Below are 55248 nucleotides of genomic sequence, written 5' to 3'. Positions count from 1 at the left end.
CGTGCCTCGGCCGTGCCGCTGGTGACGGAGTCCTTCGACTGGCAGCACGGCGTCTTCCTCGGCGCCAACGTCGCCTCCGAGAAGACCGCCGCCGCCGAGGGCAAGGTCGGCGAGCTGCGCCGCGACCCGTTCGCGATGCTGCCGTTCTGCGGCTACAACATGGGCGACTACATGGCCCACTGGGTCAAGGTCGGCGCCGACAAGGACCAGGCGAAGCTGCCCAAGATCTACTACGTCAACTGGTTCCGGAAGAACGCCGACGGCAAGTTCGTGTGGCCCGGCTTCGGCGAGAACTCCCGTGTCCTGAAGTGGATCGTGGACCGCCTGGACGGCAGGGCCGAGGGTGTCGAGACTCCCATCGGCATCCTGCCGACGAAGGAGTCGCTGGACACGAACGGCCTCGAACTGGCCGACTCCGACCTGGAGTTCCTGCTCACGGTCGACAAGGAGGTATGGCGCGAGGAGGCCGCGCTGGTCCCCGAGCACCTCAACACCTTCGGCGACCACACGCCGAAGGAGCTGTGGGACGAGTACCGCGCGCTGGTGCAGCGCCTGGGCTGACGCCCCCGCATTCCGGATGGGCCCCGCACAACGGCGTGCGGGGCCCATCCGCGTGTACGTAAGGGGAGCGGAGGGACCCCACCCGTCCATATCCGCATCTTGCGCACCTTGCCTTCACATGGCTCTCACATGCTTCAATGTGCCCACACGGGGGGCCGCTGATCGACGCGTGCCCCAAAAGAGCCTGTGGGGGGCCAAGTTGAAGAACTCTCAGCGGTTAAGACGTGTGACGGGCGCCGCGCTCGCGGTGGCGCTCGGTGCGACCGGCCTGGTCGCCGCCGGGACGCCCGCCGCCTACGCCGCGACGCCCTCGGACGAGGTGGCGAAGCTGCCCATCGCGTCGTTCGGAGCGATGGTCGTCGACGACTCGCACGAGCGCGTCTACGTCACCGACGGCCGCAAGGGCAGCTCGGCGAGCTCGGTCTGGGTCTACAACTTCCAGGGCCAGCGGGTGGGCTCGCTCGCGACCGACAAGCCGGTCTCCGGCATGGCGCTCAGCGCGGACGGCGCGACGCTGCACGTGTCGCAGACGGACCGGATGCTGACGTTCGACACGGCGACGCAGACGAGGAGCGGGGCCAGTTACACGCCGGCCGACGTGACCTGTGGCCGTGAGGTGGCCGTGGCGGGCGGCAAGGCGTGGTTCACGGAGACGCCGTACAGCGACTCGTACTGCAACGACGTCAACAACACCACGACGCTGTACCAGGTCGGCAGCCCCTATCCCAACGGCACCGGCTGGACCGGGCAGGGGCGGCTCAAGCTGGAGGCGGGCGCCGGGGCGCCGGACCGGCTCGTGATGGGGCAGGCCGCCGCGGGCGACAAGGCCAACCCGTTCCTCACCACGTTCGACGCGAGCGGCGAGACCCTGGTGCGCGGGCCCCAGCGGCGCTTCGCCGACGCCGAGGGCAAGGGCGCGCTCGACCTGAAGGACATCGCCCAGAGCGCCGACGGCAAGCGCATCGCCGTCGCCGACGAGGCGTACGGCACGCGGCTGCTCGACGCCTCCGACCTGTCGGACGCGCCGACCGGCTATCAGGCCCTCCCCGAGGGCGCGAAGGCCTCGGCGGTGGCGTTCAGCGGCGACGGCAAGTACGTGGCGCGGGGCGCCGCCGCCTCCGGCAGCACGCCCGACCTGCTGATCCAGCCCGCCGACCCGGCGGACGGCACGACGCCGCTGGAGTTCGCCTTCGAGAGCGAGCTCGACGGCGCGCGGGTGGTGCCGCAGGGGCTCGGCTGGGCCAAGGACGGCTCGCGGCTCTTCGCGGTGACGGCCAGCGGCGGCCAGCACTGGCTGCACGTCATCAAGCCGCCGGCCGCGCAGTACGACTCACGCTTCACGGGCACCCTCAGCACCACTCCCTCGAAGCCGGTCGTCGGTGAACCGCTCGGTATCCGGGGCACGTTGGAGCTGGACGGGCCCGCTCCCGCGGAGCCGCTGAAGGTCACGGCGGTGCGCAAGGACGCCGACGGCACGCAGGAGGTGGCGGCCGCCAAGGTCGCGGCCGACGGCAGCTTCACCGTCCTGGACGTGCCGGACCGCCTCGGTGAGGCGACGTACACGCTCAGGTTCCTGGGCGACGTCACGCACCGTCCTGCCGAGGACGTCACGGTCACGGTGGATGTCGCCAAGGCGCCGACGGCGATCGAGCTGACCGCGCCCGCCGAGGCGACCCGCGCGGGTGGCGTGGAGATCACCGGCAAGCTGACCGGGCAGGGCCGCGCGCTGCCGTCCGGGACGAGCCTGAAGGTGACCCGCACGGACCGGTTCGGCACGACGGGCGAGCTGACGTCGGCGTCGGTCGCGGCCGACGGCACGTTCAAGGTCAGGGATCTGCCGAGCAAGCGGGGCAAGACGGTCTACGAGGTGAGCTACGCCGGCGACGCCCTGCACGCGGGCACGTCCGCCAAGGCCACGGTGAAGATCACCGGCTAGGCGGCGTGAAGGTCACCGACTGGGCGGCGCCCCCAGCTGCCGCCACGGTTGGTGGCGCCCGGTCCGCGGCCTCCCCGGCCGCGGACCGGGGCCGTTCAGGAGGCGCCGACCAGGCGCGTGGCGTCCGCGTGGGCGTCCATGCGCTCGGCGGCCAGGATCGCCGCCGCGGTGTCGGCACGCGAGGCGGCAACGACCAGCGCGCGGCCCGCGAGGGCGTGGGCGCGCTGGTGCAGGGCCGCGACGTGCGGTTCGTGGATGGCACCCGCCACGGCGGACCGCGCGGGCCGCACGCCTCGGCGGAGCCGCGCGACCTGGAGCGCCAACTGCTCGGCGGCGGCGTCCAGTTCGGCGGAGGGGGCGAGGGCGCGGAGCTCGTCGGTGACGGCGAGCAGTGCGGCGAGGTGCCCGGCGAGCTGGATGTCCAGCTCCTCCTCGCGGGAGCGGTGCGGGAAGCTCGCGTCGTCGGCCATCGAGTGGACCGACTTGGTGCGGATCGGCTCGTACATGAGATGGCCTCCAAGCTGTCTTGCGGACATCCTAGCTTAGATTTCGTCTAAAGTTGAGTCGGATCCGAAAAGCGGTGGGGCCGGGCGCCCGTCGGCGCCCGGCCCCACGCGTCGTCCTCGCGCGGCGCGAGGTCAGGGTTGGCTGTAGCCGTCCAGGAAGTTGCCGATGCGCGTGACCGCCTCCGCCAGATCCGTCGCCGTCGGCAGCGTCACCACGCGGAAGTGGTCGGGTTCGGGCCAGTTGAAGCCCGTGCCGTGCACGACCATGATCTTCTCGGCCCGCAGCAGGTCGAGGACCATCTGCCGGTCGTCCTTGATCTTGAAGACCTTCGGGTCGAGCCGTGGGAAGAGGTACAGCGACCCCTTCGGCTTCACACAGGTCACGCCGGGGATCTGGGTGAGCAGGTCGTACGCGGTGTCGCGCTGCTCCAGGAGCCGGCCGCCCGGCAGGACGAGGTCGTTGATCGTCTGCCGCCCGCTCAGCGCCGCGACGACGCCGTGCTGGCCCGGCATGTTCGCGCACAGGCGCATGTTCGCGAGGATCGTCAGGCCCTCGATGTACGAGGACGCGTGCGCCTTGGGGCCCGAGATCGCCATCCAGCCGACCCGGTAGCCGGCGACGCGGTACGCCTTCGACATGCCGTTGAAGGTGAGGGTCAGCAGGTCGGGGGCGATGGAGGCGGTCGGCGTGTGCGTCGCGCCGTCGTAGAGGATCTTGTCGTAGATCTCGTCCGAGCAGATCAGGAGGTTGTGGCGGCGCGCGATGTCGGTCAGGCCGCGCAGCATGGCCTCGTCGTAGACCGCGCCGGTCGGGTTGTTCGGGTTGATGATCACCATCGCCTTGGTGCGGTCGGTGATCTTGCGCTCGATGTCGGCGAGGTCCGGCATCCAGTCCGCCTGCTCGTCGCAGCGGTAGTGCACGGCGGTGCCGCCGGAGAGCGAGACGGCGGCCGTCCACAGCGGATAGTCCGGCGCCGGCACGAGGACCTCGTCGCCGTCGTCGAGCAGGCCCTGCATGGCCATCACGATGAGCTCGGAGACGCCGTTGCCGATGAAGACGTGCTCGACGTCGGTCTCGATGCCCAGGGTCTGGTTGTGCATGACGACCGCGCGGCGGGCCGCGAGGAGGCCTTTCGCGTCGCCGTAGCCGTGTGCGTCGCCGACGTTGCGGAGGATGTCCTCCAGGATCTCGGGCGGGCACTCGAAGCCGAAGGCCGCGGGGTTGCCGGTGTTCAGCTTGAGGATGCGATGCCCTGCTGCCTCCAGCCGCATCGCCTCCTCCAGCACGGGGCCGCGGATCTCGTAACAGACGTTGGCGAGCTTTGTCGACTGGATGACCTGCATGTCGGCGAGCCTACGCGTTCCGGCTGCGGGGGAGCGGATTCTTTTCGGTTCCCTGGTTCGCGGGTGCGGGTCGGTGGGGGCTGGTCGCGCAGTTCCCCGCGCCCCTTCGGGGCGCGGTCTTGTTCTGAGGCCTGGCTACCTCAACAATGCGCATGACAAAACCGAAGGAACTTCGGTCACTTAGTCATCAGAGGGGACCCCCACATGAACAAGCCTCTCGTCGGTGCGTGCTTCGTCGCTCTGCTCATCGGAGCGACGGCGGTGCCCGCGACGGCCGTCAGCGATGAACGGCCCGCCAAGCCCAAGGCGAAGGCCGTCGACTTCGCGGGCACGGTGGCGCTCAGCAACTGTTCCGGCTCCGTCGTCCGCGTGCCGGACTCGAAGCCGGGCGACCCCGCGCTCGTCCTGTCCAACGGGCACTGCCTGGAGGGCGGCTTCCCCGCGCCCGGCCAGGTCATCGTCGACAAGCCATCGTCCCGCAGCTTCACCCTGCTCAACGCCTCCGGCGGCAATGCCGGGACCGTCAGGGCGAGCAAGATCGCGTACGGCACGATGACCGACACGGACATGTCGCTGTACCAACTCACCAGCACCTACAGCGACATCGAGACCAAGTACGGGATCAAGGCGCTGGAGCTGAACGCGGCGCGCCCCGAGCAGGGGCGGAAGATCACCGTCGCGTCCGGTTACTGGAAGAAGCTGTACAAGTGCAGCATCGACGGCTTCGCCTACCGTCTGAAGGAGGGGAACTGGACCTGGAAGGACTCGGTCCGTTACACCCCCGACTGCAAGACGATCGGCGGCACCTCGGGCTCCCCGGTGATCGACGACGAGACCGGCAAGGTCGTCGCCGTCAACAACACCGGCAACGAGAGCGGCGAGGAGTGCACGGACAACAACCCGTGCGAGGTCGACGAGAACGGCAAGGTCACGGTGCGCGAGGGCATCAACTACGCGCAGCAGACCTACACGCTCGTGCCGTGCGTCGCCTCCGGCAACAAGATCGACCTGAGCCGCGCGGGCTGCACGCTGCCGAAGCCGTCCGGGGTGCGCTAGCCGCAGTCGAGGGTGCCGCCCGTGGATCCCCGTCCCGGGGTGCACGGGCGGCACCCGTGGGTCAGTCCCTCAGGCCGCCGGAGCCAGTTCGGCCCTGCCGAACAGCAGGGCGTAGCCGGACGGCAGCAGGCTCAGCAGACGGTCGACGATCTCCTCGTCGACTGCCTGCGTCAGGGCGGTGAGGACGGAGCTGACGTCCCATCGGGCAGTGGCCGGAGTGGCGCCTTCCAGGCGCAGGCCCACGCTTCCGACGAACTCCGCGGCCGTGAGCGGCCGCGTCGCGGGGATCTGGTCCGCGATCACCTGCGCCGCCTCGACGGGCAACTGGTGTGCCAGGTCCACGCGTTCGTCCCCGACGACGTGGCCGCCGAGTGCGGACAGGACGACGCGTGTCACGTGCTCCGCCTCCGCGGTGGTGGTGTACTGGCCGGATTCCCTTACCGCCTCGATGAGTTCGCTCCATCTCACCGTGCCGTTCTCCTCCGTTCCGTCTGGCTCGGTTCCGTCGCCCGGTCGCGCCGTCGCGCGGCCGGGTCAGCCGTTGATCTGCTTGCGGTCGCCTCCGCCACTGATCTGGATCCTCCGTGGCTTGGCCTGCTCGGCCACCGGGATGCGGAGCGTGAGGACACCGGCCTCGTACGAGGCGTCGATCCGCTCCGTGTCCAGGGTGTCGCCGAGGAACAGCTGGCGGGAGAAGCTACCGGTGGGCCGCTCGGCCGCGATCATCTCCGCGCTCTCGGGGGCGGGGGAGCGGCGCTCGGCCCGCACGTTCAGCACGTGGCGTTCGACGTCCAGGTCGATCGACTCGGGGTCGACGCCCGGCAGGTCGAAGTGGACCACGAAGTCGTCGCCCTGGCGGTAGGCGTCCATCTGCATCCCGGCCGGGCGGGCGCTGCTGAAGAACTGCTGCGTGAGGCGGTCGAATTCACGGAAGGGGTCGGTGCGCATGAGCATCACGGGGCGCTCCTCTCCTCAGGTACTGGGTGCGATGCCCTACGGATTTCTATATAGCCCGGGGGGAGGAAATCGACAAGCCCCGACTCAGGTACGGGGTTCCGGGCGGAACCGGGCCCCGGGCCTGAGCCGGGCGCGGGTCAGGAATCGGAGTAGCTGAGGTCTCCCACGGTCCAGGCGCTCACGTCCTGGAGGGCGATGCGGTACATGCCGCCGGTCTCGGGCAGGCCCAGGCTGCCCTGGAGGATCCGGGCCAGGTGGAAGTGCAGGTGGGTGGGTGGCGCAGTGTCCCGCGGCGGGCCGGAGTTCGCCTCGGGGGCCATGAACGCGGCGGCGAAGGGGATCAGCCGGTCGGAGTCCTTGAGGACTTCGGCGACCCGCTCTCGCCACAGGGCTTCAGGGGCCAGCCGTCCGGTGATGACGGCGCCGGCGACGACCACGGTGAGAGACATCTGGTTGCTGTGCTCGGACTCCACCAGGGCGGCGATGTCGACGAGCAGTTCGTCAGGCTTCGACATGGCCGGACAGCCTACCGACGGGAAGGCGGAGTCGAGTACCTCTCCCCGCCTCCAGAAAACTATCGCGGCCAGAGTAGACATGCGCCGTTCCCGTTGTTAGAGTTTCTGATGTAGCCAATGAGGGTCAGCGATACGCGGCAGACACGAACTGGCGCGGCAGTACCCCCAGAAGATGAATGAGATGAGTGAGAGGAGTGGACGCCATCTGGATCGCCCGGGCGGGCTCAGAGGCCGCTCGGGTACCGCAGGCCCCGGATTGGAAGGTGGTCCCCGGTCACGCATCCGCGATCCCCGCAGCCCCGCCCGGTCGGGCGTCCCTGCGGAAACAGATAGCCGGCACGCAGAGCCGGCAGATGGTGTGAAACCCCTCGGGGCCTGGTGCCGAACGGCACCAGGCCCCTCGACGCGTTCCAGAAAAGGTGCAAATGCCCCAAGAGAACCTCTCGCGTGGCCAGGACCGGTTCGACGACGACGACTACCCCGCCTACACGATGGGCCGGGCCGCCGAGATGATCGGCGCCACGCCCGGCTTCCTCCGGGCGGTCGGTGAGGCCCGTCTGATCACGCCGCTGCGGTCCACGGGCGGCCACCGCCGCTACTCCCGCTACCAGCTGCGCATCGCGGCGCGCGCCCGCGAGCTCGTCGACCAGGGCACGCCGATCGAGGCCGCCTGCCGCATCGTCATCCTTGAGGACCAGCTGGAAGAGGCGCTGCGCATCAACGAGGAGCTGCGCCGCCCCGCCGCCGGGTCGGAGGGGGCACCCGCGTCCTGAGGTCACCGCCGCCCGCGAAACGCTGTGCTCCGCACCGTCGCATATCTGTGGCGGCAAATATAGAATTTCGCGCGATGGGCGATGAGGGTTTATCGCCTGACGGGTGAAGTGATATCGAAAACCTGCCGCCGAGGACTGTGGCGTGCTACGGTCGTTATCAGTTGCAGTTGTGGTTCCCAGAGACTCCAAGTGCTCCGTCGGCTTTATGTGCCGAGAGGGGCACTTTGTATTGCCGGTCATTTCCGGACGGGGTAATCATCGCGGCGACGTGGAGTCCGCACAGTGCGGGCTCCCGGGCACTGCCCCGAAGGAGATATGACATGGCTGCTGGCACCGTGAAGTGGTTCAACGCGGAAAAGGGCTTCGGCTTCATCGAGCAGGAGGGTGGCGGCGCGGACGTCTTCGCCCACTACTCGAACATCGCCACCCAGGGCTTCCGTGAGCTGCAGGAGGGCCAGAAGGTGACCTTCGACGTCACGCAGGGCCAGAAGGGCCCGCAGGCCGAGAACATCGTTCCCGCCTGACGCTCACGCGCACTTCGTAGCTGGGGCCCGCACCTTGGGTGCGGGCCCCGGCTCGTTGCTTTTTCGGGAATGTGAATCCCCGACGCTTTGATGATTCGAAGTAAGTCCGCGTCCGATCGACTCCAGGGACTCGAAAAATCCCGGGATCCCGTCGGGCGGTGCGCTGCTTTTCTCCGGCCGGATCCGGAATGATGTTCCGGCGATCAGGATTGTTTTTCATTTTCCCCGGCCGTTCCTGCGGTTCTCGGTACCTGTCGGTGCCCGACGAGAATTCCTCGATACGCGCCGCATCGAGGAAGGTTCTCCATGAACCGCTCAACTCGTACACATGGCCGACGCTCCACGGGCCCCAGCCGTCGCCCCCGCCCCGCCGCGCTCCAGGGTGAGTTCGCTCTGCCGGTCACCCTCACCCCGGCCCTGCCGCCCGTCGAGGACTTCGGCGCGCTCGGCCTGTCGGACGGTGTCCTGAAGACCCTCGCCGGCCTCGGCGTCACCGAGCCGTTCCCGATCCAGGCGGCCACGCTGCCCAACTCCCTCGCGGGCCGGGACGTCCTGGGCCGCGGGCGCACCGGATCGGGCAAGACGCTCGCCTTCGGCCTCGCGGTGCTCACCCGGACCGCCGGGCAGCGTGCCGAACCTCGACGCCCTCGCGCGCTGATCCTCGTCCCCACCCGTGAGCTCGCCCAGCAGGTGACCGACGCCCTCACGCCGTACGCGCGGTCCCTGCGGCTGCGCCTCGCCACCGTGGTCGGAGGCATGCCCATCGGACGGCAGGCGGGGACCCTGCGCGCCGGGGCCGAGGTCGTCGTCGCGACGCCGGGGCGGCTCAAGGACCTCATCGAGCGCCGCGACTGCCGCCTGGACGACGTGGCCGTCACCGTGCTCGACGAGGCCGACCAGATGGCCGACATGGGCTTCCTGCCCCAGATCACCGAGCTCCTTGACCAGGTGAGGAGCGACGGTCAGCGGATGCTGTTCTCGGCCACCCTGGACCGCAACGTCGACCTCCTGGTCCGCCGGTATCTCAACGACCCGGTCGTCCACTCGGTCGACCCGTCGGCGGGCGCGGTCACCACGATGGAGCACCACCTCCTGCACATCCACGGTGCCGACAAGTACGCCACCACCACGGAGATCGCCGCCCGTGACGGACGGGTGATCCTGTTCCTGGACACCAAGCACGGCGTGGACCGGCTCGCCGAGCACCTGCTCAACAGCGGGGTGCGCGCAGCGGCGCTGCACGGGGGCAAGTCCCAGCCCCAACGCACCCGTACCCTGGCCCAGTTCAAGTCCGGCCAGGTCACCGCGCTGGTCGCCACGAACGTCGCGGCGCGCGGCATTCACGTTGACGACCTCGACCTGGTCGTCAACGTCGACCCGCCGGCCGACCCCAAGGACTACCTGCACCGCGGCGGCCGCACCGCCCGCGCCGGTGGTTCCGGCAGTGTCGTCACCCTGGTCACGTCGGCGCAGCGACGCGACATGAACCGGCTGATGGCCGCCGCGGGCATCACGCCGCAGACCGCACAAGTGCGCTCAGGGGAAGCCGAGTTGGCGCGCATCACCGGGGCCAGGACCCCCTCGGGCGTTCCGGTGGCCATTGCCGCCCCGTCGAAGGGCGGCCAGGGGCGCGGCGGCTCGCCGGGCCGTGGCCGCCGCCCTCGCGACGGCCGTGCGCGCCGTGCCTACGCCGCCCGTACCCGGGCCGGCACCACCGCTGCCTGACCCGCTGCCCCTTCCCTTCCCTTCCCTGAGTCTGTGAGGCGCCATGCGCTGTGTCATCGCCCGCTTCCCCTTCGACCTGTTCAAGAACGAGGTGGAGCGGGCCATGAAGGGCGTCAAGCCCGAACCCGTCACCGGGGAGTCCGTGATCATCGGCCGCCGTCACTACCCCGTCAAGCAGGTGGGAGAAGTGATCACGCGGCAGGACCGCCGCGACTTCTCTGCGCGCGAGGTGACCAGAGCGCTGACCGGTCTCGGGTTCACCTGCCGCGCCGCCCCCGCACCCGTGGAACCCGGCCCCGACTCCGCCGCCGCGGCCTGGCCCACTTCCCTCGTCTAGGAGGCCTCGGGTGCCCGGGGCGCGGTGAGGGGCGGCCTTTTCGCCGCGAGCACCGCCGCCCCCGGCAGCCACCCCAGCGCAAGACCCCACAGCGCGCCGAACAGCGCCCCGGCCAGCGGCAGCAGCAGCCAGCCCCACAGGCCCGCCTCGACCATGCGGGCCGCGACCATGCCCCGCCACACGCCCGCCGCGGCCGCGCCCGCGATCAGCGCCGTCCAGCCCGCGAGCAGACGGCGGCCCCTGCCCGCGTCGGGGCGGCGGCGCACATGGCGGCGCATCCGGGCCGCCGCGACGGCGACCAGGAGCAGGGCGGCGAAGTTCTCGCACAGCTGCCAGGACCAGTCCGTCGCGCCCAGGGGTGTCGCCCGCAGGCCCGGCAGCGCGAAGGGCACGCCGAGCGCGCTCGGCGCCACCGAGAGGCCCGCCCGCGCGGTGAACGCGGTGAGCAGGGTGCCGCTGCCGTGAAGGAGGACGAGCAGCAGGCAGACCCCGGCCACCACGACCGTGGCGTCGCCCGCCCGCCCGCGCACTGCGTCGGCCGCCCGCCCCCGCAGTACGTCGGCCGCTCGTCCCCGCAGTGCGTCGGTCTTCGTCCGCATGGCGCGTCACTGTAGGGCGCCGGGGCGCGGCCCGACAGGGGGCGGGCGCAAGAAAAGTGAACAATGCTCAGGTCTATTGCTCGGAGGGTCGTGCGATCTACGATCCCGGCCATGAAATCCCTTGCGGCATGGCGCACTTGGGCGGTCGGTGCGGTCGTGCTCGCCGTCGCCGCCGCCCTGCTGGTCGCTGTCGGGCCCGAGGGGGCGGGGGCCGGGCGCGCCGACACCGCGAGCGGCCACCGGTGGATCACCGACCGGCAGGGGCGCGCGCTCGTGCTGCGCGGTCTGTCCACCGCGAGCAGCGCCAAGGAGGCCCCCGACGGCATGCCGTGGATCGAGGAGAAGGACGTCGAGCGCGAACGCCGCGCCCTCGGCACGAACTTCGTCCGCTTCCTCCTCCAGTGGCGCAAGGTCGAGCCGTCTCCGGGGACGTACGACACGGCGTATCTCCGGCAGGTCGCCGAACGCGTGCGGTGGTACGGCGAGCGGGGCTATCACGTGCTGCTCGACATGCACCAGGACCTGTACGGGCCAGGGGTCGGAGGCAATGGCGCGCCCAAGTGGGCCACCAGGACGGACGGGTTGACGTCCGCCGCCACCGACCCCTGGGAGCTCGGCTACGCCGAGCCGGGGACCGTCCGCGCCTTCGACCGTTTCTGGGGGACGGTCGAAGGCGACGGGCGCGATCTGCGCGCGCACTACGCCAAGGCCTGGCGCGCGGTGGCCGAGCACTTCGCCGACGACGACACCGTCATCGGGTACGACCTGATGAACGAGCCCTGGGGCGGCAGCGTCCAGGGGCCCGCCTTCGAGTCCGGGCCGCTCGCCCGGCTCTACCAGGACTGCATCGACGCCATCCGCACCGTGGACCGTGGCCACTGGCTGTTCGTCGAGCCGTCCGCCATCGGCGCCAACTGGGGTTTCGCCACCGGACTTCCGCGCCTGGAGGACCCGCGCGGCGACGGCGACGAGGCCCGCATCGCGTACGCGCCGCATCTCTACCCGCTGCCCATGGACCTCGGCGGCGGATACACGGGCGACGCCAAGGGGCAGGTCGACGCGACGCTGCGGGCCTGGCGCGAGCAGACCGAGAAGACGGCGCGGCGGCTCGGGGCGCCCGTGGTCATCGGGGAGTTCGGGATCGACGTGGGTCTTCCGGGTGCCATGGAGTACGTCGAGAAGGTGCAGCGCATGGCCGACGACATGGGGGCGGGCATCGCCTACTGGTCCAACGACCCCGGCCCCTGGGCGCCTTGGGACGCCGGGATGAAGCCGACCCGGCTGCTGCCCGTGCTCGACCGGCCCTCTCCGCGGGCCATCGCGGGGGATCCGGTCACCTTTCGGTGGGACGCGGCGGACAAGGCGTTGACGGTGAGCTGGCGGGGCCGGGCGGGGATGCGCGGGGACACGGAGATCCACCTGCCCGCGCGGCACTTCCCCGAGGGCGGCCGGGTGGAGGGTGGGGAGAAACGATCCTGGGACCCCAAGTCCCGTATCCTCACGCTTCGTTCCGGGCCGGGTGCGCACTCTGTCCGCATCACACCACGTGCGTGAAATGGAAGAGTTCCCACCCCTTGTCCGGCTGTACAGGCACCCCAAGAATGCCCTCTGACAAACGCACGACAGGCGTACGTCGTCATGAGGGGGGCTCCACAGATGGGCAAGAAGAGCTACGTGGTCGCGGGCGGACTGATCGCCCTCGCCCTGGCCGGTTCCGGCACGACCCCCGCGTTCGCGGGCAACACCCAGCCGACCGGGAAGGCCCCGACCGGAAAGGCCCCGGCCGCCGAGGCCAAGAAGGTCGACTTCGCGGGCACGGTGGCGCTCAGCAACTGTTCCGGCTCCGTCGTCCGCACGCCCACGTCGGATCCGAGTGACCCGGCGCTCGTCCTGACCAACGGTCACTGCATCGAGACCGGTTTCCCCGCGGCGGGCGAGGTCATCGTCGACCAGCCGTCCACCCGCACCTTCAAGCTGCTGGACGCCAAGGCGAACGAGGTCGCCACGCTCAAGGCGTCCAAGGTGTCCTACGCGACCATGACGGACACCGACGTCACGATCTACCAACTCACCAGCAGCTACCGCGACATCACCAAGAAGTACGGCATCAAGCCGCTGGTCCTGGAGGACGACCACCCGGTGAAGGGGCGCGCCATCACGGTCGTCTCCGGCTACTGGAAGAAGACCTACAGCTGCAACATCGACGGCTTCGTGTACCGCATGAAGGAGGGGGAGTGGACCTGGAAGGACTCCGTGCGCTACACCCCCGCGTGCCGGACCATCGGCGGCACGTCCGGCTCGCCGGTGATCGACCACAAGACCGGCAAGGTCACCGCGGTCAACAACACGGGCAACGGGGGCGGCGAGCGCTGCACCCTCAACAACCCCTGTGAGATCGACCGCAAGGGCAACGTGACGGTGCGCAAGGGCATCAACTACGCCCAGCAGACGTACGGGATCGTGCCGTGCGTCGGCCACGACAGCAAGATCGACCTGAACCGGCCGGGATGCAAGCTGCCCCGGCCGGCCGCCGGCAGGTAGTTGTCAGGGCGTCCGGCGTACGGCGCGTCCCGCGAGGACGTCCGTGCGCCGGCCGTCCCGCATCACGAACCGGCCGTCGATCAGGACGTGCGGAATGCCGGTGGGCAGGGTGCGGGGCGCCTCGAACGTCGACCCCGCGGCGACCGTCTCCGGGTCGAACAGGACCAGGTCGGCGCGGTAGCCCTCGCGGACGACGCCGCGGTCGGGCAGGCGCAGCCGGGCGGCCGGGCGCGAGGTGAGGTGCGCGACGGTCTCCTCCAGTGACAGCACGCCCAACTCCCGTGCGTAGCGCCCGAGATACTGCGGGAACGTGCCGTACGCGCGCGGGTGCGGCTTGAAGCCTTGCAGGATGCCGTCGCTGCCGCCGGTGTGCACGCGGTGGCGCATGATCGCCTGGACGTTCTCCTCGTGGCCTACGTGCTGGAGGATCGTCGAGCCGAGGTTGTCGTTGATGAGGAGTCGGCGGGCGGTGATCCAGGGGGCCTCGCCGCGCATCTCGGCGGACTGCGCGATCGTCTTGCCCACGCAGGAGGCGAGCCCGGGGTCGCTCACCCCGGAGATCTCGATGGTGTCCCACTCGATGGGTACGCCGTGACAGCCGTCGGCGCCGATGACCTCCATGTGGTGGCGGATCTTCTCGGCGGTCCCCTCGTCCTTCAGGCGGGCGAGGATGGCGTCCGGGCCGCCCTCACCGGCCCAACTGGGCAGCATGGCGACGAGAGTGGTGCAGCCGGGCGTGTAGGGGTACGTGTCCAGGGTGATGTCGGCGCCCTGGGCGAGGGCGTCGTCGAGGAGGGCGAGCAGGTCCGGTGCCTTGCCTTTGTTCACGCCGAAGTTCATGGTGGCGTGGGCGAGGTGGAGGGGGCAGTGCGCGGTGCGGGTGAGGTTCACCATCTCCTCGTACGCCTGGAGGGCGCCGGCGCCGTAGCTGCGGTGGTGGGGGCAGTAGTAGCCGTTGTGCTGCGCCACCACCTTGCAGAGCTCGGTGAGTTCGGAGTCGTCGGCGTACATGCCGGGGGTGTAGGTGAGGCCCGAGGACATGCCGACGGCGCCTTCCCGCATGCCCTCGGCGACGAGCTGCTTCATGCGGTCGAGCTCGTCGGGGGTGGCGGGGCGGTCGTCCCAGCCGAGGGCGTACATGCGGACGGTGCCCTGGGGGATGAGGTAGGCGGCGTTCACGGCGATGCCGTGGCCGCCGTGGGCGGTGTCCAGGGCGTCGAGATAGCCGCCGACGGTGCGCCATGAGAAATCGATGTCGCTGCCGTCGCCGTTCCAGCCGGTGATGGCCTGGCGGACCTGGGTGAGGGTGCGGTCGTCGACGGGGGCGTACGAGAGGCCGTCCTGGCCGATGACTTCCAGGGTGACGCCCTGGGCGGCCTTCGCGGAGTGGTCGGGGTCGCGGAGGAGGGCGAGGTCGCTGTGGGCGTGCATGTCGATGAAACCGGGCGCCAGGGCGAGGCCTTGGGCGTCCAGGGTGGTCTGTCCGGTGGGGCGGGGCCCGGCGGCTTCGCCCTCTCTGCGGATCTCGGTGATCCGTCCCTCGTGTACGCCGACGTCGGCGCGGTAGGAGGCACCTCCGGTGCCGTCTATGACGCGTGCGTCCCGGATCACCAGGTCCATGGGGGTACCTCTCTTGTTCGCTTGGCTGCGGGCCGGTTGTGGGTTTGTCTTTCCCACCCGCACCACCCGTGCGACATACGACGTCGGGTGCGGGTGGCCCCCGCGGCGCTCGTCCGCCGTCGGCGGCGAACGGGTGGGTGGGTGGGAGACGTCCGTCGCGGAGCGACGGACGCAAAATCGCCACCCACTCACGGAAAGCGAGCCGGGAGGCGGGTTGCCCCTGGTTCCTTCGTCCGCGGTGTGCTGCGGGGCAATCGGGTGGGTGGGTGGGTGGGAGACGTCCGTCGCGGAGCGGCGGTTCAGGATTGCCACCCACTCACGGCAAGGGGATCGGAAGCGGGTGGCACCTGGGCGCCGGATCCGTCGCGGAGCGGCGGGACAGGTCACCGTTCAAGACGCCCCCGTCAGAAGAACGTACGGATGTAATCCGTGACCGTTCCGTCCGCCTCGACCAGAGGAATCAGCTGCCACTTGTCGAACGCCGTGCACGGGTGCGAAAGACCCATGCCCAGCCAGTCACCCACCGCAAGGTCCGACTCCGATGACGTCCGCACCCACCCGTGCTGGTCGGAGAGGCCCGAGACCGTCACCCCCGAAGCGTCCCGCTCGACCCCGCCCCGCCGCACGACCTGCGCCTCGGGCAGGTCGAGGTCGTACGCCGCGTCCCGTTTCCCCGCGTTCGTGAACGCCTGCTCCGCGGAGGGACGCGAGACCACCTGCGCCCACAGCCGGAAGGCCGGTTCGAGGGCGCCTTCCTCCGGGACGCGGTTGAACGGCGTCAGGTGGCGGTAGTGACCGTCGTCGTGAGAGACGTACGCACCCGAACGCAGCAACTTCACCACCGGCAAGGACAGTTCGGGGATCTCCGCGAACGCCGAGGCCACCGCGTCGAACCACGCGCTGCCCCCCGCGCTGACCACGACCTCCGGCAGATCCGCGAACCGCCCCGCCTTGTCGAACTCGATGAGGAGGGCGACCAGGCGCCGCAGCCACGCAGTCACCCGCTCCGGCGAAGCCTCCGGCACCTCGCCCTCGTACCCGGCGACGCCCACGAGCCGCAGCGTGTCCGCGCCCGCGACGGCGTTGGCGATCTCGAAGCACTCCGCCTCGGTCCGCGCCCCCGTCCGCGCGCCCTCGCCCGCGGCCAGCTCCACCACCACGTCCACCGGCCGGCTCGCGCCCGCCTCGCTGAGCGCGGCGTGCATCAGGTCGACGCCGCGTACGGAGTCGACGTAGCAGATGAAGCGGAAGGAAGGGTCGGCGTCCAGCTCGCCCGCGAGCCATCGCAGCGCCGCAGCGTCGACGAGTTCGTTGGCGAGGAAGATCCGGCCCACCCCGAACCGCCGTGCCACACGCACCTGGTGGGGCACCGCCAGCGTGATCCCCCATGCCCCGCGCTCCAGTTGGCGGGCGAAGAGTTGCGGGGCCATCGACGTCTTGCCGTGCGGCGCGAAGGCGAGGCCGTGCCGCTCGGCGTACGTCTCCATGAGGGCGAGGTTGTGCTCGAGGCGCTCCGCGGAGAGCGCGAGGACCGGGGTGGTGAAGCCGCCCGTGAAGAGGTTCCTGCGCTGCGCCGCGAGCTCGCCGACGGTCAGCCCCTCGGCGTCCGGCGGCAGGCCCTTGAAGCGGTGATCGACCCGCTCGTCCGCGAGCGCGGCCAGCCGATCGGCGGGACCGGCGGGACCGGCAGGACCGGCAGGATCGGCGGGACCGGCGGGACGTTCGACGGCGTTGTCGGCGGCCATGGGCGCCTCCTCCAGGAGTGCGTTGCAGCATGTGCAACAGTCATTGCGTATGTCGCTTACTGCTGTCTAACATCCGAGCCAACGCCGGGTCAACGGATCCGGTAAGTCGGTTGAGGGGCTGGAAGATCGTGACCGCACAGGCAGCAGTGGACGTCGTGGCGCTCGGCGAATCCATGGTCACCTTCCTGCCCGCACGGCCGGGCCGCCTCGCCGACGTGCCCTCCTTCGACCGCGGGATCGGCGGCGCCGAGTCGAACGTCGCCTGCGCCCTCGCCGCGGCCGGGCACTCCGCCCGCTGGGTCAGCCGCGTCGGCGCCGACGGCTTCGGCGACCACCTCGTCGAGACGATCGCGCGCTACGGCGTGGACACCTCCGCCGTCGGCCGCGACCCGCACCGCCCCACCGGCATCTACTTCCGCACCGCCGACGACCGCGACGCCGACGCCCACGAGGTCGTCTACTACCGCGCGGGCTCCGCCGCCTCCGCCATGTCGCCGGGATCCGTGGACGAGGACGCCCTCACCTCCGGCCGCATCCTGCACCTGTCGGGCATCACGCCCGCGCTCTCCGCCGACTGCCTGGATCTCGTACGCCACCTCTGCGCCCGCAGCGCCGACCGCGGCCCGCTCGTCTCCTTCGACGTCAACCACCGCCCCGGGCTGTGGAAGGGCGCGGCCGCGGGGCCCGACGTCCTGCTCGACCTCGCGCGCGGCGCCGACCTCGTCTTCGTCGGCGAGGACGAGGCCGCGGCCGCCTGGGGCGTGACCGGCGGCCCCGACGCCGTCCGCGCCGCGCTGCCCGAGCCCGCGACGCTCGTCGTCAAGCAGGGCAGCCGCGGCGCCACCGTCTTCGAGCACGGCGCCGACCCCGTCTTCCAGGCCGCCCTGCGCGTCGACGTCGTCGCGCCCGTCGGCGCCGGCGACGCCTTCGCCGCCGGGTTCCTCTCCGCCACCCTGCGCGGCCTGCCCGCCGCGCACCGCCTGCGGCACGGCCACCTGATGGCCGCCGCCGCGCTCACCGTCCCCGGTGACCTCGCCCATCCGCCCACCCGTCACCCGACCGCCGCCCCTCAAGGAGCTGCTTCGCGGCACCCTTACTCGCTCGCACACGCCGACCGCCTCGCCGCCCTGGACGACGCCGCCTGGGAGACACTTCGTCTCGGCCCCGGCTGGACGGAACGCGTCCCGGAGGACACCGAGGCCGAGGAGGAGGTACGTACCCCATGAGCCAGACCGTCGACCGCGCGCTCTCGATCCTGCCGCTGCTCGCCGAGGGCCCCGCCGACCTGGGACAGGTCGCCGACCGGCTCGGCGTCCACAAGTCCACCGCGCTCCGGCTCCTGCGCACCCTTCTCGAACACGGCCTGGTCTTCCGCCAGTCCGACCAGCGCTACCGCCTCGGCGCGCGCCTCTTCGCGCTCGCCCAGGAGGCCGTCGAGAACCTCGACGTGCGCGAGATCGCCCACCCCCACCTCCTCGCCCTCAACGAGAAGTGCGGCCACACGGTCCACCTCGCCGTCTACGAGGAGCAGGAGGTCGTCTACATCGACAAGGTCGAGAGCCGCTACCCGGTGCGGATGTACTCGCGCATCGGCAAGCCGGTGGCCATCACGGTCGCCGCCGTGGCGAAGCTGCTGCTCTCCGACTTCCCGGAAGCCGAGCGCCGCGCCATCGCGGAGAAGCTCGACTACCCCACCTACACGTCCCGTTCGACGCCCAACGCCGCAGCCTTCATGCGGGAGTTGGAGAAGGTGCGCGAACAGGGCTGGGCCACCGACCTCGGTGGCCACGAGGAGTCCATCAACTGCATCGGGGCCCCCATCCGCGGTGCGGACGGCCGTGTCGTCGCCGCCATGTCGGTCTCCGCGCCGAACGTCGTCGTCACGGCCGAGGAACTCCTCACTCTCCTCCCGCTGGTCCGCCGCACGGCGGACGCCATCAGCAGGGAGTACTCGGGAGCAGTGCCCGACGAAAAAACCGCCCCTCTCAAGGAAGCCTGATCAGCCCATGACCGACAAGATCGCTCTCACCCCGGCCACCCACACCACCCCGCCCGCGAAGTTCTCCCACGGCGTGAAGAAGGGCAACATCCTTCAGGTCGCGGGCCAGGTCGGCTTCCTCCCGGCGGAGGAGGGCAAGGCCCCGACCCCGGCCGGTCCCACCCTGCGCGAGCAGACCCTGCAGACCTTCGCCAACGTCAAGGCGATCCTCGAAGAGGGCGGCGCCACCTGGGACGACGTGATGATGATGCGCGTCTACCTCACGGACGTGGACCACTTCGCCGAGATGAACCAGATCTACAACGAGTACTTCGAGGAGCAGGGTCTGAAGGCCCCGGCCTCCGCCCGTACCACCGTGTACGTGGGCCTGCCCAAGGGCCTCCTCATCGAGATCGACGCGCTCGCCGTCCTGAGCTGACGCGCACCCGCTGAACTGATCTCCCTCCAGCAAGCCGTTCGTCGTCACGGCGCGGCGCCCTCCACTCCCGGGGCGCCGTGCCGCGATCCCCCCTGCCCCGAAAGCCCCATGCACTTACGAGGTCAAAGATGTCCCCGTCCCCCTTCGCGGCGCTCGCGGCCGCCCCCGCCGCCGAGGCGCCACCCCACACCGGCGGAATCCTCACCCTGATCGACGGCACGGCAGGCCTGTTGACGGTCGCCGCGCTCGGCATCGTGCTCCTGCTCTTCCTGATCATCAAGGTCAGGCTGCAGCCCTTCGTGGCGCTGCTCGCGGTCTCCATAGTCGTCGGCCTCTCGGCCGGCCTCTCCGTCACCGAACTCTTCGGCACGGTCCAGAAGTCCGACGCCGTCTCGGTCATCGAATCGGGCATGGGCGGCATCCTCGGCCATGTGGCGATCATCATCGGCCTCGGTACGATGCTCGGCGCGATCCTCGAAGTGTCGGGCGGGGCCGAGGTGTTGGCGTCCAGGCTGCTCGGCCTCTTCGGTGAGAAGCGCGCGCCCCTGGCCATGGGTCTGACGGGTCTGATCTTCGGTATCCCCGTCTTCTTCGACGTCGGCATCTTCGTCCTGGCGCCGATCGTGTACGCCGCGGCCAAGCGCTCCGGCAAGTCGATCCTCCTCTACTGCCTGCCGCTGCTCGCGGGCCTCTCGATGACCCACGCGTTCCTGCCCCCGCACCCGGGTCCGGTGGCCGCGGCGGGCCTGTTGAAGGTGGACCTCGGCTGGGTCATCCTCATGGGCATCGTCTGCGGCATCCCGGCGGTGCTCGCGGCCTGGGTCTTCTCGGCCTGGATCGGCAAGCGCATCTTCGTACCCGTGCCGCAGGACATGGTCGAGGCCGCGGACGAGGCGAAGGCGGCGGTCGTCGCCGAGCAGCGTGCGGCAGGCGTGACCCCGCAGGAGAAGCCGGTGCCGCTGGCCACGGTCTTCACGATCATCGGCACCCCGCTGCTCCTGATCCTCCTGGCCACGTTCTCCTCGATCGCCTTCGACCCCTCGACGTTCCGCTCGGTCATCGAGTTCTTCGGCAGCCCCTTCGTGGCCCTGACGATCGCCCTGCTCATGGCCTACTACCTGCTCGGCATCCGCCGCGGCTGGTCCCGCAAGTCCCTTGAGACGGTGTCGACTTCGTCCCTGAAGCCGGTCGGCAACATCCTCCTGGTCGTCGGCGCGGGCGGAATCTTCGGCGCGATCCTCAAGGCGAGCGGCGTGGCGGACGCCATCTCGGACACCTTCCAGGACGTGGGCCTCCCGATCATCGTCCTCGCCTACCTGCTCTCCCTGATCCTGCGGGTGGCCCAGGGCTCGGCGACGGTCGCGATCGTCACGACGGCGGGCATCGTGGCCCCGCTCCTCTCCGAGGGCGACTACTCCCAGGCCTTCGTGGCCCTGGTCATCATGGCCATCTCGGCGGGCTCCATCTTCGCCTCGCACGTAAACGACGGCGGCTTCTGGATGGTCGCGAAGTACTTCGGGATCAGCGAGCGGGACACGTTGAAGACGTGGACGGTCCTGGAGTCGGTGCTTTCGGTCGCCGGGTTCGCGGTGGCCGCGGTGGTGAGTCTGTTCGTCTGAGCGGACTCGGTGAAGTCCGCTGCGGTTCGGCCGCGCCCCGAAGGGGTGCGGCCGAACCGCGTGGCCCTAGCCGGCCTGCCGGGAGCAGGCCCGGTCCTTGGTGGGCAGCTTGCCGGTGGCCAGGTAGCGGTTGACCTGGTGGTCGACGCAGGCGTTCTCGTAGAGACCGTAGATCGCGTGCCGGTTGGCGCCCTCGACGGTGATCAGCTTGGAGCTCGGCAGCAGGCCGTGCAGGGCGACGGCGCCCTTGTGCGGGGTGCGCGGGTCGCCGGTGGCGGACACGATCATCGCCTTGGCGTCGTGCTTCACCTCGGTGGGCCTCTCACGGGGCCGGTCCCAGAAGGCGCACGGGCCGATGTTGTTGTTCATCGCGCCGAAGCGCGGGTACGTGGCGCGGCCGCGCCGGATGTCCCGCCAGTAGACCTCCGGGTCGCGCGGGGCCGCCCTGTCCCCGCAGATGACCGCGGTCTGCGAACTGCCCATGTTCGACTGCTCGCCGGTCGTCGCGAGCCGCAGGAGCCCGGTGAACTGCGGCGAGAGCGTGGTCGGCCGCCCGGCCGCGGCCTTGTTCAGTACGGACACGTGCTCGCCGAGGGACGCCCGGGAGGTGTCGGTGTCGCTGTCGAGCCCGGCGAGGAGGACGAACGGGACCTGGGTGTCGTCGAGCCGGAAGGTGTCCGGGGCTGTGCCGACGGTCAGCGGGCCGCGCGCGGACCTCTTGATGATCCGGTCGATGGTGGCGAGGACCTGGGCGCGGGTGCGGCCGAGGTGGTAGGTGTCGTTCCGGGCGGCGGCCCAGGTGGCCCAGTCGGCGAGCGCCCGCTCGTTCTCGCCGACGGCCTCCTTCAGTAGCCGGGGGCCGAACTTGCGCGGGTCGATGGCGCCGTCGAGGACCATGCGGTCGGTGCGGCCGGGGAACATCTGGGTGTAGACGGTGCCGAGGTAAGTGCCGTACGAGTAGCCGAAGTAGGAGATCTTCCTCTCGCCGAGCGCGCCGCGGATGACGTCCATGTCGCGGGCCGTGTTGCGGGTGCTCACGTGCGGCAGCACGTCGGCGTTGGTGGCGCGGCACTTGGCGGCCAGGTCCTTGTGGAGCGCGACCTGGCGCTCGAAGCTCGCCCGGCCCAGACCCGCCGAGAAGAGATTCGTGCCGACGTTCCAGCCGCAGTCCAGCGGGGTGCTGCGGCCGACGAAGCGCGGGTCGAAGCCGACGATGTCGTACCGCGGACCCGTCTTCTTCATCCACGCGTGGAACTCCGGCGGGGACTGGACGGCGCCGTTGCCGGGGCCGCCGTTGTTCAGCAGGATCGAGCCGATGCGGTGGCGGGTGTCGGTGGCCTTGAGCCGGGATATCGCGACGGTGATCGTACGGCCCCGGGGCTCGGAGTAGTCGAGCGGCACGGTGACGTCCGCGCACTGCACGCCTGCCTTGTCCAGGTCGCGGCCCATGGTGTCGTCCGAGTTCTTGGCGCAGTCGCCCCAGCCCAGGCGCTGGTCGTAGTAACGGTCGAGCCCGGAGGCGGACTTGGCCGGGGCGGCGGTCGCCGTGCCGGTCGCGGCAGTCGCGGCGGGGGCCGCGCCGAGGCAGGCGGCGAGGACGAGGCCGACGTTCCGTATGTGTCTCATACCGTCAGACGCTAAGTGGAACAACGGCCCCCGCTCACTACGGCTGTCCCCCCACTTCCGATGGGGCTACCCCCGCCACGGGCGCGCTAGAGGAGGTGGTCCGCCTTGCCTGCCTTGATGTCGCGGATGAGGGTGCGGAGGGCTTCGGTGGAGTCGGTGAGGTAACGGTCCTCCTGTCCGGCGATGGCGATGTAGGCGTTGCCGGTGGTGTCGGTGCCGAGCCGGAAGCAGGAGTTTCCCTCGCCGCAGAAGGGGTCTTCCCAGTTGATGTCGGGCATCGGAACGTCTCCTTAGAGTTGGCTGGCGATGGTGCGGATGAATTTGCGCGAGTCCTCGGGGGACAGCGCGACGTTCTCCATCCAGTCCAAATGGGCCCGGTACTTGGCCAACTGGCCCTCGGCGTGCAGGAAGTCGGGCCCGTGGGAGTTGTCGATCTGCACGGTGTCGAGCTGTGGCACGGGGCCCTCTGCGTACAGCACCGTCTGCCCGGCTCCGGGGAAGGCTCCGGCTTCGAAGGGGATGACCAGCAGCGTCACGTTGGTCTGCTCGGAGCTCTTCAGTAGGTGGTTGAGTTGGGCGCGGGCCACGTCCCGGCCGCCGAACTGCATGCGCAGCGCGGCCTCGTGGACGAGGGCGACGAACTGGGGCGAGCTGGCGCCTTCGAGGATCTGCTGGCGCTCCACACGATGAGCGAGCCGTAGGGCGACCTCGTGTTGTGGAAGTTCAGGGATCACGACACGGAACAGGGCCAGCGCATGGTCCGAGGTCTGGAGCAGGCCGGGAATGTGCATGGAGTAAGCGGCTCGCATGCGTACGGCGTGTGCCTCCAACTCGGCGATGTCCAAAAGTCCTTGGGGGAGGGAGCCGCGATACTTGTCCCACCAGCTTCGTTGCCCCGGTTGGGCCATGTCCGCCAAGGCGTCGACGTACACCTGGTCCCGGCACTCGCAGTTGCAGGCCAGTGTGCGCAGCCTCTCCGGGCTGATGGCACGAACCCCGGACTCTATGTGGGAGATCTTTCCCCGGTCCACGCCGAGCAGCCCGGCCGCGTACTCGGCGGATACGCCTGCTGACGTGCGCATCCTCCGAATCTCGGCGCCCAGGCGCTTCTGGCGCTCCGTGGGCGATGTCCTTGCTGCCATGCCGTTCCCCTCCGCGTGCGGTTCCTGCAGTCTGCCGTGTACGTGTGCGATCAGGCCACGAACGGGCGTAACTTCCACTTGAGAGGGCCAAATTAGGCCCCTACCCCAGTACATTCAGTAACGCACAAGCTACACACGGCAGTTGGCAGTGCATCGCGCGAGCCTGCCCGCAACCTCCTGCCCTGGGAGGGGCGCGGCCCGCGTCAGGGAGACGAGCCACCGACGGCCGAGGTCAGGACAACACCCGCTCGCTCCGAAGGAGTTCCGTATGTCCACACCCGTCGATCAGGCCACCCCGGCGATCTGCCCCACCCGGGGCGACCACTCCGCCCCCACCCCCGACACCCTCGCGTACAGCCTCACGCTGCCCTCGGCCCTCACGTCCCCCGCGATCGCCCGCGCGGCGACCCGCACGGTGCTCACCGCGCATGGCCTTGCCGTCCTGGTCGCCCCTGCGGCGCAGCTCGTGGCCGAACTCGCCGCGACCGCATGCCAGTTCAGCGCAACGGCCGAGATCTACCTCTCCCTCCGCTTCCGCGAGGGAACCCTCCGCGTCATCGTCTACGACAGTCACCCCCGCCACACCCACCCACGCCTCACCGCGGCCTGCGACGCCCGCCGCCGCGCGGCCCTGCGGCTGCTCGCGTGCGTGGCGCGGGCGTGCGAGGGGGACTGGGGCTTCGGGGAGGCGAGGGAGCCGGGTGGCGGGACGCGGATGTGGGCGACCGTGCCGTACGCCGGAGGCGTGTCGTACGCGGCCGGTGTCGACCCGTGTGTAACGGCCTTCTGAGGCGAAGCGCGCCTCCGGCCCGGGCGGTGCGGCGAACTCGCCAGCGTGCCGGACCGCGACCAGTAACTGCCCCGCCCGCGACCCGAGTTCGCCCTGCCCCTCCTGTCCAATGGGAGGTGGAGGAAGAGCCGAACGGGCTTGTGATGAGGGTCATGCGGTGCGATTCTTGCCGCCATGTCAGCCCCTCCTCGCCTGCCCGACTACGGATCGGTACTGGAGGAGGTGAGGAAGGTGCGGCGGGCCGGTGTCGTCAGACTGCGCGAGATCGATACGCCGGAGCTGCGCCGTATCGCCGATGAACTCCACGGCTCGGACGGCGAGTTGTCCGGCGGAGCGGTCGAGAGGCTGCTGCGGACCGCCGTGTTCGGGATCGGGGGAGGCAGCCTCCAGACCGCCGCCGAGTACACCCTCGGCCTGGCCCAGGGGACCCGTGACTGGCCGCCCGCCGACCGCAGGCGACGGGCGGCCCAGGTCTACGGGGTCAGTGTCGAACGGTTCCGCAAGCACCATGAGTTGATGGTGCTCGGGCAGATCGCCGAGCAGGTCGTCGCTCTCGCGGGGCGGGCGCCCGCGCACACCGCAGCCACGGCGACCGCACCACTGCCCGCCGCGCACCGCGCGATCCCGCTGTTCCTGCACGGCCGTGTCGTGACCCTCACCGTGCACGTCCACTCCGTGGACCTGCTGCGGGACGTCGACGTCGTCGTCTCGCCCACCAACACGTACTTCGCGCTGCCCGCCGCCTACAAGTCGTCGGTCTCGGCGACCCTGCGGCGGGCCGGCGCCCTCAAGGACCCGGCGGGGGGAGTCGTCGAGGACCACGTCCACGACGAGCTACGGGGGTGGGCCGCCCGGAACGGAACTCCGGGCCGGGCGGCCCTGCCGGGCACCGTCGTCGCCACCTCGTCCGGCGCCCTCGCCGGACAGGGCGTACGCCGGATCTACCACGTCGCCGTGGCCGTGCCGCGGCCCGAGACCAACGACTACGACGTCCAGCCCGCCGACGTCACCCGCGGCGTGACCCGAGCCTTCGCGCTCCTCGCCGAGGAGTCCCGCGCCTGCGACCCGCCGCTGACCTCCATCTGCCTGCCCCTGCTCGGTGCGGGCCGCGGCGGACTCCCGCCCTTGGAGAGCTTCGGCGCGCTCTGGACGGCCGTGGAGGCCGAACTCGCCCGCGGCGCCGAGTGGGACGTCCATTTCGTCGTACGCCGCCACGCGCGGGCCGACCTCATCGAGAGACTGCTGGCAGGCCTCACCGAGAGGGCGGTGCGAGCAGACCGTGGAATCCGTGCAGACCGGGGGGATCCGTGAATCCGTACGCCGTGCTCGCGGCCGCCGCCGCGCTCTGGGACCGCATTTCCGACCGCATCGACCCACCCCTGCGCGACCGCCTCGCCGCGCTGCTCGGCATCGTACGGGGCAGGGGCGGCGACGAAGCCACCCGGCGGGACGCCGCCGACCGGGCGGCGGGCCTGCTGCGGGAGCGGCTGCCGGACGAGTTCGGCGCGGGGGGCGAGGCGCGGCTCACCCTGGAGGCCATGCCCGAGGCCGAGACCGAGAACGAGGACGTCGGCTACGGAGGATTTCGCTTCGAAGACCTCGCCGTGCTCCTCATCGACGGGCACCGCATGGTCGGCCCCGTACTCGGCCCGGTCCGCGAACGCCTCCTTGCCGCACCGGCGTTGGACGCCGACACGGTCCTGCGGCACGGCGGCAACCCGTTCGCGCCCGAGCTGATCCGACTGCCCGGCGTCGGCGGCCTGCCACGACTGCCGCGCTTCCAGTTCTCCGAGGACGCGATGCCCTGGCTGATCGTCCTGGAGGTCAATACACTTCTGGCCGCCGACCGCGACCCGTGGGGCGCCGCCGACTGGTGGCTCTCCGAGAACGCCTGGCTCGGCGCCCCGCCCGCGTGCCTGCTCGGCGCCGGACGCGACCGCCAACTCGTGGACACCGCGCGGTTCTTGATGGAGGGGGACTAGCCGTGCCCAACTACCGCCCGCCCGACGAGCTGACCGGCAGCCCTGCCAAGGTCACCCTGGCGCGCGGCACCGTCCTGCACCGCGTGCACTCCGCCCGCCGCGCCGCCGCCGACTTCAACCCCCGCCCCGCGCACTGCCTGTACGGCGGCGGCCGCTTCGACGGCACGGCCTGCGACCCGTACGGCTACCTCTACGCCGGGCTCAACCCGGAGGCCGCGGTCTGCGAGACACTGCTGCGCTCGCTGCCGTTCGACCCGGCGGGCGGCCCGCGTCTCGTGCCGCGGGTGGGTGTACGCGGACGGCGGCTGAGCACGCTCCGCCTCACCGCCGACGTGGCCGTCGTGTCCCTGATGACCGCGCAGGACCTGGCGGGCGTCCACCAGGACAGCTGGCTGGTGCAGACGGAGGCGGCCGACTACGCCTACACGCGCGACTGGGCGCACTGGATCCGCGACCACACCGACCCCTGGGCGCAGGGCTTCGTCTGGCCGTCGAAACGGGAGCCGGGCGACCGCACGGTGCTGCTCTTCGCCGACCGGTGCCCGCGGGGCGCCGTCGAGGCCGTCGAGGGCGACACGGTGGACTTCGACACCGACGAGGGCGAGCACTGGCTGAACTCGATCCTGCAGCCGTACCACGCGCGGCTCGCGCCCTGAGCGGCCTCGACGGTCCTCCTCCCTTCCTTCTTTACGGAACCACCGTCCGCACCGGAATCGTGCGCGTCGCCCAGCGCCCCGGAGAGCTGCCGCCGACCGGCCCCAACTCCCGTACGGTGTGCGGTCGCAGACGCAGCACACCCTCCCGCTCCATGAACCGGTCCGAGCGCGCCCCCGTGCCGTGCGGGTCCCACGCGGGCAGGTGGAACGGCAGCGTATTGAGCTCCCCCTCGGCCACGACCAGCTTGAGCCAGTCCCGTACCTGCGCGCCCGGCACGGCGGGCCTGTCCCGTGGCAGGGACAGCTGCACCGGCTCGCCGTCCAGAGCGTGGCCCGTGCCGCCGGGCGCGATGAAGTGCCCGGGGTAGAGGACGGGGTCGGCGGCGTAGCTGTCGGTCAGGTCCAGGAGCACGCACCACAGGGGGCGGTCGGCGGAGCGGTTGTGCAGCCGGATGGAGACCAGCGGGGACTCGGGTCCGCCGGGCCCGTGCGTATAGGGGCAGACGATCTCCCCGCTGCCGTCCGGCAGCAGCCGCTCGCCCTCCGGCGCGCCCCAGGGCGCGATCTCCACGCGGACCAGGCCGTCCAGCGGCGAGGGCCGTGAGGTGAGGCCCCGCAGCTGGTGCCAGCGCGTCAGATGGACGAGGCAGTCGGCGACGCGCGCCGCGTCCGCGGGGCCGGTCAGCGGCAGCGGATCGACGAAGGGGGTGCCGTCGCGGCGCAGCACATGGGCGGACGACTGCCGCACCTCCACGCGGAAGTGCAGTTCCGCGGCCTCCTGGGAGGTGGTCACCACGCGGAGCAGCGGGGAGGCGGTGCTGAGAGTGTCGTGCAACTCCCGCAGGGAATCCGGCTGTTCGGTGGCCGTGGAAGTGGAAGTCGTCGCCGTCACCGTCGCCGAAGGAGCCGCGAGCGCCGAGAGAGCCACCGGGTAGACGCGGCCCGCGGACGGCGTCCAGTCCACGGCGTCGACGAGCGTGCGGTGGGCGTGCACGGTCCTGGCCCGCAGCACGGCCGGGACCCCCGCCGCGCCGTCCGTCGCTCCGCCCGCCGCCCCGTCCGCCGACTCCGCGAGCACCGTGAACTCCGTCCCCGAGGCGCCCGTGCCGTCCCGCAGCCCGTGCCCGCTGCCGCAGTCCACCTCCCAGCCCTGCGCGCCGTACCGCAGCAGGTACGGGCTGGGCGTGCGCGCGACGGCGCCGCCCAGGAACGGCAGGTCCGCCACGCCACCGGGCTCCGCCGGGTACAGCACCGGCTGCTGCCCGCCTCCGGAGCGCTGCAGCCGGGCGTCGGCGGCCGCCAGGAGCCTGCGGTACGTCGCGTCCGGGCCCGCCTCGCGCAGGACGGCGAGCAGCGCGTGGGTGAAGGCGCCGTGCCTGCGGCCCTCGAAGTACCCCTCGTAGGAAAGCTGGTTGAGCCTGCTCGCGGCGAGGAGCACATGACGGGCGGGGCTGTCGGGGACCACCGGGTCACGCGCCCCCGCGAGGCGGCCTTTCGGCTCCGCGAGGTCCCACCCCGCCCCCGGCGGCGCGAAACGCGCGGTCAGCTCCGCGTCCCGCGTCGCACCTCCGGAGAAGCAGCAGTCGAGGACGGCCGCGGTGTGCGTGCCGCGGGCGGCCACCGCGTCGAGCAGGGCGCCCAGGCGCTTGTCCGGCAGCGGGCCGTCCACGCAGACGAGGGCCTGGTTGCGGCCCGTGGCCTCGACGAGCAGATCCGCGCCCGTCGCCCGCGACTGCGTGCCGTGCCCGGAGAACCAGAGCAGCGCCGTGTCGTCGGGGCCCGCCGCGCCCAGGTGCCGCTCGATCGCGTCCGCGACGGCGGCGGCCGTGGCCTCCGCGTTCAGCAGCACCCGTACGTGCGCCGTGCCGCCTGTACCGCTCGTGCCGCCCGTACGGTCCGCGAGCAGCCGGGCGGCCTCCGTGACGTCGTTGACGCATCCGGTGAGTGGGGGCGCGGTCCGTTCCGGATAGTCGTTGATCGCCACCATGAGCGCGTAGATCTTCCCCAGGGTTTTCCCCACGGTCTTCGCCATGGCGAGAGTCTGACAGCGGACACCTCCTGATGGCCCCGTCCTCACGAAGTCGAACGGTCCTCACGAACACGCCCTGGTATAAGGCGCATCCGGGGCGCGCCTTCCCGGTCGCCGGGCGGGAAGCCGCCGCTGGGCACATCGAACAGTGGTCACGCTGTGTGTGCGACCCGCTACGCTGCGGCATCCGACTTCAGCGAACGAAGGGACCCCTCATGCGCCGTGCACGAACCGCCTTGCGCAAAACACTCCTGGCCGCCACCGCCTGCCTGGCACTGGCCGCCGGAACCGCCCCCAACGCCACCGCGGGCGACGTCCGCGCCGAGGCCGACCGCATCATGGGCCTCAACAGGTTCGACTTCGTCAACCACCCGCACGACCCGCCGTTCGACTGGGAGAACGACGGCTGCACGTGGTGGCCCGACGGCGTCTTCTACGAGGCCTGTGCCCAGCACGACTTCGGGTACCGCAACTACGGCAATCACGGTGCCACCGGGCTCAGCCTGAGTCCCACAGAGGCCACCAAGGCCTGGATCGACGAGCGCTTCTTGAACCAGATGCGCTTCGCCTGCAACGAGAACTACCCCGAGGGCAGCACCGAGCGGCAATGGTGTCTCGGTGAGGCGAACGTCATGTACGACGGCCTGCGGGCCGGCCTCGCCGACGGCGCCTTCTACTAGGGCAGCCAGGGCAGCGGGACGGCCCCGGACCCGACAGGGGTCCGGGGCCGCCACGCGCACCCGGTCAACTCGTTCCGGTCAACTCGCGCAGTACTGCTGCTCCTTGCCGATCGACCGGTACATACAGTCCGCGTTCTCCAGAAGCTGCAGGACCGCGTCGCGGTTGCGCGACGTCTCCCGCTCGATCACCTCGTCGGGCGGGTAGAAACCGCCGCCGCCGGAGCGCGGATACATCTCGAAGGTGTAGCCGAAGATCTTCTGGTTGCCCCACAGCCAGTCGTCGATCGACCCGTCGGTGATGTAGAGGTCGCTGGACTGCTCGGGCGTGTAGCCGTTGCTCGCGGCCATCTTCCGGCCGACGGTGGCGAAGGCGTCGTGGTCGTCCTGGGTCAGGCCCGGTGCCGTGTCGTTGTACGTGTAGCCGTACGGCCACAGGACCAGCTCGCTGTACGTGTGGAAGTCGATGCCCGCCTTGATCTGCTGCTTGCCTCCCACGACCCGGCTGCGCACGAAGTCCGAGACGACCTTCACCTCGGGGGCCGACTCGGCGCGCGGTCCGCGGTAGGTCTCGGACCCGGTGCTGCCCGAAGAGCCGCCGCAGCAGCCCCACTTGAAGTTCCAGTTGCGGTTGAGGTCGGTGCCGACGTTCGACGAACCGCTGTTGGGCTGGCGGTTCTTGCGCCAGCTGCGGTACGAGCCGGTCGCGATGTCGTACTCGCCGCCGTCCGGGTTCAGGTCGGGCACGATCCAGATCTCGCGCTCGTCGACCATCTTCTTGATCCGGGCGTCGGTGGCGTAGTCGTCGCCGAGCTCGCGCAGCAGGTACAGCGCCATCTCCACCGTGAGGTGCTCGCGCGCGTGCTGGTGGTGGGTGAAGAGGACCTCGGGCTCGGCCTCGTCGGTGGCCACGTTGTCGCTGATCTTGATGGCGATGAGGTCACGGCCCCCGTAGGACTTGCCGATGACCCGCTTGCTGATCAGGTTCGGGTGGGCCGCGATGCGCTGGTCGATCTCCGCGTTCATCTCGGCGTAGTTGTGGTAGCGCGAGTCGGCGGGCGGGAAGTCCTTGGGCTCCACCGCCTTGCCGTCCGTGCGCTTGGGGGGAGCGGGCAGGGCCTTGAGCTCGTAGCCCAACTCCCGCAGCTTCGCCGCTTCTCGACCGTCGGCGGAGACGACGACCGCGCGGGCGTCGACCTCGTCGATGGCCACGCCGGTGCGGGCGAGCTCGGTGCGCGCGGCGCGGCTGTCGCGCAGGGGGATCTCGTACTGGCGGGTCTCCTCGTCGGCCGCGGTCGCCGCGCTCCGAGGGGCCTGATCGGCCGAGCCCGACGAGGCGTTGGCGGTCATGGGGGCCGCCACGGCGAGGGCGAGAAGAACGGCCAGGGCGGCGGATCTTCTGCCGCGTATGCGAAGTCGCATGAAGTCTCCTCAGGGTGGGGGGTGGTTCAGTGCGACACGTGCGGGGATTGCGGGGAAAGGTGATTGCGGGGAAAACGGTGCGGGTCGCGCGGGCCCATCGTCGAGGCATGGCATGCTCCCGTCAACGCTGTCTTCGGCCAACCCCCTTGTGCCGAGGGCCGCGATGCGCTTTCTTGATCGGCATGGCTGAAACCACAGGCAGCGGCGTCGCGGAGGGCGAGTCTGCGCCGCGTATGCGCAAGTCGAGCTGGAAGTACATCGGTCCGGGCATCGTCGTCGCCGCGACCGGTGTCGGTGCGGGCGACCTCGTCGCGACCCTCATCGCGGGCAGCAACTTCGGCTACACCCTGCTCTGGGCCGCTGTCATCGGCTGCGTCGTGAAGATCTCCCTCGCCGAGGCCGCGGGGCGCTGGCATCTGGCGACCGGGCGCACCCTGTTCGACGGCTGGGCCAGCCTCGGCCGCTGGACGACGTGGTTCTTCGTCGTCTACGTGGTGATCTGGGGATACGTCTACGGCGCGGCCGCCATGTCGTCGTCCGGACTGCCGCTCCAGGCGCTGTTCCCGGACGTCATGGAACTCAAGTGGTGGGCGATCCTCACCGGAGTCGTCGGCCTGGTCTTCGTCTGGTTCAACAAGTACGCCGTCTTCGAGAAGGTCATGACGGTCCTGGTCGGCGTGATGTTCGTCGTGACCGTCTATCTCGCGATCCGCGTCACCCCGCACCTGGGCGACGCCCTCGCGGGACTCGTGCCCGTGCTGCCCGACGAGAAGGACTCCATCCTCAACACGCTCGGCCTGATCGGTGGCGTCGGCGGCACCATCACGCTGGCCGCGTACGGCTACTGGGTCAACGCCAAGGGCTGGACCGACACGTCCTGGATGAAGGTGATGCGGCTCGACAACCGCGTCGCGTACATCACCACGGGCATCTTCGTCGTCGCCATGCTCTTCGTCGGCGCCGAGCTGCTGCACTCCGCGAACGTCGCCATCGCCAGCGGGGACAAGGGCCTGGTCCAGCTCGGCGACATCCTGGAGAAGGAGTACGGCACCGCCACCTCCAAGCTCTTCCTCATCGGCTTCCTCGCCACCTCGTTCACCTCGCTGATCGGTGTGTGGCACGGCGTGAGCCTGATGTTCGCCGACTTCGTGGAGCGCTACCGCAAGCAGCGTGCCGGTGCCGGTACTGGTTCCGACGCCGGTGCCGGGGACAAGGAGTCGAGCGGCGAGGCGGTGGCGTCCGGCGCCCGCGAGAAGTCCCTGCCGTTCCGGGCCTATCTGCTGTGGCTGACCTTCCCGCCGATGATCCTGCTCTTCCAGGGCCAGCCGTTCCGCCTCATCATCATCTACGGCGTCCTGGGCGCGGCCTTCATGCCGTTCCTCGCGCTCACCCTGGTCTGGCTGCTCAACTCCTCGCGCACGCCGAGGGAATGGCGCAACGGACCGATCAGCAACGGCATGCTGACCATCGCGGGCCTGCTCTTCCTGGTGCTGTGCATCAAGCAGATCACCGACCAGGACTGGGGAAGCTTCTTCTAGTCCCGCGGTGAAGGGTCCCGCGACGAAGGGGCCCGCGACGAAGGGTCCCGCGACAAACGGCAGCGCCGCCGGGGGAGCGGCGGCGCTGCGGTCTTGAGTGGGGGGACGGGAGCGGCGGGTTACGGGAGGCCGTGGACGTGCGGGCCGACCGCCTTGGACCAGGCACTGCCGGACGTCGCGTCCCAGTTGGTGGACCAGGTCATCGCGCCCCGGATGCCCGGGTACGTCTTGGACGGCTTGAAGGAGCCGCAGCCCGTGCCCTTGGCCAGGCAGTCCAGGGCGTTGTTCACGACGCTCGGCTCGACATAGCCGCCACCGGCCGCGCGCGAAGAGGCGGGCACGCCGAGGCCGACCTGCGAGGGCGCGAGGCCGTTCTCCAGCTGGATGCAGGCGAGCGCGGTGAGGAAGTCGACCGTGCCCTGGCTGTAGACCTTGCCGTCGCAGCCCAGCATCGAACCGCTGTTGTAGTACTGCATGTTGACCACCGTGAGGATGTCCTTCACGGCGAGCGCGGTCTTGAAGTACTCGTTCGACGGGGACTGCATGTCGATGGTCTGCGGCGCCATGGTCAGGACGAGGCCCGCACCGGCCTTGCCCGCGAGGGACTTGAGCGCCTGCGACATGTAGGTGGAGTTGAGGCCGTTCTCCAGGTCGATGTCGACGCCGTCGAAGCCGTACTCCTGCATGAGCGCGTACACCGAGTCCGCGAAGGCGGTCGCGGACGCCGAGTCGTTCACCGACACCGCGCCCTTCTCGCCGCCGACGGATATGATCACGGACTTCCCGGCCGCCTGCTTGGCCTTGATGTCGGCCTTGAACTGGTCGACGGTGTAGCCGCCGAGCCCCGCGGAGTCGAGGTTGAAGGTCACCTGGCCCGGTGTGGCGGTGGCGTCGGCGAAGGCGACGGCGATGATGTCGTACTCGTTCTGCACGTCGCTCAGCTTCTGCACCTGGGCGCCGTTGTCGAAGTTCTGCCAGTAGCCGGTCACCGCGTGCTCGGGGACGGCGCGGGCCTGGGCGTCGGCGGTGTCGGCACCGCCGGTGAACAGGCCGGTGAACGCGAGGGCCAGGGCTGTGAGCGACCCGAGGACCGCTCCCGTTCTACTGCGTGTGCGGTGCACTGCTGCCTCCGGTGGGGGGAGTTGTGACAGGGAGGTGCTGGGGGAACGGTGGCCACCGTCGTTCGCCAGGGTCGTGCCCGCTCGGCATGGTGTCTCCTGGCTTGGTCGTACAAGCTGGTCCAGACCAATTGAGTTGTCAAGGGCTCAAGCACCACTCGATTCCCGCCGCGCGGTGCCCACCTCCACATGAACAGTGCGAAGTTGGGTGTTGAGGCGCCCATGACGTGGATATGGTGCTGAGGCAGGAGTGCACGAGGACCGGGGGTGTACGCGTTGCCGACCGCCATAGCCGTCACCGGCCCCGACCTGGTGCTGCCGTCACCCGACCGGCACACCCCGTCGGCCGCCGTCCTCCAGTCGGCCGTGCAGTCCCCACGGACGTACTCCCTGGACAAGGCGCTCACCGAGATGCACACGCTCATCGAGCACCACGGATACGTGGTCGCCCTGTGCCCCGCCTCCGCGCCCGCGTCCGTCGCCCAGCGCCTGCACGCCGTTCGCTCGGTCCTGGAGAGCGACCGGATCGCCATCGTCCGCTCGGACCTGCCGCCGCTCGGCCTCGCCGTACTCGCCCTCCAGCTGCGGCAGTTGTCGATCTGCGACTTCAGCCCCGGCGTCCTTGCCTCCGCCGCGCGCCTGCTCTCCCACTACATCTACGCGGGCGCCCTGCTCGGCTCCGTCGCCAAGCTCGACCGTGTGCCCGTCACCCTCCAGTCGCACGCCAGGTCCTGGGTGCCCGGCGCGCAGTTCGCGGTCCTCGCCACGCCGCGGCCTGATCTTGTGAAGGTCTCGGCCGACGCCGACGCACAGCTGCCGGGGCCGGGATTCACCACCCGGCTGCTCTACGCCACCGGCCGGCTCGCGCCCGCCTGGGTCACCGAGACCCTCGCCCCCGCCTGGCACGTCCAGGGGGTCACCGAGGCGCGCCTGCCGTCCGACTCCGAGCGCTGGTGGGCCACCGGCAAGCTCGTCGAGTTCGCCGCGGCCATCCCGGACATCTCCGTCCTCTACCAGCTGGTGTCGTCCGTGCGCCGCGACGACTGCCACTGGTGTGGCCTCGAACTCATCGGCGACCGCTGCGCGTTCTGCGCCGCGCCCCTGCCGCCGCCCTCCGACCGCCCCTCGCCACCGGTGCGCGCCCTGATCTCCCGCGGCGCCACCGCCCTGCCCCGCGGCGCGACCTAGGCCGGGCACCACCCCCCGTACGCCGTACGCGACCGACGACCGATCACGCGCCACCCCGCTCACTGTCCGTAGCCAACCGCACCCGATCGAGGTAGTCCGGCCCATGAACTCACGCCAGCGCCGCGGCGTCATCCTGCTGGTCCTGTCGGTCCTGTGCGCGTTCGGCGCGTTCGCGGGTGTCCTCTCGGTGATCCGCGACGTGAACTCGAAGGTGGGCCCGGAGACATCCGCGTACAAGCTCAAGCGCGACATCGCGCCCTACAAGGAGCTGACCGCCGACCAGTTCGAGAAGGTCGAGATGCCCGAGCGGTGGCTGTCCGACAACGCCGTCACCGACCTCCGTGAGATCCGCGGGAAGATCGCCGTCACCCAGCTGCGCAAGGGCTCGCTGCTGCAGTCCGACATGATCGTCAAGCGGCCGCAACTCGGCCCGGGGCAGCAGGAGATCGCCATCATGATCGACGCCTCGACCGGCGTCGCGGGAAAGATCACGCCCGGTTCGACGGTCAATATTTACGCCACCTTCAAGGGTGAGGCGGACAAGGCGAAGGACCAGTCCAAAGTCATCGTGGAGGGCGCCAAGGTGCTCGACGTCGGCAAGCTGACCCCGCTCGACCCCGACCAGGACGACCGCACGCGCCGCAAGGCCACCGAAGCCGTGCCGATCACGTTCGCCCTCGGCACGGCCGACGCCCAACGCGTCGCGTACGCCGAGTCGTTCGCCACCCACGTCCGGCTCGCCCTGGTCGGCGCGGGCGGCGACGCCACCGTCCCGCCGCGCGACCGGACGTACACCCTCGACGAGGACAAGTAGGAGGCTCGCATGGCCGCCACCCGGATCCTCCCGGCCGTCGGGGACATCGAGGCCGCCCGCGCGCTGTCCACGCTCACCGGCCAGCTGCCCGACGCCGAACCCGCCCTGCCCGTCGGGGACTCCACCGCCCTCATCGACACCCTCGCGCGGCTCGCCGCCGAGTCGGTCGACGAGCTGCCGGAGGTCGTCCTCGTCCACGAGCGCATCGGCCCCGTCCCCGCCCTCGACCTCATCCGCGACCTCGTCCTGCGCTTCCCCGCGGTCGGCGTCGTCCTGATCACCGCCGACACCAGCCCCGGGCTCCTCACCGCCGCCATGGACTCCGGAGCCCGCGGCATCGTCGGCCTCCCGCTCGCCTACGACGCCCTGGCCGAACGCGTCCAGGCCGCCGCCGCCTGGTCCACGGGCATGCGGCGGCATCTGAACAGCGGGGGCCTGGAGCTGTACGGGGGTGGGGGCGGCGGAACCGGAGCCGGACCCGGCGGGACCGGCACCGTCGTGGCCGTCAGCGGGGCCAAGGGCGGCGTCGGGGCCACCGTGACGGCCGTCCAACTCGCCCTCGCGGCCCGCGCGTCCGGCCGCACCGTCGCCCTCCTCGACCTCGACCTGCAGTCCGGGGACATCGCCTCCTACCTCGACGTGCAGTTCCGGCGCTCCGTCGCCGACCTCGCCGCCATCACCGACATCACGCCCCGCGTCCTCCAGGGCGCCGTCTACACCCACGAGACCGGCATCGGCCTGCTCCTCGCCCCCGCCGAGGGTGAACGCGGCGAGGAGGTCACCGACCGGGTCGCCCGCCAGACCATCGGCGCCCTGCGCGCACGCTACGACGTGGTGGTCGTCGACTGCGGTGCCTACGTCACAGGGGCCGGCGCCACCGCCGTCGAACTGGCCGACCAGGCACTGCTGTTGGTCACGCCGGACGTGGTGGCCGTGCGCGCGGCCAAGCGCATGGTGCGGCTCTGGGACCGCCTCCAGATCCGCAAGGCCGAGGAGACCATCACGGTCGTCAACCGCCACGGCAAGTCCTCGGAGATCCAGCCCTCCCTGGTCGAACGCGTCACCGGCACGCGCACGGCCCGCTCCACCGTCCCCGCAGGGTTCAAGGAACTTCAGGGCGCGGTCGACGCGGGCCGCATGCAGGACCTCGACAGCCGCTCCTCGGTGAAGCAGGCCTTGTGGGGTCTCGCGGGCGAACTGGGCCTGGTGGAGGCGGAGTCCGCGACATCGGCGACCGGCAAGCGGGGCGCCCTGTCCCTGCGGCGCAAGGCGGCGAGCGGCGACCGTGGCGACCGGGGTGCGGTCACGCTGGAATTCGCCGGGATGTTCCCGCTGCTGCTCGCGGTCATGGCGATCCTGTGGCAGTGCGCCTTGTACGGCTACACGTACTCCCTCGCGGGAAACGCCGCGGACGAGGCGGCGAGGGCGGCCACGGCGGCGTACGCGGCGGGCGAGGGCACGGCCGGCGCCTGCTCGGCCGCCGCGAAGGAACACCTCCCGAACGCCTGGCAGGGCGCGTCGGTGACCTGCACGGACGAGGGCCCGGTCTGGAAGGCCCACGTCTCGGTCGACGTCCCGGTCTTCTTCCCGGGAATCGACGCGGGCTGGCACGTGAACGGGGAGGCGGGCGCGGCGAAGGAGGGGGAGGATCCGGAATGACTCCGACCACGGACAACCTCGCGGTCCTCCGGGCTGCGGGCAGACGTTCCGCGAAGGTGCCCCCCACCGCGTCCGCCCCGGCTGTGGGCAGGCGTTCCGTGAAGGTGCCCCTCACTCCGTCCGCCCCGGCTGTGGGCAGGCGTTCCGCACGGCGGAACGGGTGGGCACAGCCCAAGATGCGGGGTGCGGATAACAGGACGTCCAGTACACGCCGCTGGAACGACCGCGGAGTATCCATGCTGGAGTTCGCCGGCTTCCTCCCCGTACTCCTCCTCGTAGGCCTCGCCGCAATCCAGCTGGGCCTGGTCGGCTACGCCGCCAACCAGGCCGGCTCCGCCGCCCGCGCGGCGGCCCGCGCCGCCTCCCAAGGCGACTCCGGCCAAGCCGCGGGCACCGCCGCCATGGACGGCGGCCTCACCGCGAACATCGGCGTCAGCGACGGCGGCACCACCACGACCGCCACCGTGAAGGTCCAGGTCCCCACCCTGCTCCCCTTCGTCGACACGGACTGGACCGTCACGAAGGAGGCCACCATGCCGAACGACGACGCAGCCGACGCCGACTGAAGCGCCACCCCACCGAAGCCCCGTACCGCCAAGGGAGGTTGAAGGACGACATGAGCCTGCGCGACCGCGTGGCCCCCACCCATCAGACGGAGCCGAGCCGCGACGACGGCCTCGTCGCCGTCTACCGCTCCAAGCTCCTGGAGGAGATCGACCTCGCCGAGATGTCCTCGCTCGCGGCAGCGGACCGCCGCGTCCGCCTGGAACGCGTGCTCGGCCACATCATCAGCCGCGAGGGCCCGGTCCTCTCCACCTCCGAACGCGCCCAGCTGATCCGCCGCGTCGTCGACGAGGCCCTCGGCCTCGGCGTGCTGGAACCGCTCCTCGCCGACGCCTCCATCACGGAAATCATGGTCAACGGCCCGGACTCGATCTTCGTGGAGCGAGCCGGACGCGTGGAGCAGCTCCCCCTCCGCTTCGCCTCGAACGACCAGCTGATGCAGACGATCGAGCGCATCGTCTCCACGGTCAACCGCCGCGTGGACGAGTCGAACCCCATGGTCGACGCCCGTCTGCCCACCGGCGAACGCGTCAACGTGATCATCCCGCCGCTCGCCCTGACCGGCGCCACGCTCACGATCCGCCGCTTCCCGCGCGCGTACACGCTCCCCGAACTCATCGGCCTCGGCTCCCTCGACGAGCACATGCTGATGCTGCTCGCCGCGTTCGTCCGCGCCCGCTTCAACCTCATCGTCAGCGGCGGCACGGGCACCGGCAAGACGACCCTCCTGAACGCCCTCTCCGGCCTGATCCCCGCCCACGAACGCATCATCACCATCGAGGACTCGGCGGAGCTCCAGCTCCAGCAGGAGCACGTGATCCGCCTGGAATCCCGCCCCCCGAACGTCGAGGGCAAGGGCCAGATCACGATCCGCGACCTCGTCCGCAACAGCCTGCGCATGCGCCCCGACCGCATCATCGTCGGCGAGGTCCGCGGCGGCGAGACCCTGGACATGCTGCAGGCGATGTCGACGGGCCACGACGGCTCGCTCGCCACCGTCCACGCGAACACCGCGGAGGACGCCCTGATGCGCCTGCAGACCCTCGGCTCCATGTCGGAGGTCCAGATCCCCTTCGAGGCGCTGAAGGACCAGATCAACTCGGCCGTCGACGTGGTCATCCAGCTCACCCGCCACGCGGACGGATCCCGCAAGATCTCCGAGATCGTGCTGCTCGTCTCGCACGGCCGCCAGCAGTTCCGCATCGTGCCGGTCACCCGCTTCGTGGCACGGCCGCTCGGCGCCGACCGCGTGGTGCACGGCTACTTCGAGCACCTCCCGCTGCCGCGCGAGATCGCCGACAAGCTGTACGTGGCGAACGAACCGGTGCCGCCCGCGTTCGGCGTGGCGGAGGCCATCGACGTACTGAACACGAGGGAAGCGATCGGATGACGACGAGGGAAACCCCCCGATGAACAACCCCGCCCTCCTTGCGCTGGGCGCCACGATCCTCACGGGTACGCTCGCGGTCGCGGGCGTCCACACGTACGCGTCGGGACGGGCCCAACGCCGGGCCCTGGTCGACCGGTTGGCGCTCGGACCCGGCACGGGCGACGGCGGTCCGCCGTCCCGCGCGCGCCGCTTCGCCGCCGTCGACCGCCGCCTGCGCCGCACCCGCCTGGGCCGGTCGATCCATCTGCGGCTGTCCTCCACGGGACTCGACCTGACGGCGGGCGAGTTCTTCACGTACGTCGTCGCGGTCGTCGCGGCGCTCTGGCTGATCGCGGCGGCGGCCCTGGCCCCCTTCTTCGGCCCCATCGCGGGCGTCGTGGCAGTGTGGAGCGCGGTCGCCTTCCTCAACTGGCAATGCCAGAAGCGCATCGAGGCCTTCATCAGTCAACTCCCGGACGTGGCACGCATCCTGGCCAACGCGACGGCGGCGGGCCTCGCCCTGCGGACGTCCCTGGCGATGGCGGCTGAGGAGCTGGAGGCCCCGGCGGGCGAGGAACTCTCGCACGTGGCCGATCAGTTGACGATGGGCCGCTCGATCGACGACACGCTCGGCGAGTTGGCCGAACGTCTCCCGTCCCGAGAACTGGTGGTCCTGGTCACCACCCTCGTCCTCTCCAACAAGGCGGGTGGCACGGTGGTCAACTCCCTGCGCAACCTCACGCAGACCCTGGAGGACAGGAAGGAGACGCGCCGCGAGGTCCGGACGATGCTGTCGGAGGTCCACGCGACGGCTTTCACGGTCCCGCTCCTCGGCCTGGGCTCCCTCCTCCTGATCAACTCCTCGAACGAGGGCGCGCTGGCACGGGTGACCGGTTCACCGCTGGGTCAGACGCTGATCCTGATCTCACTCGGTCTCTACGGCGTCGGATTCTTCGTGATCAGGCGCCTGGGCAAGATCGAAGTCTAGGAAGGCCGACGACGATGCAGGCACTGGCTCTGGCCCTGGCGGCCGTGATGGGCTTGTCCGTGGCAGGCGTCTGCCTGGGAATCCGCATGTACCGGGCGGACGCGAAGCTGCCGTCCGACCTGGCCGTCGCCCTGGAGGTGGGCGCGACCCGCGTCTCGGCGGCGGGCTCGGCCGTGGACCGCCTCGGCATGCGCTTCGCGCCCCTGGTTCTGCGCCTGATGGGCCCGAAGCGGGTCGACGCCAAGCGCCGCAGGATCGACATGGCGGGCAACCCCGGCGGCCTCACGATCGACCGCTATGCGGCGCGGCGCGCGGTGTACGGCGTCTTCGGCCTGCTCCTGGGCCTGATCTTCCTCACGAACGGCTCCCCGCTCCTCGCCCTCCTCACCTTCGCCTTCGGGGCGACGGCGGCGGACGCGCTGATCTGGCAGGCCGTCCGCGAACGCCGCGAGGTCATCGACCGCACCCTGCCCGACTTCCTGGACGTCCTCGCGGTGGTGGTCTCGGCGGGTCTCGGTTTCCGCCAGGCACTGGACCGCGTGGCCGAGCGGTACGAGGGCCCCTGGGCAGACGAACTCCGCATCACACTCCGCCAGATGGACATGGGCGTCAGCCGCCGCCAGGCCTTCGACGAGCTGCGCCGCCGCAACGCCTCGGAGCAGGTCGCCCAGTTCGTCTCGGCCCTCCAGCAGGGCGAGGAACTGGGCTCCCCGATCGCGGACACCCTGATCCAACTCGCCACGGACATGCGCCGCACGGACGCACAGAACTCCCGCCGCAGGGCGGCGAAGACCATCCCCAAGGCGACGATGGTCACGCTCGTCTTCATGCTCCCCGCGACCATGATCCTGATCGCGGCGGGCATGTTCCTCGGCTCGGGCTCCGACTTCGGCTCGATACTGGGCCGTTGAGATGCGCAGCGGGCGCAGCGCCGGACCGTCAGCCACGTACTGCCGTGATGAAGACGTAGCCCACCTCGGGGGTGGCGGCCGTCTTGCGCATGGACGCGATGAGGGCCTCGGTCGCCGCCGGGTCCTGCAACGCGTCGAACTCGTCCCGCACGGACTGGGTGGCCCTGGCCATCTCGATCCCGGTGCGCGCCACGTGGGCACTGACGTCACGGATCTCGACGTCGACGAACCCGGTGTCGGCCAGCCACCTCTCGTACTGCTCGATCGTGCCGAGGGTGTGCAGGGCGTAGATCGCGAGAATCCGGTCCACCTCCTCGCGTACGTCCGCCGCGACCGGACCGCGCTCGATGAGCTCGGCGACGGCGAGGCGCCCGCCGGGGAACGGCATGTCCATCGCGTCCGCGTGCCGGAACCGCAGCCGGTCCGAGAGCCCCGCCTCGGCGGCGCGTGCGGTGGCCGCGTCGACCTGCACGGTGCTGAGGGTGATGCCCTGCACATCGACGTCATGCGCTCGGGCGAGCCGGGGCGCCGGGCTGCCGATGCCGCAGCCGATGTCGAGGATGCGTTGGCCGGGCTCGGGGGCGAGCCCTTCGATCATCAGGTCCGTGAGGCGGTCGGTGGCCTCGGCCACGCCGCTCCGGTCGTCGTCCTCCCAGTACCCCCAGTGGAGGTCGGGGCCCCAGGCGGTGCTGATGACCTGGGCGACTCCGTCGTAGAGGCCGGTCACGTCGGCCACGGGGTTCGCGCCTGCGGACATGTGTCAACTCCTGTCCGGCGACGGGTGGTTGTGTGTGCCGTCGCCTCATGGGGAGGCCCGAGTGTCGCAATCGCCGTTGTGATACGTCATCGCCCGGATTGCCGTGCGGTCGCGGGCGCCCGTGCGGCGAGCGGATCCGCACCCGTCGCACCGGCTTCGCGAAACCCCTTCGCGGATGCAACTCGATGTGGGACAGTCAGGGCTGAGTTCACGGTTCGCGGGAGGGGACTTCGTGCATGGTGATCTCACCGAGGGGGAAGGGAATCCGCCAACTTGCGGACCGGGGACGTCCAAGGCCCTATTGGTTGCGCAGAGTTGCTGCCGCTGCACGTGTTGTGGCGTACGTTGCCTCTGACTGCAACGGTCGCGGTGTCGGGTGGGAGAGAAGGGGCCGTCGTGCTGAAGGAACGCGTGCTCAGAGTCTGGGTCGACTGGACGGTGACCGTGGCTTCCCGGGTCCGGGGGAGGGATCGGGATTCCGGGGCGGGGTTCGTGGAGTATGCGGGGTTGATGATTCTTATTGCGGGGATCTTCGTCTTGATCGACGGTCTGGGGCTCGACGGACAGATCTCCGGAGCGATCCAGGACGCCGTATCAGACGTGATCGGCGGCTGAGGCGACACCTCCTCCGCGGTGACAGAGGGCAGACCCTTCCCATCTACATCTGGTTGACGGGGATTCTGCTCTTTGCCGCGTTCGCCTTCTTCGCCTTCGCCCAAGCGGCCTCGGCGCGAAATGGGGCCCAATCCGCTGCTGACGCCGCGGCGTTGGCCGCTGCCCAGGAGTCCAGGGACGAGTTGGTCGAAGGGCTCGGCCTGGCCATCGGCGAGGGGGACGACTGGCTCGACTGGCTGGCGGGCGACAAGCTCACCGACGCCGGAGCCCAAGAGGCGGCCGGGGCGCTGGCCGCGGACAACGACTCTCAGGTCGATGACTTCGGTCCGGCCGAAGTGAACGGATATCCCGGGTATCGCGTATCTGTGGAGACCAACTACACGGTGGGCGACTCTGTCATCCCTGGTACGGAGTCCCAGCACGCCAAGGCTGATGCGACTGCCGTCATCAAGCCGCGCTGCGACGTCGATCCATCAAGCGACCCCGAGAAGGCCGTGGAATTCAGGTGCGACGGCGGCGAATCCATCGAGATCGATCCGGACGACTTCGAGCTGGACGACCTCCCGGACGCGTCCGTCCTCTTCTCCGTCCACCTGGCCGACTGACAAGCGATCGACGAGAGAAGGAAGCCGTAGCGATGAACATTCGGCGCACCACGACGACTCGCAGGGCAATGACCGCTGTGGCGATCACGACCGGCCTGGTCCTCACGGTCGCCGGCTGCGGCGGTGGGGACGGGGACGACGACAAGGCGGCGAAGAAGTCGTCGCCCACCTCACCCGCGGAGCAGGGCGAGAGTGACGACGAGAAGGGTGACAGCGGGGACGCCCCTGCGACGGACAAGGTCCTGGCCGAGGTCAAGGGCGAGGAGAGCATCACACTGACGATCACCTCCGCTGTCCGTGACGAGGGCGGCTTCGTGACGGTCTCCGGCAAGGTGACGAACAACGGCGGAAGGTTCTGGGCGGCCGCCAACTGGCGTGGCGAGGAACGTGAGCTGAACAAGAACGGCTCGTCCGTAGCCGGCGCGAACCTGATCGACAACGAGGGCAGGAAGAAGTACCTCGTGCTCCGGGACACTCAGGGGCGGTGCCTGTGCACCAAGTTCACGGGAGGCGTCAAGCCGAGCCAGACCGCCGAGTGGTACGCGCAGTTCCCCGCACCGCCGGAAGGCACCACCAAGGTCGACTTCCAGGTGGGAGCCATGCCCCCAGCCCCCATAGAGCTCACCGAGGGCGAGTGACCGTGACCATGACCCACGTCCCCCTCACCCGCGCCCGAACCGGCCTCGGCACCGCCACCGCCACCCTCACCGCCCTGGTGCTCCTCCTCGCCTCACCCCCCGCCTCCGCCGACAACGACGACCCCTCCGCACCCCCCGGCAGCACCACCACATCCCCGCCCCCCGAGGTCGACTCCAACAGCCCCGGGCTCAAGCTCGCCGACGGTGCCACGCTCGCGCCCGCCAAGGTGCTGGACATCAAGTCAGTCGTCGAGGACCTCGGCGGTGAGGAGCGCCGCGAGGACACCAACACGGACGTGAAGTTCGCGCTGCAGGCCGAGGTCCTGTTCCCCAAGGACAGCGCGAAGCTGAATCCCGAGGCGAACGCCCGGATCAAGGCCATCGCGGAGGAGGCCAAGGCCCAGCAGGCCACGGACGTACGCGTCTTCGGGTTCACGGACAACCTCGGCTCCTACGGCCACGGCAAGAAGCTCTCCCGCGAGCGCGCGGAAGCCGTGCACGACAAGCTCGCGGGCTATCTCGGCCCCGAGGTCACCTACTCCGTACGCGGCTACAGCGAGGACTACCCCATCGCGGACAACGGCTCCGAGGAGGGCCGCAAGAAGAACCGCCGCGTGGAAGTCTCCTTCCCGCGCGGCGCGGCGGACGCGGGCCCGGGAAGCGCGGGCGGTACGAGCGGCGAGGAACCTACTCCCTGAGCCACGGGTACCGCCCCGCGTCCCCGCCCCCGTAATCCGGGTCCAAATAGATGAAGCACCGCTGGATCAGCCAGTCCCTGATCTCGAAGACGTCGCAGAAGCGGCCCGCACCCCAATCGGGCAGGCCCGCGCGCCAGGCGCCGCCGTCACGGTGTTCGCCGTGGCTGGTGCCCTCGCAGACCACGGTGTCCGTGCCGGAGAAGATCCAGTTGAAGTCGGCGTAATGGTGTGTGATGGAGCGGAGCGTGCCGCCCACGTCGCCGAACATCCGCCCGATCTCCGCCTTGCCGTCGGCGAGACCCCACTTGGGGAAGTACACCTGGGCGTCGTCCGCGAAGAGATCGAGGAGCGGGGCGCCGCCGGAGGTCTTGCCGCCGCGGTCGAACGCCTTGAGGTACTCCAGCGCGACCGACTTCCGCTGCTCGTCCGTCATGGTGTGCCGGGTCACTGTCACACGGGGGGAGTCTGACGGCTCCGGCGAGCACGTCAAGACACGGTGCGACAATGCCGTGTGAGCGTCGGGAGTGGAGTCGGCGAGGCGGAATGGGCGCGCCTGCGCGGTGAGTTGTGCCTCGGTCAGGTCCTCACCGGGACCGTCGTCGGCGTACCGAGGCCAGGAGCGATCGGAATCTTCGTGGACGTGGGCCTTCCGGTGGGCGGCTTCGTCGACGTGCTGCTCCTTCCGCGGGACGAGGAGCGCTGGCCGGCGGAGGGGGACGTCGCCGAGTTCGAGGTGTGGTGGGCCGACGAGCATCGTCAGCAGGTACGCCTCAAGCCCACGGACCCCGCCCTTCTGGCCGAGGACTTCGACGAGTACGTGGCGCGCTGGCGGCCCGCCTGGCCCTCGCTGGTCGGACGCCCCATCGACCATGTGGAGAAGGCCATCGAGCTGCTCAAGCGCGAGTTCGCCGCGGAGGAGGGGAGCTTCCTGCTCCGGCTGCGCTGCGACCTGACCTGGGACCGCGCCGCCTTCACGCGTCTGGAGCGGGCCATGCGGATCGCGTGCGCGCACTACCAGGCGAGCGACGAAGTCGACCGGTGGCTGGCCGACGGCTTCTACGAGCTCGCGACAGCCGTCCCGTCCTGGACCGCGCACCCGGACTTCCCGCGACCGACGCCCGACACCTATTACGAGGAGTGCCTGGAGCGCATCGGCGACCTCGCCGACTGGTTCTTCCGGGGCGAGTCCAACTACGTCGAGGGCCATGTCTGGACGGACCTGTGAGACAAGGTGGCTCGGAGTCGGGCGAAACCCGGATGTGACGCGGCGGCCCCGATGCCAGGATTGCCCCATGAGCACCAGCCCCGCAGGCCCTACAGGACCCACAGGCCCTACAGGACCCACAGACCTCACAGACCTCACAGGAGTCACAGGGTCCGTTGACCCCACCGCCCCCGGCGACACAGGCGCCCCCACCCGCACCTTCGACGCCCTCGTCGCCGAAGCCGAGGCCGCCCCCACCGAAGGCTGGGACTTCTCCTGGTTCGAGGGGCGGGCCACCGAGGCGCGGCCCTCCTGGCGGTACGCCGAGTCGATGGCGCGGCGCCTGGCCGGGGCGTCGGCGAGCCTGGACATCCAGACCGGCGGCGGCGAGGTGCTCGCCTCCGCCGCCACCCTGCCGCCGCTCGCGGTCGCCACGGAGGGCTGGCCCGCGAACGTCGCCAAGGCCACCGCGCTGCTGCACCCGCGGGGCGTGGCTGTCGTCGCCTCGCAGGAGGACGCCCCGCTGCCGTTCGCGGACGGTGCCTTCGACCTGGTCACCAGTCGCCACCCGGTCAAGGCCCACTTCGACGAGATCGCCCGCGTGCTGCGCCCCGGCGGCTCGTACTTCGCCCAGCACGTGGGGCCCGCCAGCGTCTTCGAGGTCGTCGAGTACTTCCTCGGGCCCCAGCCGGAGGAGGTGCGGAACAGCCGGCACCCCGACCTGGAGCGCGCCGAGGCCGAGGCCGCGGGCCTGGAGGTGGTGGACCTGCGGGCCGAGCGGCTGCGGATCGAGTTCCACGACATCGGCGCGGTCGTCCACTTCCTGCGCAAGGTGGTGTGGATGGTCCCGGACTTCAGCGTGGAGAAGTACCGCCCGCGGCTGCGCGAGCTGCACGACCGGATCCGGGCGGAAGGCCCCTTCGTGGCCCACAGCACCCGGCACCTGTTCGACCTGCGCAAGCCGTAGCAGCGATCCTCAGCAGTCCTCGGCGATCCTCAGCGGTCCTCGGCGCTCCTCGGCTGGCCTCCGCGGTCCTCCGCGGTCCTCCGCGGTCCTCCGCACCCCTCAGAGGTACTGTCGATCGAGCAAGTGACCGTACGGAACAGAGGAGTTGGCCATGCCGAAGGAGAAGGGGACGTACGCCTGCGGCCTCGACGCCGCCGTGGACGTCGTCGGCGGCAAGTGGAAGCCCATGATCCTGTGGGCGCTGCACTCGGGCAGGACGCTGCGCTTCGGCGAGCTGAAGCGGCACATCAGCGGTGTCAGCGAGAAGGTGCTGATCCAGCAGCTGCGAGAACTGGAGTCCGACGGCATCGTGCACCGCGAGGTCTACCGCGAGGTGCCGCCGAAGGTGGAGTACTCCCTGACCGACCTCGGCCAGTCCCTCAACACGGCGCTGCTGCCCCTGGGGTTGTGGGGGGACGAGCACATGCAGCAGGTGATCGCGAACAAGGTCAAAGCCGACAACGGCTCCAATAACGCCGCCTAAGTGAGCAATTCAGGCAGATCTCTCCCTTGTCTTATCTCGTCACGTACGTCACAAAATCGAAGCCTTGATTCCGCATCGTTATCAATACTGGCTCGATCCGGGCCTAAGCGTCACGTAAGTTCAGACCAAGGCTAATTCGCGTGAGCAAAGCTGCGCGTGCGGTGCCGCGCAGTGGAGGGGGCTGCGCGGCGCCGCGAGCCCTCATCAGGTACCGCCCGCGGCATCGCGTACGACGATCCGAGCGCCCCGGCATACGCCCCACCGGGCCATCGCCCCGGCCTCCGCTTCGAGCACATGCCGGGCCCGCGGCCGCGGCAGCCCGATGCGCCCCGGCCGCATCGTCCGGACGGACAGCACACGCAACTCCCGGTCCAGATACGCCACATCGATGGCGAACCGCATCCGCACGGTGTGCACGCCGCTCGCCCGGGTGAGGAGCAGCGCCCCCGTCACGCCCGCGCGCCCGAGCAGTCCCCGGCGCCGCGCCCGCGCCGACTCCGCGATCTCCAGAGGGATCTCCGCGAGGGCCTCCGGTGGGGGCTCCGCGGGGATCCCCGGTCGGACCTCCGACCGGACCTCCGTGGGGGCCTCCGCGGGGACCTTCGGGGCGGGCGCGGAGACCGTCATCGTCGCCATGCCGGGAAATTAGCGTCACGGACACCCGGGACGTCAAGCGCGCGAACCTCGCCGGGGTCCCTCTTGGGGGTACCGCCCCGTCCGGCCGAATCTGGCCCTCGAACCGCGAATTCCGCCCGTAGAACGGGGTCTCGCAGTCGCCGCCCGGTCTCGGAGAGTAGTTGTGGAGCGCCAATGCACGCAGCATCACTTACGAAGGGTTATGGTGGAAACCCCCCCTCGGGCCGGTCCGTCTCCCCCCCACGGACCGGCCCGTTTTTTGTGCCCGCGCCCGGGGCCGGTTTCGGGCCCGCCTCCCGGCGCCGGACGATGGCGGAAGATCGACGTCCAGTTATGGTCAGGGGCATGTCGAACCAGTTCCCCCCACCGCACCAGAACCCGCCCGCCGACCCGTATGCCAACCCCCAGGCGGGTCTGCCCAGTTACACCGGTCCCGCCCAGGACCCCGCGTACGCCTACGGCCCGATGGCCCCCCAGAAGATGCCCGGCGTCGTCCGCGCCGCACAGATCGTTCTCTGGGTCCTCGGCGGACTCACCTTCCTCGGCACGGTCGGCCTGATCTTCATATCCAACCCGGAGACGGCGGGCGCCGCGCTCGGCGTGAACCTCTGCGTGCTGGTCTCGGCGGGCATGGCCTTCCGCTACGGGACCGTGGGCAACGGCATCCGCGTCACCTGCATCGTCCTGATGAGCGTGCAGATCGCCGTCGCCCTCGGCGGCGCGGCCAGCGGCAACGGGGCAGGGCTGCTGCCGCTGCTCGGCGCCATCGCCGTCGTCGTCCTGCTCTCGCAGGGCGCGGCGGGCGCGTGGTTCAAGCGCCCGCGCGGCTGACGACGGAAAGACGGAGAGAAGAAAGAGGCGCAAAGAGCCGCAAGGAGACGCAAAGAGGCGCAAAGAGGCACGAAGACGGGAAGAGAAAAGGAGCCCCGGGCCGGATGCACTCCGGCCCGGGGCTCCCTCGTGCGAGGCGGGGCGGGGGCCCGCCGGCCCCGCCCGCTAGCCCCGTCCCGCCCAGATGTTCGTCCCCGGCGTCGACACCGCGAACGTGTCGATGGCGGCCAGTTCCTCGTCCGTCAGCTTCGGGCCCGCCAGCGCCGCCACGTTCTCCTCCAACTGCTTCACGCTGGAGGCGCCGATCAGCGCGGAGGTCATGCGCTCGTCGCGGAGCACCCAGTTCAGGGCGAGCTGGGCGAGGGACTGGCCGCGGCCCGCCGCGATGTCGTTCAGGCCGTTGAGGCGGCGTACCACCTCGTCGCTCAGCAGCTCCGGGTCAAGGGACTTGCCCTGCGTCGCGCGCGAGCCCTCGGGGATGCCCTTGAGGTACTTGTTCGTGAGCAGGCCCTGGGCGAGCGGCACGAAGGAGATGCAGCCCATGCCGGCCGCCTCCAGGGTGTCGAGCAGCCCGTCCTCCTCGGTCCAGCGGTTGATCATCGAGTACGACGGCTGGTGGATGAGGGCGGGGACGCCCATCTCCCGCAGCAGCCGGGCCGCTTCGGCGGTCTGCTCGCTGTTGTAGGAGGAGACGCCCACGTAGAGCGCCTTGCCCTGCTGGACGGCCGAGGCGAGCGCACCCATCGTCTCTTCGAGCGGGGTGTCCGGGTCGAAGCGGTGGGAGTAGAAGATGTCCACGTAGTCGAGACCCATCCGCTCCAGCGACGCGTCCAGCGACGAGAGCAGGTACTTGCGGCTGCCCCACTCGCCGTACGGGCCCGGGTGCATGAGGTAGCCCGCCTTGGTCGAGATGACCAGTTCGTCGCGGTACGAGGCGAAGTCCTGCGCGAAGATCTTGCCGAAGTTGAGCTCCGCCGAACCGGGCGGCGGCCCGTAGTTGTTCGCCAGGTCGAAGTGCGTGACGCCCAGGTCGAAGCCGCGGCGCAGGATGGCGCGCTGCGTCTCCAGGGCCTTGTCGTCGCCGAAGTTGTGCCAGAGGCCGAGGGAGACGGCGGGCAGCTTCAGGCCGCTGCGGCCCGTGCGCCGGTACTCCATCGCGTCGTAGCGGTCCGCCGAGGCGACGTAAGGAGAGGTGTCGTTCATGGTTACGAAGCTACGACAGTGCACGGGCGCTCTGTGGCTCACACCCCTGTTTTCCGGCGGTAGGCTTTCGCCTTCGGGGACTGCCGTCGCACGGAGGGGCTGAAAAGACCGTGAACCTGCGGGACAGGCTGCGCGGCCTGCTGGTCAGGCTGTACGCACGCCGGGTGGAAGGTCACCTGGACCATGACCAGGTGCCCAAGCACATCGGGGTCATCATGGATGGCAACCGGCGCTGGGCGAAGGCCGCCGGATCCACCACCGCCCAGGGCCATCAGGCGGGCGCGGACAACATCGGGGAGTTCCTCGGTTGGTGCAGCGAGACGGACGTCGAGGTCGTCACGCTCTGGCTGCTGTCGACGGACAACTTCGACCGCCCCCAGGAGGAGCTCGGCCCGCTGCTCGGCATCATCGAGGACACGGTCCGCTCGCTGGCCCGTGACGGCCGCTGGCGCGTCCACCATGTCGGCGCCACCGACATCCTGCCGTCGGGCATGCGGAACGTACTCAAGGAGGCCGAAGAGGCCACGGCTCACGTCAAGGGGATAGTGGTCAACGTCGCGATCGGCTACGGCGGCCGCCAGGAGATCGCCGACGCCGTCCGCTCCATGCTGCTCGACGCCTCGGACAAGGGGCAGTCGCTGGAGGAGGTGGCCGACAAGGTCGACGTCGACCTCATCGGCAAGCACCTCTACACCAAGGCCCAACCGGACCCGGACCTGGTGATCCGTACGAGTGGTGAACAGCGACTGTCCGGATTCATGCTCTGGCAGACCGCTCACTCCGAGTACTACTTCTGCGAAGTCTTCTGGCCGGCCTTCCGGAAGGTCGACTTCCTGCGTGCGCTGCGTGATTACGCCGCGCGGCACCGTCGTTACGGGGGCTGACGTCCTCACGCCCCTGAGGTCGGGGTAACCCAGAGTTAACCAACGCGTCGTCATATGCCCTGGCATGGCTGCGCTTGTTCGAGGGAATAAGCCTTCCAGGTCGACGTCCGAGCAGTATCCGAAAGGGACGTCGTTCTCAGCGGGCGGCATCAGGCCGTCCGCCCGGGAGGCCCTTTGCACCAGGACGACCGTGTGAGCAGCACGGGCGACGTGGAGGGCCGGCGCTCGGCCCGCGCATCGCGGCCCGTGACCGGCCCGGTTCACACCCGCCGGACCGCGCCCGGTATCCCTCCCGTCGCTCCCCGACCTCATCCGAGGGGGTACGTCCTTCCGTGGTGACCAGCACAAAGCGCCGCATGCCCGACAGGCGCACCTATGTTCTCGACACCAGCGTCCTGCTGGCCGACCCGAACGCCCTGACCCGCTTCGACGAGCATGAAGTCGTGCTCCCCGTCGTCGTGGTGACGGAGCTGGAGGCCAAGCGGCACCATCCGGAGCTCGGCTACTTCGCCCGGCAGGCGCTGCGTCTGCTGGACGACTTCCGCATCCGGCACGGCCGCCTGGACGCCCCGATCCCGATCGGGGACCTGGGCGGTTCGCTGCGCGTCGAGCTCAACCACTCCGATCCCGGCGTGCTCCCGGCCGGCTACCGGTTGGGGGACAACGACTCACGGATTCTCGCCGTAGCGCGCAATCTCCAGGCGGAGGGATACGACGTCACGGTCGTGTCCAAGGACCTCCCGCTCAGAATCAAGGCGTCATCGGTCGGGCTCCTCGCCGAGGAGTACCGCGCGGAGCTCGCCATCACGGACTCCGGCTGGACCGGAATGTCCGAACTGACCCTCTCCGGCGAGCAGGTCGACCTCCTCTTCGAGGAAGACACCCTGTACGTCCCCGAGGTCGCGGACCTGCCCGTGCACACGGGCCTCACCATCCAGTCGGAGAGGGGCAAGGCGCTCGGCCGCGTCACGGCCGAGGGCAACATCCGTCTCGTACGCGGCGATCGTGAGGCCTTCGGCATCAAGGGCAGGAGCGCGGAGCAGCGGGTCGCGCTCGATCTGCTCCTCGACCCGGAGGTCGGGATCGTCTCGATGGGCGGGCGCGCGGGCACCGGCAAGTCGGCGCTCGCGCTCTGCGCGGGCCTGGAGGCCGTCCTCGAGCGCAGGCAGCACCAGAAGGTGATGGTCTTCCGGCCGCTGTACGCGGTGGGCGGGCAGGAGCTCGGCTATCTGCCCGGCACCGAGGCCGAGAAGATGGGCCCTTGGGCGCAGGCGGTCTTCGACACGCTCGGTTCGGTGGCGGGGAAAGAGGTCATCGAGGAGATCACCGCGCGCGGGATGCTGGAGGTCCTCCCGCTCACCCATATCCGCGGGCGCTCGCTGCACGACGCGTTCGTGATCGTGGACGAGGCCCAATCCCTGGAGCGGAACGTTCTGTTGACCGTTCTGTCCCGAATCGGGGCGAACTCCCGTGTCGTGCTGACCCATGACGTGGCCCAGCGCGACAACCTCCGCGTGGGGCGGTACGACGGTGTGGTGGCCGTCGTGGAGAAGCTGAAGGGGCATCCGCTCTTCGCGCACGTCACGCTCACCCGGTCCGAGCGTTCGCAGATCGCGGCCCTGGTGACCGAAATGCTGGAGGACGGTCACATCTGACGCGGTATGTACGGCAGTTGGCGCCGCCCGGCGAAGCGAGTGAGCCTAGCCGGGCGGCGTCTTCGCGCGTGCCGCTTTCCGTAAAACTCCTGGGACAAACGAGGTGTGAGCTTTCCCACGCAACGGAGAATTGCCTTGCGGCGTCGAGCTGGGGCAGAGTCTGGGTCCTGTCAGGCCCCGCATGCGACACACGTGTACCCCCAGCGGTACAGCACAACAGAACTTCATAGTGGCCGTCGCATGCCGCCCGAAGCACCACGCGGCGCTCCCATAACGGGAGTTGTCCACCGGGCCCGCGCCTCCCGTGACCGATCTGCAAGCGGAGGCCAGCGCCAGGGGCACGATTGCGTCCGCGAGGTCACCTATGCGGGCGATGCTGGAAGGAAACCGTGTGAGCCGGATTTCGGTCCGGGGATTCGCCGTGGCATCCGCCACCGCGGTCACCACCGTCGGCGCTGTCGTGGGTGTTGCCTCGGGCGACACCCAGCCCTCGAACTCGAACGACCTCGAGGCAGCGGCAAGCGACGCGACGCTCCTCGCAGACATACCCGCCGGTCAGCAGGCGCAGGTCCAGACGGCGTCCCTGACGCAGCAGGCCGACGCGCAGGCCATGGCCGCCGACACCGCCGCCAAGAAGACCGCCGCGGAGGAGGCCCGCAAGCAGGCCGCCGCATCGGCGATCGAGAAGCAGAAGGCCGCGGAGAAGGCGGAGGCGGCCGAGAAGGCCGCAGCCAAGAAGGAGCGTGAGGAGAAGGCCGAGGCCAAGGCCAGCCGCTCCTCCGGTCGTGACGCCTCCAGCTTCGCGCCCCAGAGCTCGTACACGGTCTCTCAGGTCCAGGCGATGGCACGGCAGATGGTCCCCGGCGACCAGTTCCAGTGCTTCAGCAACATCGTCAACCACGAGTCCACGTGGAACTACAAGGCCACCAACGCCTCATCGGGCGCCTACGGCCTCGTCCAGGCGCTGCCCGGTTCCAAGATGGCCTCGGCGGGCGCCGACTGGCAGACCAACCCGGCCACGCAGATCAAGTGGGGCCTGAACTACATGAACGACCGCTACGGAAGCCCGTGCGGCGCCTGGAGCTTCTGGCAGGCGAACAACTGGTACTAGGCCCACACCGGCCGTACCGCGCTCAACCTCGCGAGGCCCCTCACCGTCCTTCGGTGGGGGGCCTCGCACGTGTACGGTCGGTCCGGACAGCTCCAGGGGGGAGTGGTGGGGAAAGACGGGGGAAGAGGACGGATCATGTCGCGAGTGCCAGGGTGGCTGGGTCGGCTCGGCGCCGGACTGAGCGAGATGGGCGAGCGGTTGAACGAGCAGCGCCGCGACAGGGAGGCCGAGGCGGACGCCGAGGACTCGGTCGACGCGCTGCGCAAGCGCGCGCGGGACGACGCCGACAGGGCCGCAGTCGTCCGGGACGCGGTCGAAGCCGAGGACGGGAACGGCGCGGAGCACGAGCACGTGCCGGCACCGCCCGCGTACGCGCCGGCCATAGCGGCACGGCCCGACCCGGTGGCGGCCGTGCCGTGGGGGATGCGGGTCGCGGCCGAGGCAGGCTGGCGCCTCCTCGTCCTCGCGGGCACGCTCTGGGTCCTGATGAAGGTCATCAGCGCGGTCCAGCTGGTGGTGCTCGCCTTCGTGGCCGCCCTGTTGATCACCGCGATGCTGCAGCCCACGGTGGCCCGGCTCAAGAAGCTCGGCCTGCCGCGCGGGCTCGCGACCGCGGTCACCGCGATCCTCGGCTTCGTCATCATGGGCCTGGTCGGCTGGTTCGTGGTCTGGCAGGTCATGGACAACGTCGACGAACTGTCGCGCCAGGTCCAGGACGGCATCGAGGATCTGCGCAAGTGGCTCCTCAACAGCCCGTTCCACGTGACCGAGGACCAGATCAACGACATCGCCAAGAGCCTGCGCGACGCGGTCGGCGCCAACACGGAGGAGCTCACCTCCGCGGGCCTGGAGGGCGTCACGGTCATCGTCGAGGCGCTGACCGGCATCCTGCTCGCGATGTTCTCCACGCTCTTCCTGCTCTACGACGGCAAGCGCATCTGGCAGTGGACGCTGAAGCTGGTGCCCGCCCAGGCGCGGCCCGGCGTCGAGGGCGCGGGTCCCAGGGCCTGGCGCACGCTCACCGCGTATGTGCGCGGCACGGTGATAGTGGCTCTGATCGACGCGATCTTCATCGGGCTCGGCATCTACTTCCTCGGGGTGCCGATGGCGGTGCCGCTCGCCGTGTTCATCTTCCTGTTCGCGTTCATCCCGCTGGTGGGCGCCGTGATCTCGGGCGCGCTCGCGGTGGTCGTCGCGCTCGTCACGCAGGGCGTGTTCACGGCGGTGATGGCGCTGGCCGTGGTCCTCGCCGTACAGCAGATCGAGGGCCACATCCTGCAGCCGTTCATCCTGGGCCGCGCGGTGCGGGTGCATCCGCTGGCGGTCGTGCTGTCCGTCGCCGCGGGCGGTCTGGTCGCCGGCATCGGCGGCGCGGTGGTCGCGGTGCCGCTGGTGGCCGTCACGAACACGGTCGTCGGCTATCTGCGGGCGTACTCGCGCGAGGCGGCGCTCAAGCAGGCGCCGCAGCCGAGGGGGGCCACGGCGCTGGACGTCGCTCCCGCGGAGCACGTCTCTCCTGCGGAGCCGCCGAAGTAGCGTCGTACACGCAACGAGAAGTGGGGGGGGGGCCCCCGGGGGGGGGGGGCCCCCAGGGGTGTGTTGGGGGGGTGCGGGGGCGGAGACGCGGGGCCCCCGGGGACCCCCCCCCCCGCAGGAACAGGCGCGCCAAAAAC

56 protein-coding genes (1 of these 56 only partly in view) are annotated in these 55248 nt (G+C 70.4%); 38 read left to right on the top strand and 18 right to left on the bottom strand.

The genetic code is table 11. The annotated features are described in order from the left end of the window. Together AB0B50_RS17330 and AB0B50_RS17325 are read left to right on the top strand one after the other, a co-directional pair. Positions 1–561: the 3' portion of a phosphoenolpyruvate carboxykinase (GTP) gene (locus AB0B50_RS17330; protein WP_362331855.1), read on the top strand. It extends 1272 nt beyond the left edge of the window; only the last 561 of its 1833 coding nucleotides appear in the window; its start codon lies off the left edge, out of view; its stop codon occupies positions 559–561. A gap of 226 nt (positions 562–787) precedes the next feature. Continuing rightward, on the top strand, positions 788–2497 hold the full coding sequence (locus tag AB0B50_RS17325) for an Ig-like domain repeat protein (protein ID WP_362331852.1): 1710 nt from the start codon (positions 788–790) through the stop codon (positions 2495–2497). Positions 2498–2592: 95 nt separating this feature from the next. Here AB0B50_RS17325 and AB0B50_RS17320 read toward each other — a convergent pair whose 3' ends face one another. Beyond that, positions 2593–3003, bottom strand: a complete 411-nt coding sequence (locus tag AB0B50_RS17320; protein WP_362331849.1) for a hypothetical protein — start codon at positions 3001–3003, stop codon at positions 2593–2595. 132 nt (positions 3004–3135) lie between these two features. Beyond that, complete coding sequence (locus tag AB0B50_RS17315; protein WP_362331846.1) at positions 3136–4347, bottom strand: pyridoxal phosphate-dependent aminotransferase; 1212 nt, start codon at positions 4345–4347, stop codon at positions 3136–3138. A gap of 204 nt (positions 4348–4551) precedes the next feature. Between AB0B50_RS17315 and AB0B50_RS17310 the strand changes: the two genes are divergently transcribed. Further along, on the top strand, positions 4552–5403 hold the full coding sequence (locus AB0B50_RS17310; RefSeq protein ID WP_362331843.1) for a serine protease: 852 nt from the start codon (positions 4552–4554) through the stop codon (positions 5401–5403). Between the two features lie 69 nt (positions 5404–5472). Here AB0B50_RS17310 and AB0B50_RS17305 read toward each other — a convergent pair whose 3' ends face one another. From AB0B50_RS17305 to AB0B50_RS17295, 3 genes are all read right to left on the bottom strand, one after another. After that, positions 5473–5871 carry a DUF2267 domain-containing protein gene (locus AB0B50_RS17305; RefSeq protein ID WP_362331840.1) on the bottom strand — a complete coding sequence of 133 codons (399 nt, stop codon included), beginning with the start codon at positions 5869–5871 and terminating at the stop codon, positions 5473–5475. A 66-nt stretch (positions 5872–5937) separates the two neighbouring features. Beyond that, positions 5938–6357 carry an Hsp20/alpha crystallin family protein gene (locus AB0B50_RS17300; protein WP_362332770.1) on the bottom strand — a complete coding sequence of 140 codons (420 nt, stop codon included), beginning with the start codon at positions 6355–6357 and terminating at the stop codon, positions 5938–5940. A gap of 140 nt (positions 6358–6497) precedes the next feature. Next, positions 6498–6875: a hypothetical protein gene (locus AB0B50_RS17295; protein ID WP_362331837.1), complete on the bottom strand. Its 378-nt coding sequence runs from the start codon at positions 6873–6875 to the stop codon at positions 6498–6500. A gap of 425 nt (positions 6876–7300) precedes the next feature. On the opposite strand from AB0B50_RS17295, the gene AB0B50_RS17290 reads away from it, so the two are divergent. From AB0B50_RS17290 to AB0B50_RS17275, 4 genes are all read left to right on the top strand, one after another. Then, the gene (locus AB0B50_RS17290) at positions 7301–7648 is read left to right on the top strand and encodes a MerR family transcriptional regulator (RefSeq protein WP_362331834.1); all 348 of its coding nucleotides are present in this window, start codon (positions 7301–7303) and stop codon (positions 7646–7648) included. A 320-nt stretch (positions 7649–7968) separates the two neighbouring features. Further along, entirely contained in the window at positions 7969–8172 is a 204-nt protein-coding gene (locus AB0B50_RS17285; protein WP_329126315.1) for a cold-shock protein, read from the top strand. Positions 8173–8478: 306 nt separating this feature from the next. Then, the gene (locus tag AB0B50_RS17280; RefSeq protein WP_362331831.1) at positions 8479–9897 is read left to right on the top strand and encodes a DEAD/DEAH box helicase; all 1419 of its coding nucleotides are present in this window, start codon (positions 8479–8481) and stop codon (positions 9895–9897) included. Between the two features lie 43 nt (positions 9898–9940). Further along, a complete protein-coding gene (locus AB0B50_RS17275; RefSeq protein ID WP_362331828.1) occupies positions 9941–10234 on the top strand; it encodes an SCO5918 family protein in 294 nt (97 codons plus the stop codon). On the opposite strand, the gene AB0B50_RS17270 is transcribed toward AB0B50_RS17275, so the two are convergent. Continuing rightward, on the bottom strand, positions 10231–10833 hold the full coding sequence (locus tag AB0B50_RS17270; RefSeq protein ID WP_362331824.1) for a hypothetical protein: 603 nt from the start codon (positions 10831–10833) through the stop codon (positions 10231–10233). The genes AB0B50_RS17275 and AB0B50_RS17270 overlap by 4 nt on opposite strands. Positions 10834–10944: 111 nt before the next feature. On the opposite strand from AB0B50_RS17270, the gene AB0B50_RS17265 reads away from it, so the two are divergent. Together AB0B50_RS17265 and AB0B50_RS17260 are read left to right on the top strand one after the other, a co-directional pair. Beyond that, on the top strand, positions 10945–12387 hold the full coding sequence (locus tag AB0B50_RS17265; protein ID WP_362331821.1) for a cellulase family glycosylhydrolase: 1443 nt from the start codon (positions 10945–10947) through the stop codon (positions 12385–12387). 102 nt (positions 12388–12489) lie between these two features. After that, the gene (locus AB0B50_RS17260) at positions 12490–13374 is read left to right on the top strand and encodes a serine protease (protein ID WP_362331818.1); all 885 of its coding nucleotides are present in this window, start codon (positions 12490–12492) and stop codon (positions 13372–13374) included. A 3-nt stretch (positions 13375–13377) separates the two neighbouring features. Here the strand turns inward: AB0B50_RS17260 and AB0B50_RS17255 are convergent, their stop codons facing one another. Together AB0B50_RS17255 and AB0B50_RS17250 are read right to left on the bottom strand one after the other, a co-directional pair. Continuing rightward, complete coding sequence (locus tag AB0B50_RS17255) at positions 13378–14994, bottom strand: D-aminoacylase (protein ID WP_362331815.1); 1617 nt, start codon at positions 14992–14994, stop codon at positions 13378–13380. Between the two features lie 404 nt (positions 14995–15398). Then, positions 15399–16739, bottom strand: a complete 1341-nt coding sequence (locus AB0B50_RS17250) for an amino acid deaminase (RefSeq protein WP_362331812.1) — start codon at positions 16737–16739, stop codon at positions 15399–15401. A gap of 128 nt (positions 16740–16867) precedes the next feature. Between AB0B50_RS17250 and AB0B50_RS17245 the strand changes: the two genes are divergently transcribed. From AB0B50_RS17245 to AB0B50_RS17230, 4 genes are all read left to right on the top strand, one after another. Then, positions 16868–17965 (top strand): sugar kinase, encoded by a 1098-nt coding sequence (locus AB0B50_RS17245; RefSeq protein ID WP_362331809.1) that lies wholly within the window; start codon positions 16868–16870, stop codon positions 17963–17965. Then, positions 17962–18738: an IclR family transcriptional regulator gene (locus AB0B50_RS17240; protein WP_362331806.1), complete on the top strand. Its 777-nt coding sequence runs from the start codon at positions 17962–17964 to the stop codon at positions 18736–18738. Before AB0B50_RS17245 ends, AB0B50_RS17240 begins: the two co-directional genes overlap by 4 nt. 7 nt (positions 18739–18745) lie before the next feature. Then, positions 18746–19156 carry a RidA family protein gene (locus AB0B50_RS17235; protein ID WP_362331803.1) on the top strand — a complete coding sequence of 137 codons (411 nt, stop codon included), beginning with the start codon at positions 18746–18748 and terminating at the stop codon, positions 19154–19156. Positions 19157–19284: 128 nt separating this feature from the next. After that, entirely contained in the window at positions 19285–20775 is a 1491-nt protein-coding gene (locus AB0B50_RS17230) for a gluconate:H+ symporter (RefSeq protein WP_362331800.1), read from the top strand. A 66-nt stretch (positions 20776–20841) separates the two neighbouring features. Here AB0B50_RS17230 and AB0B50_RS17225 read toward each other — a convergent pair whose 3' ends face one another. The 3 genes from AB0B50_RS17225 to AB0B50_RS17215 form a co-directional block, all read right to left on the bottom strand. Continuing rightward, a complete protein-coding gene (locus AB0B50_RS17225) occupies positions 20842–22401 on the bottom strand; it encodes an alpha/beta hydrolase (RefSeq protein ID WP_362331797.1) in 1560 nt (519 codons plus the stop codon). Between the two features lie 86 nt (positions 22402–22487). Then, a complete protein-coding gene (locus AB0B50_RS17220) occupies positions 22488–22679 on the bottom strand; it encodes a hypothetical protein (RefSeq protein WP_362331794.1) in 192 nt (63 codons plus the stop codon). A gap of 12 nt (positions 22680–22691) precedes the next feature. Beyond that, positions 22692–23543 (bottom strand): helix-turn-helix transcriptional regulator, encoded by an 852-nt coding sequence (locus AB0B50_RS17215; protein WP_362331791.1) that lies wholly within the window; start codon positions 23541–23543, stop codon positions 22692–22694. A 268-nt stretch (positions 23544–23811) separates the two neighbouring features. Between AB0B50_RS17215 and AB0B50_RS17210 the strand changes: the two genes are divergently transcribed. The 4 genes from AB0B50_RS17210 (at position 23812) to AB0B50_RS17195 (ending at position 26971) form a co-directional block, all read left to right on the top strand. Continuing rightward, a complete protein-coding gene (locus AB0B50_RS17210; protein ID WP_362331787.1) occupies positions 23812–24333 on the top strand; it encodes an ATP-binding protein in 522 nt (173 codons plus the stop codon). 174 nt (positions 24334–24507) lie between these two features. Then, positions 24508–25644, top strand: a complete 1137-nt coding sequence (locus AB0B50_RS17205; RefSeq protein ID WP_362331784.1) for a hypothetical protein — start codon at positions 24508–24510, stop codon at positions 25642–25644. Then, positions 25641–26315 (top strand): hypothetical protein, encoded by a 675-nt coding sequence (locus AB0B50_RS17200; protein ID WP_362331782.1) that lies wholly within the window; start codon positions 25641–25643, stop codon positions 26313–26315. The genes AB0B50_RS17205 and AB0B50_RS17200 overlap by 4 nt, the downstream gene beginning before the upstream one ends. Before the next feature lie 2 nt (positions 26316–26317). Further along, on the top strand, positions 26318–26971 hold the full coding sequence (locus AB0B50_RS17195) for an RES family NAD+ phosphorylase (protein ID WP_362331779.1): 654 nt from the start codon (positions 26318–26320) through the stop codon (positions 26969–26971). A gap of 31 nt (positions 26972–27002) precedes the next feature. Here AB0B50_RS17195 and AB0B50_RS17190 read toward each other — a convergent pair whose 3' ends face one another. Beyond that, positions 27003–29003 carry a caspase family protein gene (locus tag AB0B50_RS17190; RefSeq protein ID WP_362331776.1) on the bottom strand — a complete coding sequence of 667 codons (2001 nt, stop codon included), beginning with the start codon at positions 29001–29003 and terminating at the stop codon, positions 27003–27005. Positions 29004–29215: 212 nt separating this feature from the next. On the opposite strand from AB0B50_RS17190, the gene AB0B50_RS17185 reads away from it, so the two are divergent. Continuing rightward, positions 29216–29680, top strand: coding sequence for a phospholipase A2 (locus AB0B50_RS17185; protein WP_362331773.1), 465 nt, complete (start codon positions 29216–29218; stop codon positions 29678–29680). Between the two features lie 78 nt (positions 29681–29758). Here AB0B50_RS17185 and AB0B50_RS17180 read toward each other — a convergent pair whose 3' ends face one another. Beyond that, a complete protein-coding gene (locus AB0B50_RS17180) occupies positions 29759–31099 on the bottom strand; it encodes a M14 family metallopeptidase (protein WP_362331770.1) in 1341 nt (446 codons plus the stop codon). Positions 31100–31281: 182 nt separating this feature from the next. Between AB0B50_RS17180 and AB0B50_RS17175 the strand changes: the two genes are divergently transcribed. Then, positions 31282–32637, top strand: coding sequence for an Nramp family divalent metal transporter (locus tag AB0B50_RS17175; protein ID WP_362331767.1), 1356 nt, complete (start codon positions 31282–31284; stop codon positions 32635–32637). A 119-nt stretch (positions 32638–32756) separates the two neighbouring features. On the opposite strand, the gene AB0B50_RS17170 is transcribed toward AB0B50_RS17175, so the two are convergent. Continuing rightward, entirely contained in the window at positions 32757–33758 is a 1002-nt protein-coding gene (locus tag AB0B50_RS17170; protein WP_362331764.1) for a chitinase, read from the bottom strand. A 273-nt stretch (positions 33759–34031) separates the two neighbouring features. Between AB0B50_RS17170 and AB0B50_RS17165 the strand changes: the two genes are divergently transcribed. The 7 genes from AB0B50_RS17165 to AB0B50_RS17135 all read left to right on the top strand — a co-directional run bounded on the left by AB0B50_RS17165 (position 34032) and on the right by AB0B50_RS17135 (position 41248). Continuing rightward, positions 34032–34943 carry a hypothetical protein gene (locus AB0B50_RS17165; RefSeq protein ID WP_362331761.1) on the top strand — a complete coding sequence of 304 codons (912 nt, stop codon included), beginning with the start codon at positions 34032–34034 and terminating at the stop codon, positions 34941–34943. A gap of 103 nt (positions 34944–35046) precedes the next feature. Further along, positions 35047–35757 carry a Flp pilus assembly protein CpaB gene (gene cpaB / locus AB0B50_RS17160; RefSeq protein ID WP_362331759.1) on the top strand — a complete coding sequence of 237 codons (711 nt, stop codon included), beginning with the start codon at positions 35047–35049 and terminating at the stop codon, positions 35755–35757. A gap of 9 nt (positions 35758–35766) precedes the next feature. Beyond that, a complete protein-coding gene (locus AB0B50_RS17155; protein WP_362331756.1) occupies positions 35767–37416 on the top strand; it encodes an AAA family ATPase in 1650 nt (549 codons plus the stop codon). A gap of 236 nt (positions 37417–37652) precedes the next feature. Then, complete coding sequence (locus AB0B50_RS17150; RefSeq protein ID WP_362331753.1) at positions 37653–37982, top strand: TadE family type IV pilus minor pilin; 330 nt, start codon at positions 37653–37655, stop codon at positions 37980–37982. Between the two features lie 50 nt (positions 37983–38032). Then, entirely contained in the window at positions 38033–39370 is a 1338-nt protein-coding gene (locus AB0B50_RS17145) for a CpaF family protein (RefSeq protein WP_362331751.1), read from the top strand. 19 nt (positions 39371–39389) lie between these two features. Continuing rightward, positions 39390–40337 carry a type II secretion system F family protein gene (locus AB0B50_RS17140; protein ID WP_362331749.1) on the top strand — a complete coding sequence of 316 codons (948 nt, stop codon included), beginning with the start codon at positions 39390–39392 and terminating at the stop codon, positions 40335–40337. A 14-nt stretch (positions 40338–40351) separates the two neighbouring features. Then, on the top strand, positions 40352–41248 hold the full coding sequence (locus AB0B50_RS17135) for a DUF5936 domain-containing protein (RefSeq protein ID WP_362331746.1): 897 nt from the start codon (positions 40352–40354) through the stop codon (positions 41246–41248). Between the two features lie 28 nt (positions 41249–41276). Here the strand turns inward: AB0B50_RS17135 and AB0B50_RS17130 are convergent, their stop codons facing one another. After that, on the bottom strand, positions 41277–42005 hold the full coding sequence (locus AB0B50_RS17130; RefSeq protein WP_362331743.1) for a class I SAM-dependent methyltransferase: 729 nt from the start codon (positions 42003–42005) through the stop codon (positions 41277–41279). A gap of 396 nt (positions 42006–42401) precedes the next feature. On the opposite strand from AB0B50_RS17130, the gene AB0B50_RS17125 reads away from it, so the two are divergent. From AB0B50_RS17125 to AB0B50_RS17110, 4 genes are read left to right on the top strand one after another with little or no spacing between them, the layout of a single operon-like run. Next, on the top strand, positions 42402–42620 hold the full coding sequence (locus tag AB0B50_RS17125) for a hypothetical protein (protein WP_362332767.1): 219 nt from the start codon (positions 42402–42404) through the stop codon (positions 42618–42620). Beyond that, positions 42599–43225 (top strand): pilus assembly protein TadG-related protein, encoded by a 627-nt coding sequence (locus AB0B50_RS17120; RefSeq protein WP_362332764.1) that lies wholly within the window; start codon positions 42599–42601, stop codon positions 43223–43225. The genes AB0B50_RS17125 and AB0B50_RS17120 overlap by 22 nt, the downstream gene beginning before the upstream one ends. Before the next feature lie 32 nt (positions 43226–43257). Then, the gene (locus AB0B50_RS17115; protein ID WP_362331740.1) at positions 43258–43863 is read left to right on the top strand and encodes a hypothetical protein; all 606 of its coding nucleotides are present in this window, start codon (positions 43258–43260) and stop codon (positions 43861–43863) included. A gap of 8 nt (positions 43864–43871) precedes the next feature. Further along, entirely contained in the window at positions 43872–44561 is a 690-nt protein-coding gene (locus AB0B50_RS17110) for an OmpA family protein (RefSeq protein WP_362331737.1), read from the top strand. Here the strand turns inward: AB0B50_RS17110 and AB0B50_RS17105 are convergent. Beyond that, positions 44551–45015 carry a nuclear transport factor 2 family protein gene (locus AB0B50_RS17105; RefSeq protein WP_362331734.1) on the bottom strand — a complete coding sequence of 155 codons (465 nt, stop codon included), beginning with the start codon at positions 45013–45015 and terminating at the stop codon, positions 44551–44553. The genes AB0B50_RS17110 and AB0B50_RS17105 overlap by 11 nt on opposite strands. A gap of 57 nt (positions 45016–45072) precedes the next feature. Between AB0B50_RS17105 and AB0B50_RS17100 the strand changes: the two genes are divergently transcribed. From AB0B50_RS17100 to AB0B50_RS17090, 3 genes are all read left to right on the top strand, one after another. Continuing rightward, positions 45073–45786: a hypothetical protein gene (locus AB0B50_RS17100; RefSeq protein WP_362331731.1), complete on the top strand. Its 714-nt coding sequence runs from the start codon at positions 45073–45075 to the stop codon at positions 45784–45786. A 67-nt stretch (positions 45787–45853) separates the two neighbouring features. Beyond that, a complete protein-coding gene (locus AB0B50_RS17095; protein ID WP_362331728.1) occupies positions 45854–46732 on the top strand; it encodes a class I SAM-dependent methyltransferase in 879 nt (292 codons plus the stop codon). A gap of 151 nt (positions 46733–46883) precedes the next feature. Continuing rightward, positions 46884–47255 (top strand): helix-turn-helix domain-containing protein, encoded by a 372-nt coding sequence (locus AB0B50_RS17090; protein WP_362331725.1) that lies wholly within the window; start codon positions 46884–46886, stop codon positions 47253–47255. Positions 47256–47459: 204 nt separating this feature from the next. Here the strand turns inward: AB0B50_RS17090 and AB0B50_RS17085 are convergent, their stop codons facing one another. Further along, positions 47460–47891, bottom strand: coding sequence for a DUF192 domain-containing protein (locus tag AB0B50_RS17085; protein WP_362331722.1), 432 nt, complete (start codon positions 47889–47891; stop codon positions 47460–47462). A gap of 345 nt (positions 47892–48236) precedes the next feature. On the opposite strand from AB0B50_RS17085, the gene AB0B50_RS17080 reads away from it, so the two are divergent. After that, complete coding sequence (locus tag AB0B50_RS17080; RefSeq protein ID WP_362331719.1) at positions 48237–48722, top strand: hypothetical protein; 486 nt, start codon at positions 48237–48239, stop codon at positions 48720–48722. Between the two features lie 165 nt (positions 48723–48887). Here the strand turns inward: AB0B50_RS17080 and mgrA are convergent, their stop codons facing one another. Then, positions 48888–49925, bottom strand: coding sequence for an L-glyceraldehyde 3-phosphate reductase (mgrA, locus tag AB0B50_RS17075; RefSeq protein ID WP_362331716.1), 1038 nt, complete (start codon positions 49923–49925; stop codon positions 48888–48890). A gap of 110 nt (positions 49926–50035) precedes the next feature. On the opposite strand from mgrA, the gene AB0B50_RS17070 reads away from it, so the two are divergent. The 4 genes from AB0B50_RS17070 (at position 50036) to AB0B50_RS17055 (ending at position 55111) form a co-directional block, all read left to right on the top strand. Further along, positions 50036–50809 carry an isoprenyl transferase gene (locus AB0B50_RS17070; protein WP_362331713.1) on the top strand — a complete coding sequence of 258 codons (774 nt, stop codon included), beginning with the start codon at positions 50036–50038 and terminating at the stop codon, positions 50807–50809. Positions 50810–51141: 332 nt separating this feature from the next. Beyond that, complete coding sequence (locus AB0B50_RS17065) at positions 51142–52464, top strand: PhoH family protein (protein ID WP_362331710.1); 1323 nt, start codon at positions 51142–51144, stop codon at positions 52462–52464. 373 nt (positions 52465–52837) lie between these two features. Then, positions 52838–53575: a lytic transglycosylase domain-containing protein gene (locus AB0B50_RS17060; protein ID WP_362331707.1), complete on the top strand. Its 738-nt coding sequence runs from the start codon at positions 52838–52840 to the stop codon at positions 53573–53575. Between the two features lie 135 nt (positions 53576–53710). After that, positions 53711–55111 carry an AI-2E family transporter gene (locus AB0B50_RS17055; RefSeq protein ID WP_362331704.1) on the top strand — a complete coding sequence of 467 codons (1401 nt, stop codon included), beginning with the start codon at positions 53711–53713 and terminating at the stop codon, positions 55109–55111. The last annotated feature ends 137 nt before the right edge of the window (positions 55112–55248 follow it).

The sequence above is a fragment of the Streptomyces sp. NPDC041068 genome, from assembly GCF_040647455.1.
In the GTDB taxonomy this organism is placed as follows: domain Bacteria; phylum Actinomycetota; class Actinomycetes; order Streptomycetales; family Streptomycetaceae; genus Streptomyces.
The sequence above is the reverse complement of the archived record's forward strand: the minus strand, read 5'-3'. Positions and strand labels throughout refer to the sequence as shown.

What these genes read in the sequence shown, in the direction of transcription:
- cpaB (WP_362331759.1), top strand. Translation starts at nt 35,047, where the DNA reads ATGAACTCACGCCAGCGCCGCGGCGTCATCCTGCTGGTCCTGTCGGTC.
- AB0B50_RS17080 (WP_362331719.1), top strand. Translation starts at nt 48,237, where the DNA reads ATGTCGAACCAGTTCCCCCCACCGCACCAGAACCCGCCCGCCGACCCG.
- AB0B50_RS17215 (WP_362331791.1), bottom strand. Translation starts at nt 23,543, where the DNA reads ATGGCAGCAAGGACATCGCCCACGGAGCGCCAGAAGCGCCTGGGCGCC.
- AB0B50_RS17270 (WP_362331824.1), bottom strand. Translation starts at nt 10,833, where the DNA reads ATGCGGACGAAGACCGACGCACTGCGGGGACGAGCGGCCGACGTACTG.
- AB0B50_RS17300 (WP_362332770.1), bottom strand. Translation starts at nt 6,357, where the DNA reads ATGCTCATGCGCACCGACCCCTTCCGTGAATTCGACCGCCTCACGCAG.
- AB0B50_RS17060 (WP_362331707.1), top strand. Translation starts at nt 52,838, where the DNA reads ATGCTGGAAGGAAACCGTGTGAGCCGGATTTCGGTCCGGGGATTCGCC.
- AB0B50_RS17185 (WP_362331773.1), top strand. Translation starts at nt 29,216, where the DNA reads ATGCGCCGTGCACGAACCGCCTTGCGCAAAACACTCCTGGCCGCCACC.
- AB0B50_RS17260 (WP_362331818.1), top strand. Translation starts at nt 12,490, where the DNA reads ATGGGCAAGAAGAGCTACGTGGTCGCGGGCGGACTGATCGCCCTCGCC.
- AB0B50_RS17095 (WP_362331728.1), top strand. Translation starts at nt 45,854, where the DNA reads ATGAGCACCAGCCCCGCAGGCCCTACAGGACCCACAGGCCCTACAGGA.
- AB0B50_RS17085 (WP_362331722.1), bottom strand. Translation starts at nt 47,891, where the DNA reads ATGGCGACGATGACGGTCTCCGCGCCCGCCCCGAAGGTCCCCGCGGAG.
- AB0B50_RS17230 (WP_362331800.1), top strand. Translation starts at nt 19,285, where the DNA reads ATGTCCCCGTCCCCCTTCGCGGCGCTCGCGGCCGCCCCCGCCGCCGAG.
- AB0B50_RS17275 (WP_362331828.1), top strand. Translation starts at nt 9,941, where the DNA reads ATGCGCTGTGTCATCGCCCGCTTCCCCTTCGACCTGTTCAAGAACGAG.
- AB0B50_RS17175 (WP_362331767.1), top strand. Translation starts at nt 31,282, where the DNA reads ATGGCTGAAACCACAGGCAGCGGCGTCGCGGAGGGCGAGTCTGCGCCG.
- AB0B50_RS17280 (WP_362331831.1), top strand. Translation starts at nt 8,479, where the DNA reads ATGAACCGCTCAACTCGTACACATGGCCGACGCTCCACGGGCCCCAGC.
- AB0B50_RS17255 (WP_362331815.1), bottom strand. Translation starts at nt 14,994, where the DNA reads ATGGACCTGGTGATCCGGGACGCACGCGTCATAGACGGCACCGGAGGT.
- AB0B50_RS17250 (WP_362331812.1), bottom strand. Translation starts at nt 16,739, where the DNA reads ATGGCCGCCGACAACGCCGTCGAACGTCCCGCCGGTCCCGCCGATCCT.
- AB0B50_RS17315 (WP_362331846.1), bottom strand. Translation starts at nt 4,347, where the DNA reads ATGCAGGTCATCCAGTCGACAAAGCTCGCCAACGTCTGTTACGAGATC.
- AB0B50_RS17190 (WP_362331776.1), bottom strand. Translation starts at nt 29,003, where the DNA reads ATGGCGAAGACCGTGGGGAAAACCCTGGGGAAGATCTACGCGCTCATG.
- AB0B50_RS17290 (WP_362331834.1), top strand. Translation starts at nt 7,301, where the DNA reads ATGCCCCAAGAGAACCTCTCGCGTGGCCAGGACCGGTTCGACGACGAC.
- AB0B50_RS17205 (WP_362331784.1), top strand. Translation starts at nt 24,508, where the DNA reads ATGTCAGCCCCTCCTCGCCTGCCCGACTACGGATCGGTACTGGAGGAG.
- mgrA (WP_362331716.1), bottom strand. Translation starts at nt 49,925, where the DNA reads ATGAACGACACCTCTCCTTACGTCGCCTCGGCGGACCGCTACGACGCG.
- AB0B50_RS17150 (WP_362331753.1), top strand. Translation starts at nt 37,653, where the DNA reads ATGCTGGAGTTCGCCGGCTTCCTCCCCGTACTCCTCCTCGTAGGCCTC.
- AB0B50_RS17220 (WP_362331794.1), bottom strand. Translation starts at nt 22,679, where the DNA reads ATGCCCGACATCAACTGGGAAGACCCCTTCTGCGGCGAGGGAAACTCC.
- AB0B50_RS17320 (WP_362331849.1), bottom strand. Translation starts at nt 3,003, where the DNA reads ATGTACGAGCCGATCCGCACCAAGTCGGTCCACTCGATGGCCGACGAC.
- AB0B50_RS17115 (WP_362331740.1), top strand. Translation starts at nt 43,258, where the DNA reads ATGAACATTCGGCGCACCACGACGACTCGCAGGGCAATGACCGCTGTG.
- AB0B50_RS17295 (WP_362331837.1), bottom strand. Translation starts at nt 6,875, where the DNA reads ATGTCGAAGCCTGACGAACTGCTCGTCGACATCGCCGCCCTGGTGGAG.
- AB0B50_RS17235 (WP_362331803.1), top strand. Translation starts at nt 18,746, where the DNA reads ATGACCGACAAGATCGCTCTCACCCCGGCCACCCACACCACCCCGCCC.
- AB0B50_RS17180 (WP_362331770.1), bottom strand. Translation starts at nt 31,099, where the DNA reads ATGCGACTTCGCATACGCGGCAGAAGATCCGCCGCCCTGGCCGTTCTT.
- AB0B50_RS17140 (WP_362331749.1), top strand. Translation starts at nt 39,390, where the DNA reads ATGAACAACCCCGCCCTCCTTGCGCTGGGCGCCACGATCCTCACGGGT.
- AB0B50_RS17285 (WP_329126315.1), top strand. Translation starts at nt 7,969, where the DNA reads ATGGCTGCTGGCACCGTGAAGTGGTTCAACGCGGAAAAGGGCTTCGGC.
- AB0B50_RS17225 (WP_362331797.1), bottom strand. Translation starts at nt 22,401, where the DNA reads ATGAGACACATACGGAACGTCGGCCTCGTCCTCGCCGCCTGCCTCGGC.
- AB0B50_RS17135 (WP_362331746.1), top strand. Translation starts at nt 40,352, where the DNA reads ATGCAGGCACTGGCTCTGGCCCTGGCGGCCGTGATGGGCTTGTCCGTG.
- AB0B50_RS17110 (WP_362331737.1), top strand. Translation starts at nt 43,872, where the DNA reads ATGACCCACGTCCCCCTCACCCGCGCCCGAACCGGCCTCGGCACCGCC.
- AB0B50_RS17210 (WP_362331787.1), top strand. Translation starts at nt 23,812, where the DNA reads ATGTCCACACCCGTCGATCAGGCCACCCCGGCGATCTGCCCCACCCGG.
- AB0B50_RS17240 (WP_362331806.1), top strand. Translation starts at nt 17,962, where the DNA reads ATGAGCCAGACCGTCGACCGCGCGCTCTCGATCCTGCCGCTGCTCGCC.
- AB0B50_RS17130 (WP_362331743.1), bottom strand. Translation starts at nt 42,005, where the DNA reads ATGTCCGCAGGCGCGAACCCCGTGGCCGACGTGACCGGCCTCTACGAC.
- AB0B50_RS17055 (WP_362331704.1), top strand. Translation starts at nt 53,711, where the DNA reads ATGTCGCGAGTGCCAGGGTGGCTGGGTCGGCTCGGCGCCGGACTGAGC.
- AB0B50_RS17090 (WP_362331725.1), top strand. Translation starts at nt 46,884, where the DNA reads ATGCCGAAGGAGAAGGGGACGTACGCCTGCGGCCTCGACGCCGCCGTG.
- AB0B50_RS17310 (WP_362331843.1), top strand. Translation starts at nt 4,552, where the DNA reads ATGAACAAGCCTCTCGTCGGTGCGTGCTTCGTCGCTCTGCTCATCGGA.
- AB0B50_RS17265 (WP_362331821.1), top strand. Translation starts at nt 10,945, where the DNA reads ATGAAATCCCTTGCGGCATGGCGCACTTGGGCGGTCGGTGCGGTCGTG.
- AB0B50_RS17155 (WP_362331756.1), top strand. Translation starts at nt 35,767, where the DNA reads ATGGCCGCCACCCGGATCCTCCCGGCCGTCGGGGACATCGAGGCCGCC.
- AB0B50_RS17145 (WP_362331751.1), top strand. Translation starts at nt 38,033, where the DNA reads ATGAGCCTGCGCGACCGCGTGGCCCCCACCCATCAGACGGAGCCGAGC.